Source organism: Candidatus Electronema sp. JM, assembly GCF_048287415.1.
Classification (GTDB): domain Bacteria; phylum Desulfobacterota; class Desulfobulbia; order Desulfobulbales; family Desulfobulbaceae; genus Electronema.
This window is the reverse complement of the sequence record NZ_JBLWEN010000001.1, coordinates 56866-114310: the sequence shown is the minus strand read 5'-3', so window position 1 is coordinate 114310 and position 57445 is coordinate 56866. Positions and strand designations below refer to the sequence as shown.

The 57445-nt window shown below is 57.3% G+C and carries 50 protein-coding genes (2 of these 50 running past the window's edge); 22 read left to right on the top strand and 28 right to left on the bottom strand.

Annotation, left to right across the window (positions count from 1 at the left end):
• From gyrB to gyrA, 7 genes are all read left to right on the top strand, one after another.
• On the top strand, positions 1-3185 hold the 3' portion of the coding sequence (gyrB, locus tag ACNKH6_RS00525) for a DNA topoisomerase (ATP-hydrolyzing) subunit B (protein ID WP_417913589.1). Its footprint begins 526 nt before the window's first position; 3185 of the gene's 3711 nt are visible here — the last part of the coding sequence; its start codon lies beyond the left edge, outside the window; it ends in the stop codon at positions 3183-3185.
• A 472-nt stretch (positions 3186-3657) separates the two neighbouring features.
• Positions 3658-5145, top strand: a complete 1488-nt coding sequence (locus ACNKH6_RS00520; RefSeq protein ID WP_417913588.1) for a tetratricopeptide repeat protein — start codon at positions 3658-3660, stop codon at positions 5143-5145.
• A gap of 90 nt (positions 5146-5235) precedes the next feature.
• Entirely contained in the window at positions 5236-6117 is an 882-nt protein-coding gene (locus tag ACNKH6_RS00515; RefSeq protein WP_417913587.1) for an Rpn family recombination-promoting nuclease/putative transposase, read from the top strand.
• On the top strand, positions 6020-6943 hold the full coding sequence (locus ACNKH6_RS00510; RefSeq protein ID WP_417913586.1) for an Rpn family recombination-promoting nuclease/putative transposase: 924 nt from the start codon (positions 6020-6022) through the stop codon (positions 6941-6943). The genes ACNKH6_RS00515 and ACNKH6_RS00510 overlap by 98 nt, the downstream gene beginning before the upstream one ends.
• Positions 6936-7808 (top strand): glycosyltransferase family 2 protein, encoded by an 873-nt coding sequence (locus ACNKH6_RS00505; protein WP_417913585.1) that lies wholly within the window; start codon positions 6936-6938, stop codon positions 7806-7808. Before ACNKH6_RS00510 ends, ACNKH6_RS00505 begins: the two co-directional genes overlap by 8 nt.
• 25 nt (positions 7809-7833) lie before the next feature.
• Positions 7834-8241 (top strand): bacteriohemerythrin, encoded by a 408-nt coding sequence (locus ACNKH6_RS00500; RefSeq protein ID WP_417913584.1) that lies wholly within the window; start codon positions 7834-7836, stop codon positions 8239-8241.
• Positions 8242-8274: 33 nt separating this feature from the next.
• Positions 8275-10815, top strand: a complete 2541-nt coding sequence (gyrA, locus tag ACNKH6_RS00495; RefSeq protein WP_417913583.1) for a DNA gyrase subunit A — start codon at positions 8275-8277, stop codon at positions 10813-10815.
• A gap of 114 nt (positions 10816-10929) precedes the next feature.
• On the opposite strand, the gene ACNKH6_RS00490 is transcribed toward gyrA, so the two are convergent.
• Both ACNKH6_RS00490 and pheA read right to left on the bottom strand, forming a co-directional pair.
• Entirely contained in the window at positions 10930-11058 is a 129-nt protein-coding gene (locus tag ACNKH6_RS00490; protein ID WP_417913621.1) for a transposase, read from the bottom strand.
• 304 nt (positions 11059-11362) lie between these two features.
• Positions 11363-12460, bottom strand: a complete 1098-nt coding sequence (gene pheA, locus ACNKH6_RS00485) for a prephenate dehydratase (protein ID WP_417913582.1) — start codon at positions 12458-12460, stop codon at positions 11363-11365.
• Between the two features lie 27 nt (positions 12461-12487).
• Here pheA and ACNKH6_RS00480 point away from each other — a divergent pair, with 27 nt between their 5' ends.
• Entirely contained in the window at positions 12488-12742 is a 255-nt protein-coding gene (locus ACNKH6_RS00480; RefSeq protein ID WP_417913581.1) for a hypothetical protein, read from the top strand.
• Here the strand turns inward: ACNKH6_RS00480 and ACNKH6_RS00475 are convergent.
• Genes ACNKH6_RS00475 through ACNKH6_RS00465 form a run of 3 tightly spaced genes read right to left on the bottom strand, consistent with a single transcriptional unit; the run spans position 12726 to position 16894 of the window.
• Entirely contained in the window at positions 12726-14093 is a 1368-nt protein-coding gene (locus ACNKH6_RS00475; RefSeq protein WP_417913580.1) for a sigma-54-dependent transcriptional regulator, read from the bottom strand. The genes ACNKH6_RS00480 and ACNKH6_RS00475 overlap by 17 nt on opposite strands.
• Positions 14075-16315, bottom strand: a complete 2241-nt coding sequence (locus ACNKH6_RS00470) for an ATP-binding protein (RefSeq protein WP_417913579.1) — start codon at positions 16313-16315, stop codon at positions 14075-14077. The genes ACNKH6_RS00475 and ACNKH6_RS00470 overlap by 19 nt, the downstream gene beginning before the upstream one ends.
• 12 nt (positions 16316-16327) lie before the next feature.
• Entirely contained in the window at positions 16328-16894 is a 567-nt protein-coding gene (locus ACNKH6_RS00465; protein WP_417913578.1) for a DUF4390 domain-containing protein, read from the bottom strand.
• A gap of 212 nt (positions 16895-17106) precedes the next feature.
• On the opposite strand from ACNKH6_RS00465, the gene ACNKH6_RS00460 reads away from it, so the two are divergent.
• On the top strand, positions 17107-17508 hold the full coding sequence (locus tag ACNKH6_RS00460; protein WP_417913577.1) for a NifB/NifX family molybdenum-iron cluster-binding protein: 402 nt from the start codon (positions 17107-17109) through the stop codon (positions 17506-17508).
• A 10-nt stretch (positions 17509-17518) separates the two neighbouring features.
• Positions 17519-17821: a DUF134 domain-containing protein gene (locus tag ACNKH6_RS00455; RefSeq protein ID WP_417913576.1), complete on the top strand. Its 303-nt coding sequence runs from the start codon at positions 17519-17521 to the stop codon at positions 17819-17821.
• A 40-nt stretch (positions 17822-17861) separates the two neighbouring features.
• Here the strand turns inward: ACNKH6_RS00455 and ACNKH6_RS00450 are convergent, their stop codons facing one another.
• The 3 genes from ACNKH6_RS00450 to ACNKH6_RS00440 all read right to left on the bottom strand — a co-directional run bounded on the left by ACNKH6_RS00450 (position 17862) and on the right by ACNKH6_RS00440 (position 19608).
• Positions 17862-18620: an FKBP-type peptidyl-prolyl cis-trans isomerase gene (locus ACNKH6_RS00450; protein ID WP_417913575.1), complete on the bottom strand. Its 759-nt coding sequence runs from the start codon at positions 18618-18620 to the stop codon at positions 17862-17864.
• 154 nt (positions 18621-18774) lie between these two features.
• Positions 18775-19302, bottom strand: a complete 528-nt coding sequence (locus tag ACNKH6_RS00445) for a hypothetical protein (RefSeq protein WP_417913574.1) — start codon at positions 19300-19302, stop codon at positions 18775-18777.
• A gap of 3 nt (positions 19303-19305) precedes the next feature.
• A complete protein-coding gene (locus tag ACNKH6_RS00440) occupies positions 19306-19608 on the bottom strand; it encodes a hypothetical protein (RefSeq protein ID WP_417913573.1) in 303 nt (100 codons plus the stop codon).
• A gap of 92 nt (positions 19609-19700) precedes the next feature.
• On the opposite strand from ACNKH6_RS00440, the gene ACNKH6_RS00435 reads away from it, so the two are divergent.
• Positions 19701-20393: a response regulator gene (locus tag ACNKH6_RS00435; RefSeq protein WP_417913572.1), complete on the top strand. Its 693-nt coding sequence runs from the start codon at positions 19701-19703 to the stop codon at positions 20391-20393.
• 4 nt (positions 20394-20397) lie between these two features.
• On the top strand, positions 20398-22548 hold the full coding sequence (locus ACNKH6_RS00430) for an ATP-binding protein (RefSeq protein ID WP_417913571.1): 2151 nt from the start codon (positions 20398-20400) through the stop codon (positions 22546-22548).
• A 13-nt stretch (positions 22549-22561) separates the two neighbouring features.
• On the opposite strand, the gene ACNKH6_RS00425 is transcribed toward ACNKH6_RS00430, so the two are convergent.
• From ACNKH6_RS00425 to ACNKH6_RS00415, 3 genes are read right to left on the bottom strand one after another with little or no spacing between them, the layout of a single operon-like run.
• Positions 22562-23617, bottom strand: a complete 1056-nt coding sequence (locus ACNKH6_RS00425) for a leucine-rich repeat domain-containing protein (protein ID WP_417913570.1) — start codon at positions 23615-23617, stop codon at positions 22562-22564.
• A gap of 12 nt (positions 23618-23629) precedes the next feature.
• A complete protein-coding gene (locus tag ACNKH6_RS00420; RefSeq protein ID WP_417913569.1) occupies positions 23630-24025 on the bottom strand; it encodes a hypothetical protein in 396 nt (131 codons plus the stop codon).
• A gap of 10 nt (positions 24026-24035) precedes the next feature.
• Positions 24036-25817 (bottom strand): chloride channel protein, encoded by a 1782-nt coding sequence (locus tag ACNKH6_RS00415; protein WP_417913568.1) that lies wholly within the window; start codon positions 25815-25817, stop codon positions 24036-24038.
• 133 nt (positions 25818-25950) lie between these two features.
• Between ACNKH6_RS00415 and ACNKH6_RS00410 the strand changes: the two genes are divergently transcribed.
• The 6 genes from ACNKH6_RS00410 to ACNKH6_RS00385 all read left to right on the top strand — a co-directional run bounded on the left by ACNKH6_RS00410 (position 25951) and on the right by ACNKH6_RS00385 (position 32707).
• Positions 25951-27318 (top strand): TrkH family potassium uptake protein, encoded by a 1368-nt coding sequence (locus tag ACNKH6_RS00410; RefSeq protein WP_417913567.1) that lies wholly within the window; start codon positions 25951-25953, stop codon positions 27316-27318.
• A 3-nt stretch (positions 27319-27321) separates the two neighbouring features.
• Positions 27322-27972: a potassium channel family protein gene (locus ACNKH6_RS00405; protein WP_417913566.1), complete on the top strand. Its 651-nt coding sequence runs from the start codon at positions 27322-27324 to the stop codon at positions 27970-27972.
• Positions 27973-28131: 159 nt separating this feature from the next.
• Positions 28132-29835, top strand: a complete 1704-nt coding sequence (gene lnt / locus ACNKH6_RS00400) for an apolipoprotein N-acyltransferase (protein ID WP_417913565.1) — start codon at positions 28132-28134, stop codon at positions 29833-29835.
• Complete coding sequence (locus ACNKH6_RS00395) at positions 29832-30080, top strand: hypothetical protein (RefSeq protein ID WP_417913564.1); 249 nt, start codon at positions 29832-29834, stop codon at positions 30078-30080. The genes lnt and ACNKH6_RS00395 overlap by 4 nt, the downstream gene beginning before the upstream one ends.
• A gap of 146 nt (positions 30081-30226) precedes the next feature.
• Positions 30227-31138 (top strand): CAP domain-containing protein, encoded by a 912-nt coding sequence (locus ACNKH6_RS00390; protein WP_417913563.1) that lies wholly within the window; start codon positions 30227-30229, stop codon positions 31136-31138.
• Positions 31139-31174: 36 nt separating this feature from the next.
• Positions 31175-32707: a YifB family Mg chelatase-like AAA ATPase gene (locus ACNKH6_RS00385; RefSeq protein WP_417913620.1), complete on the top strand. Its 1533-nt coding sequence runs from the start codon at positions 31175-31177 to the stop codon at positions 32705-32707.
• A gap of 7 nt (positions 32708-32714) precedes the next feature.
• On the opposite strand, the gene ACNKH6_RS00380 is transcribed toward ACNKH6_RS00385, so the two are convergent.
• From ACNKH6_RS00380 to ACNKH6_RS00340, 9 genes are all read right to left on the bottom strand, one after another.
• A complete protein-coding gene (locus ACNKH6_RS00380; protein WP_417913562.1) occupies positions 32715-35213 on the bottom strand; it encodes a hypothetical protein in 2499 nt (832 codons plus the stop codon).
• Positions 35214-35251: 38 nt separating this feature from the next.
• Positions 35252-36364 (bottom strand): rod shape-determining protein RodA, encoded by a 1113-nt coding sequence (gene rodA / locus ACNKH6_RS00375; RefSeq protein ID WP_417913561.1) that lies wholly within the window; start codon positions 36362-36364, stop codon positions 35252-35254.
• A 24-nt stretch (positions 36365-36388) separates the two neighbouring features.
• Positions 36389-38359 carry a penicillin-binding protein 2 gene (gene mrdA / locus ACNKH6_RS00370; RefSeq protein ID WP_417913560.1) on the bottom strand — a complete coding sequence of 657 codons (1971 nt, stop codon included), beginning with the start codon at positions 38357-38359 and terminating at the stop codon, positions 36389-36391.
• The gene (locus ACNKH6_RS00365; RefSeq protein WP_417913559.1) at positions 38356-38898 is read right to left on the bottom strand and encodes a hypothetical protein; all 543 of its coding nucleotides are present in this window, start codon (positions 38896-38898) and stop codon (positions 38356-38358) included. Before ACNKH6_RS00365 ends, mrdA begins: the two co-directional genes overlap by 4 nt.
• Before the next feature lie 19 nt (positions 38899-38917).
• A complete protein-coding gene (mreC, locus tag ACNKH6_RS00360) occupies positions 38918-39802 on the bottom strand; it encodes a rod shape-determining protein MreC (RefSeq protein WP_417913558.1) in 885 nt (294 codons plus the stop codon).
• Between the two features lie 29 nt (positions 39803-39831).
• Complete coding sequence (locus tag ACNKH6_RS00355) at positions 39832-40857, bottom strand: rod shape-determining protein (RefSeq protein ID WP_417913557.1); 1026 nt, start codon at positions 40855-40857, stop codon at positions 39832-39834.
• 191 nt (positions 40858-41048) lie between these two features.
• A complete protein-coding gene (locus ACNKH6_RS00350) occupies positions 41049-44306 on the bottom strand; it encodes a UvrD-helicase domain-containing protein (RefSeq protein ID WP_417913556.1) in 3258 nt (1085 codons plus the stop codon).
• Between the two features lie 28 nt (positions 44307-44334).
• A complete protein-coding gene (locus ACNKH6_RS00345; RefSeq protein ID WP_417913555.1) occupies positions 44335-45942 on the bottom strand; it encodes a DUF445 domain-containing protein in 1608 nt (535 codons plus the stop codon).
• Between the two features lie 160 nt (positions 45943-46102).
• A complete protein-coding gene (locus ACNKH6_RS00340) occupies positions 46103-46495 on the bottom strand; it encodes a cell wall hydrolase (protein ID WP_417913554.1) in 393 nt (130 codons plus the stop codon).
• 243 nt (positions 46496-46738) lie between these two features.
• Here ACNKH6_RS00340 and ACNKH6_RS00335 point away from each other — a divergent pair, with 243 nt between their 5' ends.
• Together ACNKH6_RS00335 and ACNKH6_RS00330 are read left to right on the top strand one after the other, a co-directional pair.
• Positions 46739-47137 (top strand): hypothetical protein, encoded by a 399-nt coding sequence (locus ACNKH6_RS00335; protein ID WP_417913553.1) that lies wholly within the window; start codon positions 46739-46741, stop codon positions 47135-47137.
• A 65-nt stretch (positions 47138-47202) separates the two neighbouring features.
• Complete coding sequence (locus tag ACNKH6_RS00330; RefSeq protein ID WP_417913552.1) at positions 47203-47487, top strand: hypothetical protein; 285 nt, start codon at positions 47203-47205, stop codon at positions 47485-47487.
• Between the two features lie 31 nt (positions 47488-47518).
• Here the strand turns inward: ACNKH6_RS00330 and mutL are convergent, their stop codons facing one another.
• Positions 47519-49297 carry a DNA mismatch repair endonuclease MutL gene (mutL, locus tag ACNKH6_RS00325; RefSeq protein ID WP_417913551.1) on the bottom strand — a complete coding sequence of 593 codons (1779 nt, stop codon included), beginning with the start codon at positions 49295-49297 and terminating at the stop codon, positions 47519-47521.
• Positions 49298-49441: 144 nt separating this feature from the next.
• Here mutL and ACNKH6_RS00320 point away from each other — a divergent pair, with 144 nt between their 5' ends.
• Both ACNKH6_RS00320 and ACNKH6_RS00315 read left to right on the top strand, forming a co-directional pair.
• On the top strand, positions 49442-51400 hold the full coding sequence (locus ACNKH6_RS00320; protein WP_417913550.1) for a hypothetical protein: 1959 nt from the start codon (positions 49442-49444) through the stop codon (positions 51398-51400).
• 196 nt (positions 51401-51596) lie between these two features.
• The gene (locus tag ACNKH6_RS00315; protein ID WP_417913549.1) at positions 51597-51815 is read left to right on the top strand and encodes a hypothetical protein; all 219 of its coding nucleotides are present in this window, start codon (positions 51597-51599) and stop codon (positions 51813-51815) included.
• A 79-nt stretch (positions 51816-51894) separates the two neighbouring features.
• Here ACNKH6_RS00315 and ACNKH6_RS00310 read toward each other — a convergent pair whose 3' ends face one another.
• From ACNKH6_RS00310 to ACNKH6_RS00280, 7 genes are all read right to left on the bottom strand, one after another.
• Complete coding sequence (locus ACNKH6_RS00310) at positions 51895-52086, bottom strand: hypothetical protein (protein WP_417913548.1); 192 nt, start codon at positions 52084-52086, stop codon at positions 51895-51897.
• The gene (locus tag ACNKH6_RS00305) at positions 52083-52448 is read right to left on the bottom strand and encodes a transposase (RefSeq protein WP_417913547.1); all 366 of its coding nucleotides are present in this window, start codon (positions 52446-52448) and stop codon (positions 52083-52085) included. The genes ACNKH6_RS00310 and ACNKH6_RS00305 overlap by 4 nt, the downstream gene beginning before the upstream one ends.
• Positions 52449-52888: 440 nt before the next feature.
• On the bottom strand, positions 52889-54298 hold the full coding sequence (locus ACNKH6_RS00300) for a DUF1015 domain-containing protein (protein ID WP_417913546.1): 1410 nt from the start codon (positions 54296-54298) through the stop codon (positions 52889-52891).
• A gap of 152 nt (positions 54299-54450) precedes the next feature.
• On the bottom strand, positions 54451-55458 hold the full coding sequence (locus ACNKH6_RS00295) for a Gfo/Idh/MocA family oxidoreductase (RefSeq protein WP_417913545.1): 1008 nt from the start codon (positions 55456-55458) through the stop codon (positions 54451-54453).
• A 49-nt stretch (positions 55459-55507) separates the two neighbouring features.
• The gene (locus tag ACNKH6_RS00290; RefSeq protein ID WP_417913544.1) at positions 55508-56041 is read right to left on the bottom strand and encodes a DUF615 domain-containing protein; all 534 of its coding nucleotides are present in this window, start codon (positions 56039-56041) and stop codon (positions 55508-55510) included.
• Entirely contained in the window at positions 56022-57266 is a 1245-nt protein-coding gene (coaBC, locus tag ACNKH6_RS00285) for a bifunctional phosphopantothenoylcysteine decarboxylase/phosphopantothenate--cysteine ligase CoaBC (RefSeq protein WP_417913543.1), read from the bottom strand. The genes ACNKH6_RS00290 and coaBC overlap by 20 nt, the downstream gene beginning before the upstream one ends.
• A protein-coding gene (locus ACNKH6_RS00280; RefSeq protein WP_417913542.1) for a hypothetical protein crosses the window boundary here: on the bottom strand, positions 57250-57445 show its end. 374 nt of this gene lie beyond the right edge of the window; only the last 196 of its 570 coding nucleotides appear in the window; its start codon lies off the right edge, out of view — the gene reads right to left on this strand; it ends in the stop codon at positions 57250-57252. The genes coaBC and ACNKH6_RS00280 overlap by 17 nt, the downstream gene beginning before the upstream one ends.

The window sequence follows — 57445 nt, the reverse complement described above, 5'->3', positions numbered from 1 at the left end:
CGGAGATATTCACCCAGACGGTTGTGTTCAAATACGAGATCGTCCTCAACCGGCTGCGCGAGCTGGCTTTTCTCAATCGGGGCGTTCACATCACCCTGAAGGATGAGCAAAGCGGGGCTGAGGATGTGTTTCATTATGAAGGCGGCGTGGTTGAATATGTCGAGCACCTGAACCGCAACCGCACCCCGATTCATCCGCAGCCGATCTTTCTGGAAGGCGAGCAGGAGCAGGTGCAGGTCGAGGTCTGTCTGCAATATGTGGACAGCTACACTGAGCGGCTGGCTTCCTTTGTCAACAACATCAACACCCGCGAAGGCGGCTCGCATGTGGCGGGTTTCCGCGCCGCGCTGACCAAGTGCATCAACAAATACGCCACTGATGACATTGTGCCCAAGCACATGAAGGAGAAAATGGAGGGCGATGATGTGCGCGAGGGCCTGACTGCAATCATTTCAGTGCGGGTGCCGAATCCGCAGTTCGAGGGTCAGACCAAGACCAAGCTGGGCAACTCCGAGGTGAAGGGCATCGTCGCTTCCATCTGCACCGAGCAGCTTGGCGATTACTTGGAGCGCAACCCGCAGGTGGCGCGGCAGATACTCAGCAAGGCGGTCGAGGCGGCGCGGGCCAGAGAAGCGGCGCGGAAGGCGCGTGATTTGTCACGCAAGAAGGACGGCATTTCTCTGCTGATGGCAGGCAAGCTGGCTGAATGCCAGTCGAAGAATCCGGCAGAGCGCGAGCTGTTTCTCGTGGAGGGCGATTCAGCGGGCGGCTGCTTTTCTGGCGAGACCAAAGTGGCTTTGGCCGATGGCCGCGCCCTCAGCTTTTTGGAGCTGATCGCCGAGCAGGAGCAGGGCAAAGAGCATTTCTGCTACACCATTCAAGCAGACGGCAAGATTGGCCTCGAACGGATTTTGCATCCGCGCCTGACTAAGCGGCAGCAGGAAGTTGTGCAGGTGACGCTGGACAATGGCGAGCAGATTGTCTGCACCCCGGATCACCGCTTCCTGCTTCGCGATGGCAGCTATTGCCCGGCAGAACGGCTGACTGTCGGCACTTCTTTGATGCCGCTGTATCGCAAGCTCTCGGATATGAATGAACCGGGCATCACCATTGACGGCTATGAAATGGTTTGGGAACCAAATGCCAGCCGCTGGAAATTCACACATGTCCTTGCCGATAAATATAACTGCAAGGCAGGTGGTTATCAGGCTGAAGATGGCGAACATCGGCATCACCTTGATTTCAATAAGCGCAACAACAATCCCTCCAACATCCGGCGGCTTCCGGCGGAAGAGCATTTGCGCCTGCATCGGCAGCACGCTGACCGAACCCTGCGTCGGCCCGATGTGATCGAAAAGAGTCGGGCTGTCCGGCAGAGTCCTGAATTCCGCACCAAGATGAGCCAACGCATGATGCAGTTGCGGCAGCAGCTCTCTGAACGCGCTCAAGTGCAATGGGACGATGCGGCGTACAAAGCCTTCATGGCCGACAAATGGCGGGAGTTCTACCGCAGCAACGCAGAATATCGCCAGCAAAATGCCGCTTTGTTGAATGAGGCGCAGAAAATCTACTGGCAGGATGAGGAAAACCGCTTGGCCCAAGCTGAACGGGTGCGTTCCTATTTTGAAGAGCACCCGGAAGCCCGTGCGGAGCAGTCACGAAAGGCGAAAGAGCAATGGAGCGATGCCGAGCTGCTGGCGTGGCGCAGTCAGAAAACTCAGCAGCAATGGACAGCAGAGTTCCGCGCCCGCCGCCAAGCTGCGTTGCAGCAGACGTATTACCGGAAAACTTTGGCCGTGCTCAAGCGGCACGAGCTGCGGCCCGGCGCAGTTGATCTTGAAGGCTACCGCCAGCACCGCATTGCCACAAAGGACAAATCATTGCTGCGCTTTGACACCTTCTGCCAGCGGTATTTTGATAACAACACCGAACGCGCTCTGGAAGCGGTGAGCAATTACAACCACCGCGTTGTCTCAGTGGAGAAGCTGACCGAGCGTATTGATGTGTACGACATCGAAGTGCCGAACACGCACAATTTTGCTTTAGCCAGCGGCGTGTTTGTTCACAACAGTGCCAAGCAAGGCCGCGACCGCTCCATCCAAGCCATCCTGCCGTTGCGCGGCAAGATCATGAATGTGGAGAAGGCACGTTTCGACAAGATTCTCGACTCGGAGGAGATCAAGCAATTGATCGCCGCAATGGGCACCGGCATCGGGCGGGAGGAGTTTGATGCGAGCAAGCTGCGCTACCACAAGATCATCATCATGACCGACGCGGACGTGGACGGCGCGCACATCCGCACCTTGCTGCTCACCTTCTTCTATCGCCAGATGCTGCCGCTGGTCGAGCAAGGCTATGTTTATATCGGCCAGCCGCCGCTTTATCGCTTGGGCCGGGGCAAGAAGGAGCAATATTTCCTGGATGAGGACGCGCTCAACAACCACCTTTACGATCAGGCGGCCCAGTTTGTGCAAGTCCGCTTGGAGAACGGCAGCGTGCTGGCCGGGCAGGAACTGGTCAGTTTGCTGAAGAAGCTCACCCTGTTTGAGCGCATCAGCACCTTCTTGGAACGGATGAACATTCAGGAGCAGCTCACCCTCTTCCTGCTTGAAAACGATGTCCATTCTGCGGATCAATTCAAGGAGGAGGCGTTCCTGCACGGGCTGCTGGATAAGCTCGCCAGCATCAATGCCGTCACCAGCGGCATTCGCGTTTGCGCGTCCCGGCCCAGTTGCTTTGAGGCGGAGGCGGCCTTTCAAGGTTTGGCCCACACCCGTGCGGTCATCGGGCCGCATATTCCGCTGATTCCCGAATACCGGCTCGGTCTTGATCTCTATCCTGAAATCAGGGAGCACATCGGCAGCAGTTTCACCCTCTGCAAGAATGCGGCCTCTGGTCAGGAGAAGGAAATTCCGGCTAAAAATTGGCGCGAGCTGATTCGTGTTGTCCGCGAGGAGACCTTCCGGGGCAGTCATTTGCAGCGGTATAAAGGTTTGGGCGAGATGAACCCGGAGCAGCTTTGGGAGACGACCATGAACCCGGCCAACCGCACCCTGCTGCGCGTCAGGATTGAGGATGCCGAGGCTGCGGATGATTTGTTCGTCACCTTGATGGGCGACAAGGTCGAGCCACGGCGCGAGTTCATCCAGAACCACGCGCTGGAGGTTTCTGAGCTGGATGTGTGAAGGGAACTTCGGCGAACAACCGGGGCTGCGGAACAAATGCACGGCCCCGTTGGACGAAAGAGGCTGTCCTTTTAAGAAAATGAAGCCCTAATTTTTCGATAGGACGTGTCCTCTTTTAAAGAGGGAGGTCTCTTTCGTTAAGAGAGGCGTTCTTTTTAAGAAAAGAACGCGCACTTTTGTTAAAAGCGGAAGCCCTATTTAAAAAAGGAGATACTCTTTCGTTGAAAGGATGCGCCCTTTTAAGAAAAGGGCCTGTCCTTTTTAAAAGAGGGCTTGAGCGCGGAAGAAAAGGAGGCTGCCTTGAAAAGATCGGAGCTGGCCTGCCAACGTTGATACAGCCTTATCCGAAGCAGTTGCGCAGCCAAGCGTAGGTTGGCGATGAGGAAGTTTTAGAATCGAATGTGTAAAGGCGCTGCGGCGACTGTCCCCGCAGCCTGCCTGCATCGTTTCTTGCAATACACCACGAGCACACATGAACTTCACAGACTTTGAGAAGATTGCCAAGTATCTGGCTGTCCCGCTGGTGCTAGTGGGCTTTGTCCTGATGCTTGTCTTTGGCATCCACACTAAGCTCATTGACTCTAAGCTGCTGCAACCGCCTTCACCAGAGGAGTCAGGCATGATCATCAAGTTGATGCTCGCCTATGGCTTCCAGCTTGGGATGAGTGTGACGGTGCTTGGCTTTTTCCTTGCGGTTTGGAACAAATACATGGACAAGGCACCGGCAGTTGATGCGGGAAAGCTGGCCGTAAAGCTATTGCAAGGGCAGTTGGAGGCCAAAGACGAGCAGATCAAGGCATTAACGGAAGCAATTGCTGCTCTGTCCAAGACGGATGCGCCACCAAAGAGCATCAACGAAGCCTTGAAGGCTTTGGAGCAGGGGCGTACCGAACTGGCTCAAGCCATCTTTGCTGAAGTGCTGAAGACCAAGGAGGCAGAAGGAAGGAAGGCGAACAAGGAAGCAGCCGCCGCCGCCCGGCATTTGGGCGCATTGGCCTTTATGAGCGATACCAAGGCAGCCCTAACTGCATATCAGAAGGCTGTGGAGCTTGACCCGGACAATGCGGAGGGCTGGAATATGCTTGCCACCTTACTCCTCCGCACAGGGGAATTTGCGCAGGCCGAAGAGGCATACTACAAGGTGCTGGCCTTGGGCGAGGCAAATCAGGACAACGAGCTACAGGGAATCGCTATTTGTAATCTGGGCAATGTGTATCGCACACGCGGTGAGCTATATAAGGCGGAGGAGATGTACATAAAAGCACTTGCGATCCACGAAACCTTGGGGCGCAAGGAAGGCATGGCGAAAGATTACGGGAATCTGGGTAATGTGTATAGGATACGTGGCGAGCAGGGCAAGGCAGAGGAAATGTACAAAAAGAGCCTTGAGATCAGCGAAGCCTTGGAACTGACGGAAGCAACAGCGAACCAGTACGCCAATCTGGGTAATACACACTTTACGCGCGGCGAGATGGACGAGGCAGAGGAGATGTACATGAAAGCACTTGCGATCCACGAAACCTTGGGGCGCAGGGAATGCATGGCGCAAGATTATGGCAATCTGGGCAATATGTATGCAAGACGCGGCGAGATGGGCAAGGCGAAAAAAATGTCCAAGATGTGCATTGAGATCAGCGAAGCCTTGGGGTTGAAGGAAACATCAGCAATACAGTATGCTAATTTGGGTAGTATACACTTCAAACACGGCGAATTGGGCAAGGCGGAGGAGATGTACAGAAAGAGCCTTGAGATCAGCGAAGCCTTGGGGCTAAAAGAAGCAACGGCGAGCACATACGGAAATTTGGGCAGCGTGTATGTGACATACGGTAATTTTGATCAGGCGGAAGCAGCTTGGAAGAGGAGCCTGCACCTGTATCAGAAAATGAAACACCCTAAGGCCAAGTTGCTTCAGCAAGCACTGGATGATATAGCCCAGCGCAAAGCTGGTGTCAGCCGATAGATGGATGTTTCAGAAGCAGCAAAGATTCCTCGTTGTGCTCGGAATAACCATAAAAATTTTCCTTGTAATTGATTTTGAATAGACCGTAACATGGAAAAACTCATCCGCTTTGACTGGGCTATCAAAAAGCTGCTGCGCGACAAAGCCAATTTTTCCGTTCTGGAAGGCTTCCTCACTGCCGTGCTTGATGAAGATGTCACCGTCGTCAATCTCTTGGAGAGCGAAAGCAATCAGGAAGACAGCCTCGATAAATTCAACCGCGTTGATTTGCTGGTTGAAAACAGCAAAGGCGAGTTGCTGCTGATTGAAGTGCAGGTGAAATCGGAATACGATTTCTTCCACCGCATCGCCTACGGTGTCGCCAAACTGATGACCGAATATTTAGAAAAAGGCCAGCCGTACCGGGAAATCAAAAAAATCATCTCGGTCAGCATCACCTATTTCAGTCTTGGCATCGGCACAGATTATCTCTATTACGGCTCCACCAATTTTGTCGGCGTTCACAGCAAAGATATACTCAGCCTGAGCAACAGACAGCAGGAGCTGTTCGGCATCAGCGATGTGCGCAAAATATTTCCTGAGCATTACCTTATTCGCGTTGAGGATTTCCCCGATAAAGTGCAGTCTGGATTGGATGAATGGATTTACATGCTCAAGCACAGCGAAGTGCGCCCTGATTTCAGGGCCAAGCATATCCAAGAAGCCTCGGCACGGCTGCGGATGATGAATTTAGATGAGCCGCAGCGCAAAGCCTATGATGAATATATGCTAAATATGTCGTATCAGCAGTCCATGCTCTGGTCTTCAAAGGAAGAGGGACGCACCGAAGGGAAATACGAAGAAAAAATCGCTATTGCCCGCAATCTGCTGGCGCATGGCGTTGCATCGGCGGTCATCGCTGCCAGCACGGGATTATCTGAAGAAGAGATTGCCAAACTTCGGCAGCGAGCAGTCAAAAGGCATCCTGATTGACTTCCTCAATGCCGTGATTGACTTTGAAGATGCGCAAATTACCGACCTGACCATAGTTGATCCGTATCAGGTGCCGCTATTAAAAGGCATGAAAGACAGCTATGTGGACGTGAAGGCGGTGCTGTCCAATCAGCGCAGGGTGATCGTCGAGATGCAGGTGCTGAATGTCGAGGGCTTTGAGAAGCGGGTGTTGTACAACGCCGCCAAACTTTACTCATCTCAGCTCAAACGCTCGCAGCACTACGCCAGCTTGGAGCCGGTCATAGCCCTGACCATCACCGACTTTGCGATGTTCCCTGAGTTCGGCAAGGCTATTTCGTATTGGGATCTCAGAGAAAAAGAGCAGCTTGTTCAGTACAATGGCGACATTGAGCTGATCTTCATCGAGCTGCCAAAATTCAGCAAAAGCGAGACTGAGCTGGATTCCGTCACCGATAAATGGATATACTTCATCAAGCACGCTGGCAGCCTTGACTTCATCCCCAAGACCTTCACTGAGCCGCCGCTGCTTGATGCCTTTGATTTGGCCAACACTGCCGCCCTGAACGAGGAGGAGCTGGAGATGCAGTTCAAACGCCGGGACTTCATCATGCTCCAGCAGGGAGCGCTGGCCAAGGCGGAGAAGGATGGCTTGGCGAAGGGCATGGCACAAGGCATGGAACAGGGAAAACGTGAGGAGAAGCTCGCTGTTGCCCGCAGCCTGCTGGCGCACGGTGTCGCGCTGGAGGTTATTGCTGCCAGCACTGGCCTGTCCGGCGAGGAACTGGCCAGCTTACAGGAGCAGAAACAACAAAATTTAATGAAGGAAAGCAAGTCGCATGAATAAAAATATCGCTTTTTTTTATCTGAAAAAGATAAAATATGCTCTGATGGGCAGCAGGGTTCAATTTGTTGCTAAATTTTTTTACGATTTTGTTATTTATCTTGAATTGGCACTGCAAAATTTTCTTGATTCACTAAAACCTGCCGCTCCAAGCAACAGCGAGCTGCTGAATGAACTAACGATTGTTATAAAAACATTTGAACGTTACAAAGCACTTGTCCGTCTTCTGCGGAGTATAAGGAAATATTATCCATCTATTAAAATTATTGTAGTTGATGACAGTCTGCATCCAGAAGAAGTCAAGAGCGTTGAGAAGATAACCATGCCATATAATTCAGGCATATCCGCAGGACGAAATGCGGCGTTAGGTTGCGTTGCAACAAAGTACACGCTTTTTTTAGATGACGATTTTGTCTTTTTCAGAAAAACAAAGATAGAGGATAGTCTTTATTTGATAGATTCTGATTCAAGAATTGATATATTAGGAGGAAAGGTGATTGACCTTCCTTTTTTTACAATTCATGCTTACAGCAAGATAGGTTTGTATCCGACTGATTCTCAGCCTGTGGCTCCAATCGGCAGCAAAATTTCAGGCCTTCCTGTTTACGATAAAGTGCCAAATTTTTTTATCTGCAGAACAGACAGGATAAAAAAAGTCGGCTGGGACAACAAGCTTAAAAAATTAGAACATGCTGATTTCTTCACACGGGCGAGAGGTGTTCTGCTTACTGTATATGATGAAAAATTCGCCTGCCTGCATGCACCAACTCCATTTGATGGCAAATACATGAAACTTAGAAATGATTGCGCTGTTGAACGGTTCATTCTCATGAAAAAATATTTCAGTAAGAATGCAACACCACAATAACCAAGCAAACAGGGAGGGTGCCAAAATGAGCCTGATAGCGTGGGACGAGAGCTTGAGCGTCAATGTGGCGGAGATCGACAGCCAGCACCGCAAGCTGGTGGCGATGATCAACGAGCTGCACGACGCAATGAAGAGCGGCAAGGGGAAGGATGTGCTGGGCAGGATCCTCAGCGGCCTGATCAGCTACACCGACACCCATTTCAAGGCGGAGGAGAAGTACTTCGCCCAGTTCAAATACCCGGACACAACGGCGCATGTGAAGGAGCACGCCGCCTTTGTCAAGAAGGTGACTGAGTTCCAGATCGACTTTGAGGGAGGCCGCCTGACGGTCTCCATAGACACCCTGTACTTCCTGCGCGACTGGCTGCAAGGCCACATCAAGGGCACAGACAAGAAGTACAGCGCATTCTTCAATGAGAACGGCCTGCGCTGATCCGCGGCCGGCAACCACGACACAAGGCAAGGCATGACCACAGTAGAAGCAGCGCAGGACGAAGTCCTGCCCGAAGCGATTCAGACCGTTGACATAGAGAAGGAGCTGCGCAAGTCCTATCTGGACTACGCCATGTCCGTGATTGTCGGCCGCGCCCTGCCTGATGTGCGCGACGGCCTCAAGCCGGTGCACCGGCGCTGCCTCTACGCCATGCGCGAGCTGGGCACATTCCACAACCGGCCCTACGTCAAGTCGGCCCGCATCGTCGGCGACGTGATCGGCAAATACCACCCGCATGGCGACACGGCGGTGTACGACACCATCGTGCGCATGGCCCAGGACTTCTCGCTGCGCTATCCGCTCGTGGACGGCCAGGGCAACTTCGGCTCCATGGACGGCGACTCGGCGGCGGCCATGCGCTACACCGAGGCCCGCATGAGCAGGCTGGATCAGGAGCTGGTGGCGGACATCGAGAAGGACACGGTGGATTTCATTCCCAACTATGACGGCTCGCAGCAGGAGCCGACCGTCCTGCCCTCGCGCATCCCGAACCTGCTTCTCAACGGCTCGGAAGGCATCGCGGTGGGCATGGCCACCAAGATTCCGCCGCACAATCTGAGCGAGCTGATGGACGGCCTGCTCGCGCTGATTGACCGGCCCGGCATCAGCGTGCTGGAGCTGCTGGAGCAGATCAGCGGCCCGGACTTCCCCACCGGCGGCTTCATCTGCGGCAGAGCGGGCATCCGCGAGGCCTACGAGACGGGACGCGGCAGGATCGTCATGCGCGGCAGGCTGCACGTGGAGCGGCGCAAAAAGGGCGAAGGCGAGGCCATCGTTGTTACTGAGGTGCCCTATCAGCAGAACAAGGCCGATCTTGTGCAGCGCATCGCTCTGCTGATGAAGGAGAAGCGGCTGCCGGGCATTGCCGAGGTGCGCGACGAGTCTGACCGCGACGGCCTGCGCATCGTCATGGATCTGAAGCGGGACGAGAACCCGGACGTGACCATCAACCAGCTCTACAGCCTCACGCCGCTGCAAAAGAGCTTCGGCGTGATCATGCTCTGCATCGTCAACGGCAGGCCAGAGATACTTAACCTCAAGCAGCTGCTCGTTCACTTCTTGGAGCACCGGCGCACGGTGGTGTACCGCCGCACCGCCTTTGACTTAGGCAAAGCTGAGGAGCGCGCCCACCTCTTAGAAGGGCTGAAGATCGCTCTCGACAATCTCGACGCGGCGGTGGACATGATCCGCGCCGCTGCTGGCCCGCCGGAGGCCAAGGCCGGGCTGATGGAGCGCTTCGCTCTGTCCGAGCTGCAAGCGCAAGTGATCTTGGACATGCGCCTGCAACGCCTCACCGGCTTGGAGCGCGACAAGATCATGCAGGAGTATGCGGAGATCCTTGAGCGCATCGCCTGGCTGAAGAAGGTACTGGCGGACGACGCGCTGGTCATGCAGATCATCCGCGACGAGTTCCGCGAGATCCGCGAGCAGTACGGCGACGCGCGGCGCACGGAGATCATCGAGGCGGCGGATGAGATACTGCCGGAAGACATGATCGCCGACGAGGAGATGGTGGTCACCGTCTCGCACAATGGCTACATCAAACGCGCCGCGCTCAGTCTCTACCGGGCGCAGCGGCGCGGCGGCAAGGGCGTGGCGGGCATGGCCGATGTCAAGGACGACTTTGTCTCCGGCCTGTATGCCGCCTCGACGCTCGACACCTTCCTCTTCTTCACCAACCGGGGCCGCGTCTTCTGGCGCAAGGTCTATGAGCTGCCTGAAGGCGGGCGTACAGCGAAAGGCCGGGCAATAGTCAATCTGCTGGAGCTGGCCGAGGGCGAGAAGGTGGCGGCCATCCTGCCCATAGCTGATCTTGCCCATGCTGACGAGGCCCTCTCCATCCTCACGGTGACCAAGAAAGGCATCGTCAAGAAGACCAGCATCGCTGAGTACAAGCGGCCCATGCGCAAGGGCAAGATCGGCCTGACCATCCGCGAGGACGACGAGATACTCTGCGCGGCTGTCACTTCCGGCGAGGACGAGGTCTTCCTTGTCACGCGGCACGGCCAGTCCATTCACTTCCATGAGGATGACGTGCGCGAGATGGGCCGCGTCGCCAGCGGGGTCAAGGGCATCACGCTGGTGGACGAGGACGAGGTGGTCGGCGCGGTGGTGCTGAAGAAGAGCGACTGCGAGTCCACGTCCATCCTCACTGTGACTGAGAATGGTTACGGCAAGCGCACAGCCATCTCTGAGTACCGCCTGCAAAGCCGTGGCGGCAAGGGTGTCTCCACCATCAAGACCAGCGAGCGCAATGGCTTGGTGGTCGGCGCACTGCAAGTGGAGGACAGCGATCAGGTCATGCTGATCGCCAACTCGGCCAAGGTGATCCGCCTGCCCATGGACTCCTTCCGGGTGATTGGCCGCAACACGCAGGGCGTGCGGATGATCAATCTCGGCGAGGGCGAAAAGGTAGTGGACATGTCCATCTTGGCGCGCTCATCCGGCGATGTGGAGGCAGAGGAAGACGGCGCGGAGGACAGCGGGGAGAGTGATAGAGCTGGAGCAGAATAGCAAGTGAGCACCACGCCGAAGCAGAATGAGCGAGCTTGCGCATTGCAGCCCCCAAAGCCGACATTGTGGATTTGCCGCGAAAGCAGTTGTGCATAGGGGGCTTTGATGTTCGGATTACGCCGAACGGCCACAACAGCGGCCATGTGCGGCACAGCCCGAAGTTTGGCCGGACCTGTCTTCGAGAGGTGCCCGGCCCAAATAAGCGGCGAGCTGCTCGGCAGATTGAAAATGGCGGGCTTTCATGACTGCGGGCATCTTGCTGCCGGTCTGCGGCCCGACCGCCGGAATGTTGACCAGCAGCTCCATGTCCTGCTTCATGCCGGGATGACTGTCAATATGGTCATTGATCCTCAACCGTCTGCTGGAGCCGCTTGATATACGCTGCATGAAAGCTGACAGCATCAAGAATGGATGCAGGACACGAGGCGGCGTGTCGGCGGCTTCGGCATCAAATCTGCTTCATTGAGAAAAATGCAGCTTAGTTGACATCATGCTCTTCGCAGCATAGCATTGGTCAGCTAAATTTGGAGTGCGGCAAGCCCAGCGGTCAAATTCCTGCCTCAGGCTCAACGGCCTTGGGATAGGAGCCGAGCCATTCATAATAGGAGCATATCTGCTTCAAGGCCTCGCAGCCGTCCTGAATCACCGCGTCTTCAATGTGGCCGATCAGGTCCATGAAGAAGAGGTACTGCCAGCGTTTGCCCTTCATTGGCCTGGATTCAATCTTGGCCAGATTGATGCCTTTGTCGGACAGGATGGTCAACGCCTCCTTCAGCGCGCCGGGCTTGTCCGCCAAGCCGAGCAGAAGCGAGGTCTTGTCGCTGCCGCTGCGCGAGTGCGAGTGATTGCTGATGATGAGAAAGCGCGTGGTGTTGCCCTGATAGTCCTCAATCCCCGGCACCGCGACCTGCACCGCGTAGAGCTTCACCGCCAAGTCGCTGACGATTGCGCCGATGTTCGGATTCTCCGCCGCCATCTGCGCCGCAGCGGCGGTGGAAGGCATGGTCAGAGTGGAAATACCGGGCAGGTGCTTGCGCAGCCACTCGCGGCATTGCGCCAGCGGCTGGGCGTGCGAGGCCACAGCCTGAATGTCCTCAATCCTGCCGGAGCTGCACACGAGATTGTGGCGGATAGGCAGTTGCAGCTCGCCGCAAATCTTGACCTTGTACTTCATGAACGAGTCCAGCGTCCAGAAGACCGAGCCTTCGGTGGAGTTCTCCACCGGCACCACGCCGTGCTGCACCCGGCCCTTCTCCACCTCGTTGAAGACATCCTCGATGGACTCCGCTGGGCGGTAGAGGGCGGACGTGCCGAAATGCCGCACCCCGGCAAGGTGGGTGAAGGTGCCCTCCGGCCCCAGAAAGGCGACTTCGTCCTGTTTCTGGGCCAAGCGGCAGGCGGTGATGATTTCATGAAAGACGCTGCGCACAGCGTCTTCCGGGAAGATGCCGCTGTTTTCTTCCAAGAGGCGGGCGTAAATGGCGCGTTCGCGCTGCGGATCCCAAGTCAGCAGATTGGACTGCGCCTTGAGCCTGCCGATTTCCTTAGCGCAGCTCAGGCGCTCCTGAAGCAGGCGGAGGATATTGCTGTCTATCTCGTCAATCCGCTGGCGGACGTGGGGGATGGTTGTGGTGATTTCAGTCATTGGCGTTTGTTAATTCAGGTGAAAGAGATGCTTGCAATTCCTGATCTTCTGTCAGAATTTTTCTGCCATTGCAAATTTATCCTTGATTTCATATTACATCTCCGCCCGAAGGCGTTCAATCGTCTCTTTGCCGATACGGTGTATCTGCAAATCAGCTCGGCAGGCATGCCGTTACAGCATGATTCTGGCGGGTTCGAGTTTAGTCTTCCACGCAATGCCTTGCTCTATGCCGATAGCAATTCCCTGCGCAAGTCGGCCCTTCACCCTATTCCTCGGCCTTGATGCCCAATGCCTTCAGCTTCTTGTGCAGATGGCTGCGCTCCAGGCCGATTGTCTCCGCCGTCTTGGAAATGTTGCCGCCGCATTCTTCCAGCTTTTTGCAGAGATAATCGTGCTCAAATTGCCGCCGCGCCTCCTTGAAGCCGAAGCGGCACCAATCCGGCAGGCTGACAGACTGAATGGGCCGTGCCGCGCTGGGCTGAAGAAAGAAGCTCACATCCTCGGCGGTGATAAGCTGGCCGGGAGTCATGATCACCAACCGCTCGATCAGGTTGCGCAGCTCGCGGATGTTGCCGGGCCAGCTGTGGCGCATGAGCAGGGCCAGCGCACCGTCGTCTAAACGCTTCTCGCCCAAGCCCCGGCTGCGGAGCTGGCGGAGGAATTCCGCCGCAAGGAGCGGGATGTCCTCCAGCCGCTCCTTCAAATCCGGGATGCGCAGCGGGATGACGTTCAGGCGGTAGAAAAGGTCGGCGCGGAAATTTCCAGCTTTGATTTCCTGCTCCAAATCCTTGTTGGTGGCTGCCAGGATGCGCACATCCACCTCAATCATCCTGCCGCCGCCGACCCGCTCGAAGTTCTTCTCTTGCAGGACGCGCAGCACCTTGGCCTGACTCTTCAGGCTCATGTCGCCGATTTCATCGAGAAAGAGCGTTGAGCCGTCGGCCTGGTCAAATTTGCCCTGCTTGGCCTTGTCCGCGCCGGTGAAGGCCCCTTTCTCATAGCCGAAAAGTTCGGACTCAATCAGCTCCTCTGGGATGGCGGCGCAGTTGACCGCGACCATCGGGCTGGCGGCGCGGGACGACTGGCGGTGCACAGCCTGCGCGGCCAGCTCCTTGCCGGTGCCGTGGCCGCCGAGAATCAGCACGGAAGCGTCTGTGGGCGCGACCCGCTCGATCTGCCGCCGCAGCTGGCGGATGGCTTGGGATTCGCCGATAATCGCCGCTCCGGCAGGCGCGGCCTCGCGCAGAAGGCGGTTCTCGCGCTCCAAGCGGGCCAGCCGCAGGCCCTGGTTGACCGCCAGCACCACCTTGTCATAAGAGAGCGGCTTTTCTATGAAATCGAAGGCGCCGATGCGGGTGGTCTGCACTGCGGTCTCAACGCTGCCATGACCGGAAATCATGATCACCGGGGCCTCGCTCCAGTTCTGCCGGATGCGCTTGAGGGCTTCGATGCCGTCCATGCCCGGCAGCCAGATGTCTAAAAGAATCAAATCAACGTCCTGCCGCGCCAGCAGGTTCAGCCCCTCTTCGGCGGAGGCGGCGGTCAGCGGCTGAAAGCCCTCGTCCTCCAGAATGCCGGAGAGGCTCTCGCGGATGGCGCTTTCGTCGTCAATGATCAGGATGCTTGCGGACATGCTGGCTCCTCGCGGAGAAAGGGCAGCTCCACGATGACCGTCGTGCCGGTCGGGGCATTGTCCTGCACGCGGATGGAGCCGTTGTGTTCGGAAACGATGGTGTTGGCAATGGCCAAGCCAAGACCGGTGCCGGATTTGCGGGTGGAGAAGTAGGGTTCAAAGAGCCGCCGCTTGACCTCCTCCGGGATGCCGGGGCCGTTGTCGCTGACTGAGACGCTGACCGTTTCCTCATTCTGGTCAAGGCTGATGGCGAGGCTGACCGCGCCGCCGCTGCTGAGGACGCTGACCGCGTTGTCTAAAAGATTGATCAGCACGCGGCGGATCTGCACCGGATCAAAGGAGAAGGGCGGAACCTGGCCGCGCTCCAATTGAAAATCAATGTGCTTGCAGCCCTCGCGGTAGAGCACCAGCGTGTCAGCGGCCAGCGCGGTTAAATCCGCCTGCTGCTTCTTGATGCGCGGCATCCGGGCGAAGTCGGAGAATTCAGTCACCAGCCGCTTGATCTCGTCCACCTGCTGAATGATGGTCGCTGTGCACTGATCGAATATCTCCCGGTCCTTGCTGATGCTTTCCAGATACCGCTTGCGCAGCCGCTGCGCCGAAAGCTGGATCGGCGTGAGCGGGTTTTTGATCTCATGGGCGATGCGGCGGGCCACTTCCTGCCAGGCTGCGATGCGTTGGGCCTTCTCCAGCTTGGTCAAATTATCAAAAACAATGACGTAGCCGATGGGCCGCTCGCGGTCATCGAGCAGGCGGGTGATGTTGACTAAGAGCGAGTAGGTCTCGCCCTTGCGCACCGTCAGGCTGAGATGCCGCTCAATGCTCCGCTGGCCGGACTCGCGCAGGTCGCTGAAAAACTGCTCCAGCATCGCCGCGTGCGAGAGGGGCAGCACCTCATGGAAATCGCGTTGCAGGAAGAGCGCGGGGTCTATGCGCAGCAGCTTTTCGGCAAAGGGATTGATGATCGTGACCTGATGCTGCTCGTTGATGGCGATAACCCCGGCGGCCACGTTGCGGAGGATGGCCTCCAGATAGCGGCGGCGCTGCTCCGAGATCTGATTTGACTCCTGCAAGGCCTGATGCGCTTCAGCTAGCTGGCTGTTGCTGGCCAAAAGGTCGGCGGTCATTGAGTTGAAGGAATCCACCAGCAGGCCCAGCTCGTCGTCCGAGTCCTTCTCGATGGTGAAATTCAAATCCCCTTCGGCAATGCGCTGGGTGGCGATCGCCAGCTTGTTGATGGAGCTGGTCATTGAGCGGGCGATGTAAAAACCGAACCAAATCGCCCCGAAGAGAATCAGCAGGGTGATGATCAGCAGCATGAGGATTAAACTCAGCTTGATCGGCGCCTTGAACAGAACAAGCTGCTTATAGCCAGTGATGCCTTGCGAAACCGACTGCATCAGGGCTAACTGCTCTGACGGAATGAGCAGGCTGGTGATCAGAAAGGCGCGGCTGCCGTCTTTGAACTGCATCGGCGCAGCAGCCTGCACCAGCTCGCCGATGCCGACCTGCCGGGTGACGATCTCCGGGCTGCGGCTGCTTTCTGCCCGGCGCAGTGCCTCGCTGGGGATGTCCGGCAGGGCGATTGCAGCCAACCGCTCCCCTTTGGCAGAGGCCCGCAGCCGCAGTTGATGATCAATCAGCACCAAGGCATCTGGCGCGCCGGAAGGGGCAAGAGCAAGGGTGTTGCTGAAGAGCTGCTGGAGACCGTCGCTGTCCTCCAGACGAATATCAATGTTTTCCAGCAGCAGACTGATCTGCCTGCCCATATTGGCGGCCCGGTTTTCGGTTTCCTGAAATATGCCTTGAGCCAGCTTGAGAGAAGATTCCAGCGAGTCCTCGACATTGCTGTTGAACCAGTAGTCCATTGAGGTGGACACTGATCCTAATGCGACTAAAAACAAGGCCGCTGTCGGGATAATCGAAAGCGAGACAAAGGCAAGCACCAATTTGGCCCGCAGCCTCGCCCCGATAATTCGGTTCCGGCATTCAAACAGCAGCTCAACCAGATTGCGGAGTATCAGGTAAAGCAGCAGCAGCAGCAGCAGGCCGTTGATGTTGATCAGGGCGAAGATCAGCACCGTGCTGGATACCGGCAGGTTGAGCTGGCCTTGCAGGAGCTGCCGCTGCATCCAGATCAGACAGGGAATCAGCAGCAGGCAGAAGGCTATGACCCAGCGGATCAGCCGCTGCTTTTTTCTGCGCTGCTCAGGGGTCAGCATCGGTCCACATGCTCAGTAGGTGAATTCGACAGTGCGCCAGTCGGTTTCAATATTCCACAGCGAAGTGAAGGGGATAATCATGTGCAGACCAAGCGGAAAAGTATTTTCCGCCAGCGTGGCCTTGATATGCAGGGCGCAGCCTGAACCAGCGGCAAGCTGATCCAGTTTAGCGATTTCAAGTCCTTTCAGCTCGGCCATCAGCCGCTGCGCCTCGCTCAGAGAACGGGTGCTGTGCGGCTGTTTTTTCTCCGAAAAAACGATCTGATATTCCCGCCGGATAGGATCGTAGCTCAGGGTGTGGCTGATATCAAGAGCGGCAAGTTCCTTGTTGAACCAATAGCTGCGGACGCGCTCCAGCTTCATGGTGAAGCGGAAGATGACAGGGATGCCGTTCTGCACCCCTTCCAGCATCTCTTTGGTGAAAGAATTTTTGACAGCGGCGGCCAGCAGCAGCCGTCCGCCAGAGGCCGTGAGCGTGATGCCGGCAACTGTCGGCTTGTCATCTTCAGCTCCTGCCGCAAACAGGACAGCGGGCAAGGCAACACAAAGAAAAAGAAAAAGAAAAAAACGTCTGCGCATACGATGTTCCGGGAATTGGCAGCAGGCTGAACGCCGCTGCTCTGAAGCGGATAAGCTGCTGCAAGGTACACTATTCCGCTGTTCTTGTCCACCGGCAGGCGGTGATTTTTCGTGCTTGACATGCTGGCGCAGGCGGCGTAATGTGCATATGTTCAAAACGTGCGGCAGCAATCGGCTGCCGCAGAAGAAAAAATTTCAGCAGAGCGAAAAAAATGGAAGCGACGATGACGCTGGCAGTGCCGTCCAATAATCCTGGCGGCTTAGATGCGGAAATTTCCGAACATTTCGGCCACTGCGATCTGTTCACCCTGATCCAAATTCAGGATGGGGCCATAGCCTCAGTGGACACAGTCGCCAATGTGGAGCATGGCGCAGGCGGCTGTGTCGGGCCGGTGAAATTGCTGCACAACAAAGGTGTCGGCGCACTGGTGGTTGGCGGCATGGGAGCGCGGCCCATGCAGGCCTGCGCGGATGTGGGCATTGCGGTCTATCGTGCTGAATTGCTTGGCCTGAAGCATGTCAAGGATGCCGCAGCCGGGCTGCTGGCAGGCAGCTTCGCCCTGATGCGGCCTGAGCAGACCTGCAAAGGCGACGGCAACTGCCACCACCATTGAGCTGCCCCGCATGTCGCCGCGCCCCCGGAAACAACGCTGCTGTGAAGGCGGCTGCCCCAGCAGCGCATTCAAACCGGTCGGCATCCCGCTGCGCAGCCTGAGGCAGATCATGCTGTTTCGCGACGAGCTGGAGGTGCTCAAGCTCTGCGATCTGGAAGGGCTGTTTCAAGAACAGGCTGGGGAGCGGATGGGGGTTTCGCGAGGAACAGTGCAGCGGCTGCTTGCTTCCGCCCGCCAGAAAACTGCTGATGCGCTGGTCTCCGGCGCGGCCTTGATTTTCGAGGAGGATGAACTGACAGAAAAAAAAGCCTGATCCCGGAAAGGATCAGGCTCTGCCCGTCGTCAGAACGAACTCAGTTTTTACCTTCGTCCTTCTTGTCGTCCGCTTTGTTCTCCTCTGCCGCCGGTTCCGCCTTCGGCTTTTCCTCCTGCTTCAGGATTTCCAGCAGCTCCACCTCAAATTTCAGCAGGCAGCCAGGCTGAATCACCGGCGGCGCACCCCGGTCGCCATAGGCCAGCGAGGGCGGAATGTACAGCTCAAAAGAACTGCCGACCGGCATGAGCTGGAGGGCTTCGGTCCAGCCGGGGATGACCTGATCCACGCGGAATTTGGCCGGTTCCTTGCGTTTGTACGAGCTGTCGAATTCCTTGCCGTCAAGCAGGGTGCCCTTGTACTGCACTTTGACGAGGTCGGACGAGGTCGGTTTAGCTCCGCTGCCTTCCTTGATGATTTTGTACTGAAGACCCGAAGCGGTAGTCTTCACGCCTTCTTTCGTTTTATTCTCATCAAGAAATTTTTTCGCCGCTTCTTTGTTGGCCTGCAACATCGCCATGAACTTCTGCTGCTGCCGCTTGCCGAAGTTTTCCTGCGCCTTGGCCGCCTCTTCCGCAGTCATCAGCAGTTTGGATCCGGGAGTGTAGGCATCCTTCATCGCCTGCTCAATGATGTTGAGATCAAACTCCTCGCCCAGCCCTTTCAGATAGGTGCCGAAATCCATGCCCAGGGCGTAGCTGAACCGCTGGCTTTCTGTCTCCAATTTGACCTCTGCTGCCGCCGGATGCACGGCCAGCAGCATCAGACCAGCTGCCGCATATGCTGCGAGTTTTTTCATGTTGCTGTCTCTCCTTGAAATGTTGCCGCAGCCAGGCGGAATGCGCGGCGCGCCGCTGCCTGGCAGGATTTTTAAAAGAAATTGTACATCATCCTGGCTGAAAAAAAAAAGAACTTTTCGTTTCCGCCGAGAAAATCAAGGTGGAAACAAAAAGTCAGACAAAGGAGAGGCCGCAGTCAGGGCAGGAGTCGTGCGTGGTTGAAAAGTGGCAGCCGCAGGCTGGACAGAGGGCAGTTTCGGCTTCCGCGTCAAAAACTGCGCCAGCGGCGGCAACGTCATGATCGCGCAGCCCGGTGCTGCGGACATACTCTGCGGCAAGTGCCGCAGCGGCAGCCTCATAATCGCTGCTTCTGATTTGAATCAGCAAGTTAGGGCCGCCGCAGCCGCCGCTGGCGCAGGATGATGAGGACTCGCCTGCCGCCAAGGAAGGAATGCCCGCCCGCTTCAGCATCGCCTGCACCATCTGCATCTGCACCACCGGCCCTTTCTGGATGGTGACCAACTCATCATCCGGGCTGATCGGTCGGCGGGGCGCAGCAGCTTGCCCTCGCTGCTGTGCCAGCAGCTCTTTACCACTGAGCAAAGGAACAACGCAGGCGGCGCAGCGGACTATGTCCGCCCGGTATTCGTCACCACACTGCGGACAATACTGCAACTCAGGTGATATGTTCTGGTGCCGCATGATTCACCGCTGGATTTGAACTGTCACCGCCGGAATTTCTGTTTTTGCCAAGACGATATCCGTTTTGCCGTCGGCGCCGGCGGAGCCAAGCCAGCCAAGCAGCACCAGCGCACTCACCGCGAAAACATAAACAGCCAGCATCAGAGAGCCAGGGTCAACGGCAGGAAGGCTGCCAAGTTTGTTTGCTTTTTTTGTGGTCATGATTGTTCTCCATCTAAGAATTCTTCCTGTCAGTATTTTTATCAATGACCATGACCATTCCGCCGCTGAATCATGACGCGTCGGAGAAGAAAGGTGACGAATCATGACAACGCATTCCGAACTGGCGGAAAAGAAAAATCTGTGGTAACGTTTTAAAAAAACAGCATGACCGCTTATTTCGCCCGCAACATTCCGCCATGACCTACCGCATCGCCTTGGTTGAGGATGACCCACGGCTTCAGGCCAATTATGCCCAAGCCCTGCACCGGGAAGGCTATGAAGTCAGCAGCTACAGCAGCAGACAGGAGGCAATGACCGCTTTCAGCCGTTCGCTGCCTGATCTGGCCATTTTAGACATCATGCTCGGCGAGGAGATGGCTGGCGGCTTCGAGCTGTGCCAGCATCTGCGCTCGCTTTCGCCAGTGATTCCGATCATTTTCCTCACCGCCCGCAATTCAGATGTGGACCGGGTTTCCGGCCTGCGGCTCGGCGCATGGGATTATCTGACCAAGGACACCACCACCTTGGATTTTCTGCCGGCCCGCATTTCCGCCCTGTTCCGCACGGTCGAAGCCCTGCGCAGCAGTCCGGCCAACAACCGGATCATTGAGCATCAAGATTTGCGTATTGACGAGGACCGCAAAGAGGTGCACTGGAAAGGCGAGCCGGTCAGCTTGACTCTGACGGAATTTTGGATACTGCTTTGCCTGGCGCGGCGGCCCGGCCATGTCAAAAATCATGATCAGCTCATGGAGGCGGCCAGCGTGATCGTGACCAACAACGCCATCGCCGCCCATATCCGCCGCATCCGGGACAAGTTCCGGGAAGCTGACCCAGAATTCAACGCCATCCGTTCGGAATACGGCATGGGCTACCGCTGGCAGCCCTGAATCGGTGCGCATTTCCCTCCGCTCTAAACTGGCGCTGCTCTCGCTGTTGCTGCTGCTCTTCCCGCTGCTGGGAATGCGGCTGAACAGCACGCTCAAGCGCAGCCTGATGATCAGCCAGAAAGACACCCTCAATTTCACGGCGCAGGCCGTCGCGGCCGCCCTCACCAACCGCAGCGACCTGTTTGACCGCGAGCAGTTCCGCTCACTCAACCAAAGCCGCGATCTCTACCTGTTTCAGCTTTCCAACACCATCCGGCTGGACGGCAATGTGGATGACTGGCAGCCAGAACTGGAGCAGGCGAAAACCTTTGGTCAAGAGCATCTGCTCAGTCCGCAAGAGGGATATTTGCCGCAAACCCTCAGCTTCCGTCATCTGACCGGCAAGCAGGACAAATATCTCTACGCTTTTTTTGATGTGCAAGATGACCAGGTCATCTACCGCAGCCGCAGCTCGCTCCGCCTTGATCGTTCCGACCATCTTCAGTTGGTGATTGAAGATGAGCAAGGCCAGCGGCGGTATTTGATTTCTCCGTATGAACCAGGCTGGATCAGCCCCTTTCTCATGCCGAGCAATCCAATCAAATTTCCGGTCAGCGAGCCGCGCATTCAGGGGGTATGGAAGCAGAAAAGCGGAGGCTATGTGCTGGAACTGCGCATTCCCCTTGATCTGCTCGGCAGCAAGCTGGCCTTTATCGTAGCTGATGTGGACGATGAGCAGGAGCGGAGTGTCCGCACCATGATCGGCACCGCCAATATTTCTGCCAATCAGGAGCCGGGCTGGCTGCTTGGCACCTCCAAGCCGATAGAGGATATCCTCCGTTCCTTGGACCGGCCTTATGCCCGCATCCGGGTGGTGGATCAAAATCAGCGGGTCCGGGCGCAGGTCGGCAGTCTCCGCAATCCTGAAAATCTGTCTGAGGAGGCAGATCGATTTACCGAAATCATGCGCCAAGCTGGTGAACTGCTCCGGCCTCTGTACCGTTTTTTCACCATTGCTCCTGATGTGAAAATTCAAGAGCAGGCCTCGCAGCCGACTGAGCTGGACATGCAGGGCATCCGGGAAGGGCTGGAAGGAAGGCACACGCTCACCAAATACCTGATGGAGGACGGCCAGACCGAAGTAATGGCCGCCATTGCCCCGCTGCACGAAAACGGCAAGGTCATTGCTGCGGTGGTGGTTGAGCAGACCACCAACTCCATCCTCGCGCTCGGCAACCAGATGATTGAGGAAACGATCACCCTTTCCGTTTTGGCCTTCCTCTTCGGCGGCGGCGTGTTTTTCTTCTTCGCCTACCGCCTCTCAGGCCGGATCAGAAAACTCCGGGATCAGGCCGCGACAGCCATCACTTCGGACGGCCATCTCCGCAGCAGCCGTCCGGCGCGGCGGTCACACGATGAGATCGGTGATCTGGGCCGGACTCTGGATTCCATGCTGGAGCAGCTTCAGCAGCAGATTGAGCATCGGGAGAAGATGGCCGACAATCTGGAGCATGAAATGCGCACGCCGCTGGCCGGTGTCGCCGCTTCGTTGAAAAATCTCAAGCAGGAGCAGCGGCGGCAGCAGGAAAATCCGCCCAAGCAGATCATGGAGTACATCCGCTGGGCCGAACGCGATGTGCAGCGGCTGGAAGGCCTGCTCACCTCAATCCGCGAGGCAGCCAGTTTAAAAAATGCCCTGGTTCTCGACAGCAAAGAGCAGTTCGATCTGGGCCGGGCCGTTTCCATGTGGCTGGAGCATGGCTGGCAGTTGGCTTTCAGCGAGGTGAAGTTTCTCTATCAGCAGCCGGAGCAGGAAGCGGCAGTCGAGGGCGATCCAGTCCGCCTGCATCAGGCCCTCGACAAATTAGTTGAAAATGCGGTTTCATTCCATCTGCCGGAAACGCCGGTCGAGCTGCTGCTGGAGGAGCAGGGGGAATTCATTGTCATGCAGGTGGTCAATCAGGGGCCGACTATTGACCCTGCTGTCCAGCAGCAGATATTCAACTCCATGACAACAAATCGGCCCGTGAAAGACGACCGGCCGCACATGGGCTTGGGGCTGTATATCGTCCGCACCATTTTGGAGCATCACGGCGGCAAGGCCAGCGTGCGGAACCTTGATGACGGCAGAAGCGGCGTGGTCTTTGCCATCAGTCTGCCCAAAGCGAAACCGTAGCCGTAGCATCCGTTCATGCCTCTGTTTCCGCAAAATACTCCCGCACCGCCTCAATGCCCTGCTCGGCGATCTCCGGCGGAGGCGAGATCAGCGGGTTGTTGTCCACGAGCAGCTCGGCCAGATTGGTGAGCTGGGTGATTTCCGGCGGCAGCGTGCTGAGATGATTGCTGTGCAGATTCAGCTCAGTCAGTTCCGGCAGCCGGAAAAGCACAGGCGAGAAGGAATTGAATTTATTGCCGTAGAGGCAGAGCGATTCCAGCCCGCTCAACTTAGCGATTTCCGGCGGCAGCTCGCTGAGATGGTTGCTGTGCAGATTCAGCTCAGTCAGCCCGGTGAGCTGGAAAACTTCTGGCGGCAGCTCGGTCAGCTCGTTGTTGCCGAGACAGAGGGCGGTCAGGTTCGTCAGTTGGGTGATTTCCGACGGCAACTGGCGCAGTTTATTGCCGCCAAGATAGAGGCGGATCAGGCTGCGCAGCTTGCCAATGGTCGCGGGCAGATCGGTCAATCGGTTGTCGAGAATAGAAAAATCAGTCAGCTTGTCCAAGGTGCCAATTTCCGGCGGCAGGCTGGCCAAACGGTTGCTGTCGAGATTCAGCTCGCATAGCTCGGTCAGCTGGAAAAATTCCGCAGGCAGCCCGCTCAGGCGGTTGCCGTTGAGCGACAGCTCTTGCAGGCGGGTCAGCTTGCCGATCTCCGGCGGCAGCATTTCGAGCTGATTGTCGTTGAGATTCAGTTCGGTAAGGTGGGTGAGCTGGCCGATTTCCGGCGGCAATTCCGTCAGCAGATTGTTGGGCAGATACAGCTCCTCCAGCGCGTTCAGCTTGGCTATTTCTTTAGGAAGACAGCGCAGGCCGCAGCCGCCGAGGTTGAGCGATTTCAGCTTGGTCAGCCTGCCGATTTCCGGCGGCAGCTCAGTCAGGCAGTTGCCGCGCAGGTTCAGTTCGGTCAAATTGCTCAACCCGAAGAGTTCCTGCGGCAGCTCCTTGAGCTGGGTGCCGATGAGATTGAAACGTGCCACTTTGCTATCCGCAGCTCTTTGAATCGCCTGAAGCAGCTCTTCATGAGTCATCTTCGTTCTCCTTTAGGGAAAATTAGTTGATGGTGCATCTGTCCGCTCGATATCGCGGTGAAAAAACTCCAATTTATCGCCCGCCGTTCCGGCTAAGAACCGCCGCAGATGCTCGGTCACAGCCACGGAGCGGTGCCTGCCGCCGGTGCAGCCCACCGCGCAGCTGAAGTCCTCGCGGCCAGCCTGCCGGTGGCTGTCGAGCATGAAGAGCAGCAGCGGTTCCAAGCGGGAGAGGAATTCCCGTCCGGCCTGGCTTTCCAGCACGTAGGCGGCCACCTCCGCGTCGAGACCGCTGCGCTCCTTCAGCTCCGGCACCCAGTAGGGATTTGGCAGAAAGCGGACATCGAAGACTGTGTCCGCTTCCGGGCGGCCATATTTGAAGCCGAAGGAAAAAAGCCTGATCTTCATGCGGGCCTCCTCAGGCGGACGCGCAGAGGATTCTGATTTCCTCCGCTTTTTCGCGGATGCCGCGCCGCAGCACCTCGCGGTTGTACACCGAGATCACGTCCCGGCGTTTCAACATGCCCAGCACCCATTTGTCCTCCATATTCTCGACCACCGGAATTTCCTCAATGCCTTTGATGTCAAAAAGCTGAATTGCGTCATAGAGATTATGGTCAGGAGTCAGGGCGATGACCTCGCGGCTGCAAATTGCGCCGACAAGATGACAGCAACGCTGCTCATCGTCATGAATAATATTTTTAACATCTTGCATGGAGACAACGCCGACCATGTGTCCAGCATGATTGACCACTGGGAAATAAAATGAATCATCGGCCATAGCAAAAAGATTGAGGAGATGATTGATATTCGCTGTCTCGCTGATGAAGTCCACATCTTCAGTAATCGCTTTGCCGACTTTGATCGATTTCAGCACCGCCACTTCCCGTCCTTCGTGGATGTCTATGCCTTCGCGGGTGAAATCCACGGTGTCAATCGAATCGCCGTAGAGTTTTTCCGCAACCACGGTGCCGAGTATGGCGGTGAGCATCACCGGAATGATGATCAGATAATTGCCGGTCATTTCAAAAAGCAGGAAAATTGCGGTCATCGGCGCGTGCGTTGCGGCGGCGAGAAAGGCCCCGATGCCCACGGTGGCATAAGCCCCTGCGGTCGCGGTCTGCTCCGGCAGCAAGGCATGAGCCACACTGCCGAAGGCACCGCCGATCACCGCGCCGATGAAGAGCGAGGGCGCGAACACGCCGCCCGCGCCGCCGGAGCCGAGCGTCACAGCAGTGGCGGCGGATTTGAGCAGGATGAGGGCGGCCATCACGCCCAGCTCGCCCTTGCCGTCGAGCACTTCGGCAATGTATTCGTAGCCGTCGCCCATCACCTGCGGAAAAAAAATGCCGACGCAGCCGACAAAAAAGGCCCCGCAAATCGGCTTGAGCTGGCTGTGCAGCGGCAGAGCGGCGAAGCGGTCGCGGACAAAATAAAAAAAACGGATGTGCAGCACCGCCAAGATGCCGATAATGACAGCCAGCAGGGTGTAGAGCGGCAATTCCACCAGCGGATTGACCATGTGATACGCAGGGATGGGAAAGGCAGCCACCTCGCCGTACCAAGCCCGCGAAATCACGGTGGCCATCGCTGAGGCAATGACCAAGGCGGAAAAAGCGGCGATCTCGTAGGTGCCGAGCAGGATGATCTCCGCCGCGAAAAAGACCCCGGCCAGCGGAGCGTTGAAAATTCCGGCCACGCCGCCCGCGCAGCCTGCGGCGACATAAACCTTCATCCTCGCCCCGGAAACCCGCAGCCGCTGGCCGAATTGCGAGCCGAGTGCGCCGCCGATCTGGGCAATGGGGCCTTCCACGCCCGCTGAATTGCCGCTGCCGATGGTCAGGGCGGTGGCCGCGATTTTGATGAAAATATTCCGAGCCTTGATCACCCCGTTTTCCAAATTGACTTTGCGGAGGAACTTGGTGAAGCCGTAGCCGTTGACCTTGCCGGGAAAGAGCAGTGAAAGCGGAATCAGCAGCACCATGCCGCTCATCGGCAGCAGCGGCAGAAGCAGGCTGCGCCAGCCGCCTTCGCCGATGCGCAGGAGTTGATATCCTTGCACAAAAAGCAGCTCATGCACCAGCTTCAAGGTCTCGCGGAAGAGGATGCTGAAGGCTCCGGCCAGCAGGCCGATCAGAGCGGCGGTCAGCAGCAGGGCGGTTTTTTCACCGGGCAGAAAAATTTTCAGTTTGGCAGGCATGGCGGTCAGCTCCAGAACATTGCAGATGCAGCCGCTCCACCTTAGCAGAAAAAATCTTTCCTGCAAGCGGCTTTTTTGCTATTATTCCCCGCCGGGCTGTCAGCACTTTCCTCCGCCGACCCAAGAGCCGCGCATGAGCCTGCACAGACGACTGAAAAAAATTCTCACTCCCATCACGCTGCCGGTGCTGTTTTTCGCCGCCGCGATCTTGTTCGGCGCGATGCTGCTGCACGCCCCGTTCAGCGGCGGCACAGGGCAGGTGTCTTTTCTTGACGCGCTCTTCACCTCCACCTCGGCAGTTTGCGTCACCGGCCTTGCGGTGGTTGACACCGGCACCGCCTACAGCCGCGCCGGGCATACAATTATCATGCTGCTGATTCAAGGCGGCGGCCTCGGCATCATGACCTTCTCGACCTTGGCCTTGTACCTGTGGAAAAAGCGTGTCTCCATGACCGACAAAATCGCGGTCGGCCAAAGCATCCTCAATAACGCCAATTTTCATCTTGGCAAATTTCTTATCCAAGTTTTCGCCGTCACATTTTTCATTGAACTCTGCGGCGCGATGCTGCTTTTTTTCAGCGACCCAGAAGGATTCTCGCCCTTTTCTGCCCTCTTTCATGCAGTCTCCGCCTTCTGCAACGCCGGATTTTCCTTGAAGGCGGACAATCTGATGCGCTGGCAAGCAAGCTGGCCGATCAATTTAACCATCATGGCCTTGATTGTGCTCGGCGGTTTGGGCTTCTCCGTGATCATCGAAAGCGCATCCTTTGCTTGCTCACGCCTGCGAAAAACAAGAGCGGTGTGGAAGGACGAGTGGTACAACAGCTTAGTGATTAAAACTTCCTTTTTCCTCATCGCCGCTGGCGCGGTCTATCTGTATTTTTCCGAATTTGTCTTTTACAAGCCGTATCTTCCTGCAAGTGAGGCAGTGCTGGCCTCGCTCTTCCAGTCTGTCACCTGCCGGACAGCGGGCTTCAACACGCTGAACATCGCGGCCATGACCGATGCCTCGCTGCTCTTCATGATCCTGCTGATGTTCATCGGCGGTGCGCCCGGCTCCTGCGCAGGCGGGATTAAGGTGACTACGTTCCGGGTGTTGAACGCCTTCATCAAGGCCCAAGTTCGAGGCCGACATCAGGTGGTGATCGGCAAATACGCCGTGGACAGCGAATCGGTCAACAGTGCGCTGACTCTGCTTTTTTTCTCCGTGGCGATCATTTTTTTAAGCGTCATTGCCCTCAGCTTCACCGAAGGCGGCGGCCTGTCGCATCAGCAGACGCAGGGCAGATTTTTAGAAATTCTTTTTGAGGCGGTCTCCGCCTTCGGCACCGTCGGCCTGAGCGTGGATCTCACCCCAAAACTTTCGCCGGGCGGCAAAATCATCATCATCTGCCTGATGTTCATCGGCAGGCTTGGCCCGCTGGTGCTGCTCGGTTCGGTGCAGTCCTTCGGCACCAAGCTGCTTTATTCCCGGCCTGAAGAAAAACTGTCCATCGGCTGACTCATGAAACTGCAAATCGGCATCATCGGCTTAGGCAAATTCGGCCTGAAATTTGGCCAAACCTTGGTCACGCTCGGCCACGAAGTTTTGGGCGTGGAGAGTGACCCGGACAAGATCAAAAACGCCCAGCATGTCCTGACGCAAGTCATTCAGACGGACGCAATGAGCCGCGAGGCTCTGGAGCAGATCCGCATCCAAGACTTGGAGCACGTCTTGGTCAGCGTCGGCGACTCCATCGCCGCCAGCGTGATGATCACCATGTACCTGAAAGAGCTGGGCGTGCCCAAGGTCTGGGCCAAGGCGATCAATAAAGACCATGAAAAACTGCTCTACAAGATCGGCGCGGATGAGGTGGTGATTCCTGAATTCATGGCCGCCAAACAGATCGCCAGCCGCATCGCCATGCCCGGATTTATTGAGTATCTTTCCTTTGACCGTTCCATGGCGGTGAAGGAATTCACGGTCAAACGCTGGGCAGGCAAAAGCCTGATCGCGCTGAACCTGACCAACACCTTTGGCATCCAGATCATCGCCGTGCGCCGCAGCGGCAGCAAGCGGTATGAGTACATTCCCAAGGCCGACGAGCTGTTTCAGGAAGGCGACAACTTCGTCGCCATCGGCAAAATCTCGCAGATGACCAAGATCGTGCCCTGAGCTTTCTCATCGCCGGCATAGACGGCTCATGGTATAATGCCGACAGCGGCAAAATCAGATATCTTTTCTGGCATCTGGGAAGATCAGAACCATGAGTGAACATAAAATCCTTCCGCAGAACTTCCCGCCCCTGACCTTCACCGTGCGCATCTGCAAGCTATGACTTCTTCCGCAACGCAGTCTCAAGCCGCCGCCTTGGCGGCTCCTGTTTTTTCCGCCCTGCTGCTGGCCCTTGCCATGCCCGGCCTGACTGGCTGGTGGCCGCTGCTTTTTGTCGCCCTGATTCCGCTGCTCTGGGCGGCGCGGACTTTGCCCAGCGCAGTCCAAAGCGGCTGCATGGGCATGTTTTTCGGTCTGCTCTATTATTTCAGCCTGATGTACTGGATCATCATTGTGCTGAAACGCTACGGCGGGCTGCACACCGTGGTGGCGGCTGCCGCGCTGCTGCTGCTGGCCTTGTATCTGGCTGCTTACACTGCTTTTTTCTGCATTTTGCTCAATCGGCTGACAAGCAGGACAGGCAGCTTTTCCGCTTCGGTATTGCTGGCCGCGCCGACAATCTGGGTCGGTTTGGACGTGGCGCGGGGCTGGCTTTTCACCGGACTGCCGTGGATGGATCTCGGCTACGGCCTGTATTCGCAGCCGCTGCTGGTGCAGGCCGCTGATTTGGGCGGCCATCATCTGATCACCTTTTTTATCATCCAGATCAATGCCCTGCTGCTTTGGCTGCTGGAACGGCTCTTCAGCCCGTATCGAACCTCGAAACGGCAAATTTCCCTTGCAGTTATGTCCTTTTTAGTCATTTACTGCGCAGGCGGCTATTCCATGCTGCGCTGGCAGCAGATAGGCTCAGAGGCGGCGATGGCCAGTCAGGCGACGGCGGCGGCAGTGCAGGGCAACATCAGCCAAGACGAAAAGTGGTCGCCTGCACTGAAGCAGGAAACGGTTGCGCGTTATCTCGCCTTGTCCGAAGAGGCGGCGCGGAAAGGCGGGCTTGATCTGCTGGTCTGGCCGGAAACTGCCTTGCCGTTTTATCCGCATCGGGAGCCGCTGATGAACAAGGTGAAGACTTTTGCCAAAGAAAAACAGGTGTATCTGCTAACCGGCTCACCGTATTTCACGGTCAGGCCCGGTCGGCAGCCGCAGGAGGAGCCGGTCAGCGCAAGTCAGTCCAACAATCTTTTGAAAATCGTTGAAGATTTCAAAAATCTCCTTTCAGCTGAGAGCAGCAATACGCTGAGGCCGGTGGAATACTTCAACAGCGCGATATTGTTGGACCGTTCCGGCACACAGACTGGCCGCTACAACAAACAGCATTTAGTGCCGTTCGGCGAATATGTGCCGCTGCGCAATTTTCTCTGGTTTATCAAACCGCTGGTTGAGCTGATCGGCGACTTCACCCCAGGCGAATCCTCCAAACCGCTGGAGGCCGGACATATCAAGGCCGGAGTGCTGATCTGCTTTGAATCCATTTTTCCAAACATTGCCCGGAACACCACAGCGGAAGGGGCGAATTTGCTGGTCAATCTGACCAACGACGCATGGTATGGGCGTTCCAGCGCGCCGCAGCAGTCGTGGGCCATGACCGTGCTGCGGGCGGTCGAGAACCGGCGCAGTCTGGTGCGGGCTGCCAACACCGGCATCAGCGGTTTTATCGCCCCGACCGGCGAGGTCATTCAGCAGTCCAGTCTTTTTACAGAAGCATATCGGCGTGAAAGCGTTCCCCTGCTGACCGGACAGACGTTTTTTGTTCAAGGCGGCTATTGGTTCGGCCCAGTCTGCCTGCTCCTGACCGGCTACCTGCTGATCCATGCCGTCTGGATGGCAAGAAAACGGCGGCAGAAGGGAGGCGCAGAAAAATGACCAAACAACAACGGCAATATGTCGGCGTGAAGCAGCATGAGGACGGAACATGGGAGTTTTCTGTTGAGAAAGCCAGCGGCAAAATGAAAACAGTCAGCGGATTCAGCACAGCAAAAGTGGCAGCCTTGCTCCGCGACGAGTACATTATCCGGCATCAGCTTGATCAGCAGCGCAATTTCACGGTCAAACGAATGGCCAAGATGCGCAATGAAGCCTATGAGCAGATGTTTGGCAGGCAGGAGTAAATGATTAGCACTAAGGACTTGGTACGAAAGGAATACTGTCTGGATAACGATCAATCATTTCGTTAGACAACGAGATGATTGATAAGTTTTTTGTACATCTATAGATAATAGAAAAAGTAACATACTTTTTTAGAAGAAGGCAACGTATGGTTGACGCAGACAAAGTTAAAAAAGTAGGTAAATGGATTGGCGGTGCCGCCACGCTGATCGCCTCTGTAATAGCTACTGTTGGTGTCGGCCCAGTTCTGCTGGAGAAAATCTGGCCGAAAAATCAGCCGCCTATTGCAAAAATAATAGCAACAAAGCAGAAAGGCACAGTGCCTCTTGAAATAACATTTGACGGGGCAAAGTCTTCTGATCCTGAAGGTGGCAGCTTGAAATATTATTGGCTGATCGACACTGGGTCGGTGTCAGAAAAGATATCGTACCATCATGTCTTTACGCAGCCTGGCGAATACAGTGTTGTTTTGAAGGTAGAAGATGAGGGAGGTCGGCAGAATCAAGATAGCGTTATTGTGGAAGCTCTGCCATCAGAAAACACGAACAGCACTTCTTCCCCAACACAGCAGACAGCGCAGCCAGCAGATGTTGCCAAGTTGCAAGAAAATCATCTTGAACCTTTGATTGAGAAGAAACCTGTTTCTCCGCCGATTGTTCAGCATTCTGTTGATCCTGTAACCATGACGGCAGCTCATAATCAATGGCGCAGCAAAGTCGATGCGCCTAATCTGAAATGGTCAGACAAGCTGGAGATGGATGCGCAAGCATGGACTGATCATTTAAAAGAGATCAACAACTGTGCTCCGCTGAACAGCAACAAAGGTTTCAGCGAGAACATCTATCGTCTCGGCGCAGTCGTCTGGTCTGATGGCCGCCGTGAATCAAGCAAAATCGAACCGCAGGAAGTTGTGCAAAAATGGGGCAAAGACAATTCAGGCTACAGTAACATAGTGGATAAAGAGGTCGCTAACATAGGCTGCGCAATGTCTTTTTGCGAAGATAAATCCCAAGTTTGGGTATGCTATTATTCTCTGCCGGAAAGCAGAGACAGTAACTGATTGCGAGGTCAAATTGTTCCAAAACATCTTGCCGCCATGCTCGCCTCAACCCTAAGCGGCGCGGTGATGGGCGTGGACGGCCTGCTTGTCCGTGTTGAAGTGGATTTGGCCCTTGGTCTGCCGCTTTTCTCCACGGTCGGGCTGGCGGAAGGCGCAGTGCGCGAGGCCAAAGACCGGGTGCGGGCGGCGGTCAAGAACAGCGGCTACGAGTTCCCGCCGCGCCGGATCACAGTCAATCTTGCCCCAGCGGCGGTGAAAAAGGAAGGCTCCGGCTACGATCTGCCGATTGCGGTGGGCATCCTTGCAGCCGCAGGTGCGCTGGACTGCCCAGATTTAGCGGAAACCGCGTTGGTCGGCGAGCTGTCCTTGGACGGCGGTGTGCGCCCGGTGCGCGGGGTGCTGCCGATGGTGCTGGAGGCGCAAGCGAACGGCATCCGCCGTTTTCTTGTGCCAGCGGAGAACGCCCACGAAGCAGCCGTTGTGCAGGGCATCGAGATTATTGCGGTGCAGAGCCTGCGTCAAGCGATGGATTTTCTCGGCGGGCTGTGCCGAATTGCGCCGTCCCGCACTGACATAGACGCGCTCTTCAGCCGCCGCAGCGAGTATCCGGTGGATTTCGCCGAAGTGCGCGGCCAAGAGCACGTCAAGCGGGCCTTTGAGGTGGCGGCGGCAGGCGGTCATAATCTCCTGCTCTGTGGGGTGCCGGGCACGGGCAAGACCATGATGGCCCGGCGGCTGCCGACCATCCTGCCTGATCTCTGCCTAAGCGAAGCCCTTGCCACCACTAAGGTTTATTCCACAGTCGGCCTGCTGCCCGAAGGACTGCCTCTGCTCGTGACGCGGCCTTTCCGCGCCCCGCATCACACCATCTCAGACGCGGGGCTGATCGGCGGTGGCCAGATACCCCGGCCCGGCGAGGTTTCCCTTGCCCACAACGGCGTGCTCTTCCTCGACGAGCTGCCGGAGTTCCGCAAACATGTCCTTGAGGTCATGCGCCAGCCGCTGGAAGACGGCATGGTGACGATTGCCCGCGCCGCAGCCAGCCTGCGTTTTCCGGCGGACTTCATGCTGGTGGCGGCCATGAACCCTTGTCCATGCGGTTTTCTCGGCGACAAGGTCAAGGCCTGCACGTGCTCGCCGGTGCAGGTGCAGCGGTATCGCGGCCAGCTTTCCGGCCCGCTGCTCGACCGGATTGACATGCACGTCGAGGTGCCGCCGGTGCCCGTGCAAGAAATCAGCTCGCGCAATGCGGGCGAGCCGTCCGCCGCCATCCGGGAGCGGGTCAACCGGGCGCGGCGGGTGCAGCAGGCCCGCTTTGCCGCCACCAAAAACGTGACCTGCAACGCCCGCATGTCGCCCCGTCAGCTCGAAACCTTCTGTCCTTTGGACGAGGCGGGCAGCAAGCTCCTCAAAAACGCGATTGAGCGGCTGGGCCTCTCCGCCCGCGCCTATCACCGCATCATCAAAATTGCCCGCACCATTGCCGATTTAGCCGAATCCGAGCGCATTAGCTCCGCCCATGTCGCCGAGGCGGTGCAGTACCGGCGGCAGCAGTATGAGGTGCGGTGAGGGCAGACTACCACAAATCTTCGGCTTCCTGCTTCGGCTTGATGCCCTGCCGTTTCATGTCCTCATCAAGGATTTTGTGCAAAATCGCGGTCAGACAGCCGGGCTGAAGATAGTCCTGCCCTCGGCCAGCGGAGAAAATGAAGGAGGTTTTGCGGGCCAAGTCCTCCCAGCTCATGCCGGGGGAATTGTTGGCGATAATCTCAAAAAAATGCAGATTGTACGGATCATTGATCATCGCTTGGCCGGTGCCGATAGTGGCGAGGATGTCAAGGCGGCCAAGGAAGAGGCGGGTCAATTTGGTGTAAATTTTCACGCCGCCGCAGGAGCCGAGACTGAGGAAGTGCTGCTTGGCCAGCAGGTCTTGGTCGGTGATTTGCTGACTTTCTTGAAGCTGTTTGATCGGATCCGTGATCTGCTCGGAGCGCCAGTAGGAATGGCCGCGCTGGGCCAGCATTTCATCGCCGCCTTTGAGGAAGCGCAGCATCACCTGTTTCTGGTTTTCCTGATCGCCATAGACATGCACCGCATGGAGGATGGTGATTCCATTGACCTTTTTGACGAAGGCGGCGGAAAACGGCTCCCGCCGCATGGCCTCGAACAATGCGGCAAAATTGCCGCCAGCTTGGGCGACAAGGGATTCAAACCGCTGCCGCTGGGCGGCATTGGCGGGAAAACTGTACTGATCTGACAGCGTCAGCCGGTAGCCGTGCCGACTCAGCATCTGGGCGTTGGAGACAAAGGACGTGCGTCCATCATCATCAGGATGAAAGATGGAGAGCGAGCCAAGCTGGCCGTCCTGCTTCCATTGCGCGAAGGGCGTGCCCAAATAGCGGCTGATGTCAATCGCACCGTTGCGGGCGATGGTCTGTTTGATCAGAACGGTAGATTCCGGGCTGAGAAGTTCTTGGTATTCTTGAATGTAATATTGCAGAATGACGGTGATCAGTTTGCTGAAACTGCCTTTGCCGTTGTCCGCCGCCACCATTTTCTGAATCAGAAAATGCCGGGATGAGGGTTCAAGCACCGTGAGCAGGTAGCGGAAGGTGGCGGAAAAGAGGAGGATAGAGTCCTCGTCCTTGAAGGCGGAACTGGCCACCAGCTCTAAAATGCGCTGCTGCTCCGCCGCATTTGTGGGGAAAAAATCAGTCAGTTTGCCTTTTTGGGCTAAACTGACAATGAAATTTGACACCAGCAGGTTGCCGGGGTCGGTGGCTTGGAGGAAGACGAGCAGGTCGTCCCGGTGCATGGTGCTGACCCGCGCTTTCAAAATTGGCACGAGTATGTCGCGGAAGGAGGAGTCGTACAACTCGCTGCCTTGCGCCAGCAGGGCGTAAATATTGCCGGAAGTCAGGTCTTGCGCCACTTGGGTGCGGTCAGCGGTAGTGGCCTGCCGCAACACATTGATCATCTTCCCCCCGCCTGCCTGCCGGGCGGCGGCAAAGCTGCCGCCGTAGCGCGTTCTGGTCGGTGGTGAGAGCTTGTTGAACAGGCCTTGCAGCTGCTCCGCGCTCATGCCTGCAAGCTGGGCCTGCGAATACTCAACCCCATATTCGTTGGTCACCGCATGTAGGTTGTTGATCTTCCAGACTACTTCTTCGCCAGCGTGATAGAGGGCATCCAGCAGGGCGGAGCGGTTCTGCGCAGTCATGCTGTAGTGCATGTTCTCCTGCACCGGCACTGGCTGGCTGAAATAACGGGTCAGCCAAGTCCATGCCGTGTGGCAATCCGGCTTGGCCCGTTTGATGAAGTATTGAAAATTCCACGCATCTTCATCCCGCAGGGCATTGATCAGCGGCAGAGAGGATAAGGCGGTGTCTGGACTCATGTCCGGCACGGAAGCAAGCGAGGCAAACGCCCAAGCCTGCTTCCGGTTGAATTTTTGCAGCGTGGCGAGATTGTCCAAGCCCCGGCGGACATCCATGCCCCGGATGGCGAAAAGCTGCCGGGCAGTCAGGCTGCTGTCGTCGTTCATGGCGTTGAGCTGAGGAATCAGCCGCAGCGCCAAGCTGGCATCAATGCCAATCATGCTGACGCAGGCCCGGAAGGTTTTCAAAGCCTCGCGCCGCATGGCCCGCAACCCCGGCAGCAGCCCCGCCGCCTGCGGCATGGTTGCGCCGGGCAGGGCCGTCCACTGCTCAAAGGCAAGGAGCTGCTCAAAAGAAATTTTGTTTTCAGCCAGATCAGCCAGCACCGGGCCGCACAAACTGAAACTGGCTCCGGGCAGAACGCTGAAGCGGCGCACCACCCGCTGGGCATTGTAGTCCATGCCTTTGATCAGCTTCTTGCCATAGTCCAGCTCTTGGGCAGTCAGGCTGGGAATTTTGGCAAAAGCGGCATAGGTGTTCTGCACAACGATGTCGTTGGACGCTGTCGGCGCAGCCGGAGCTGGCGCAGGCGAGGGCGGCGAAAAAACAGGCTGCTGCCCGATGGACACAGCAGGGCAGGACAAGGAGAGCAGCAGGGCGGACAGCAAGGGCAGCGCCCGGCTGAATTGCGGTTCAGGCATGACGAAACGGAACGATGAGTGTTGGTGGTGGTGTGGCGTTATCGTTTCTGAAAGCGCCGCATCCTGATGCTCATCAGAATGCCGACCGCGATCAGGTTGGTCAGCAGCGAGGAGCCGCCGTAACTGAACATCGGCAGCGGCACGCCGACCACCGGCAGCATTCCCATGATCATGGAAAGATTGACCACGGCCTGCCAAAAAATTAAGGTGACAATGCCGAAGGCGAGATAAACCCCGAATTTGTCGCGGGCGGTCATGGCGATGTTGATGCCCCAGAGCAGCAGGAGAAAATAGCAAATCAAATAAAACACCGCGCCGGTGAAGCCAAGCTCCTCGCACCAGACGGCAAAGGCAAAGTCGGTGTGCCGCTCCGGGAGAAAATTCAAATGCCCTTGCGTGCCTTCCATGAAGCCTTGGCCGAACAGCTTGCCGCTGCCCACAGCGATCTTGGACTGATTGATCTGGTAGCCATGATTCATCGGATCGCTTTCTGGGTCAAGAAACGTTTCAATGCGGCGGCGCTGATAGGGCTTGAGGCCATACAGCCAGCCCAGCACAGCGGTGGTGATGCCGGCTCCGCTGAGCATGGCAAGAGCTGGCCAGCGCAGTCTGGCGAACAGGGTCATGGAAGCGCAGACAAAAGCCAGCATCAGGGCAGTGCCAAGATCTGGCTGAATAACGATCAGCAAAAATGGGACCGAAGTCAGGACAGCGGGCCGGAGCAAATGGCGCAGGCCGTACCCCTCCTCTTCCGCCTCCAGCCGGGCGAAGCAGCTTGCCAGCACCAGCACCAGCACCAGCTTGGTCGGCTCTGAGGGCTGCAGCTTGAAAAAACCCAGATCAATCCAGCGCTGGCTGCCAGCGATCGCTTTGACAAACAGTTTAGTGTAAATCAGCAGGAGACAGACCGCACCGTAGCCGACATAGGCGAGCATCTCCAGCTCGCTGTAGTCCACGCTGAGAATCAGAAGAATTAAAGCATAGCCAAAAAGAAAAAAATAGAGCTGCTTGAAAAAAAGCGGTGACGGATTTGGGCCGCCATTCCACGTCGAGCTGAACAGGCTGGCCAAGGCCATGATTGAGACCAGTGAGACCAGCAGCACTGTCACCCAGTCGAAATTATTGAGAACACGGCGGTCAAAGTGAAGCATCTCGGCGGGACGAAAAGGAAAGAGTTAATCGCCGCTGCCGGAAGGAGCGGCTCCAGCTTCTGTCTCCGGCGGCGGTTTGGGCAGGCGGTCGGCGAAATATTTTTCCAGCACCGCCTTGACGATCGGTGCAGCCGCAGAACCGCCGTGCAGGCCATGTTCGACCAGCACAGTCACTGCAATTTCCGGCTGCTCCGCCGGGGCGAAGGCGGTGAACCAGGCATGGTCGCGATACAGATAGGGAATATTTTCTTCTTTCAGATGTTTATACTGTTTGAGCCGCACCACTTGCGCCGTGCCGGTCTTGCCCGCCACGGTGATGCCATCCAGTTTCGCCTTGGTCGCAGTGCCCCGGCGGCCATTCACTGCCTCAATCAGCCCTTCCTTGAGAAGTTTCAGGGAGCGCTCCTGCCCGGAAAAATGATCCAATTCGGTCACCTGAAAGCGTTCGACCACCCGCCCCTCAGAATCGCGAACCATTTCAATAATGCTGGGCTGATAGAGCCGTCCGCCATTGGCGACTGCCGCTGTCATCATAGTCAGCTGGAGCGGCGTGACCAAGTTGAAGCCTTGGCCGATGGCGACGGACAAGGTCTCGCCGTCCTGCCACGGTTTGCCGTATTTTTTCAACTTCCAGTCCGCAGTGGGGATCAACCCGGCCTTCTCGTGCTCAATTTCGACCCCGGTCTTCTTGCCTAAGCCGAGATGAGCTGCGTAATTGGCGATGCGGTTCACGCCCAGCCGCTGGCCCACATGATAAAAATACACATCGCAGGATTCAGACAAAGCCCGCTTCAAATTTACCGTGCCGTGGCCGCCTTTGTATTTCCAGCAGCGGTACGTGCGGTTGCCGAAGCGGTAAGAGCCAGGACACCAGACCGTGCTGTCCGGGGTGATGATCCCCTCAGCCAAGCCAGCCAAGGCGGTGACAATTTTGTACGTTGAAGCAGGCGGATACATGCCCTGCACAGTTTTGTTGATCAGAGGATGGCGGGGATTGTCGAGCATTTCTTTCCAGTCTTTGGAGGAAATGCCGCCGATGAATTTGCTCAGATCCAGCACCGGCGAGCTGGCTATCATCAAGATGCGCCCGGTGTTGACCTCCACGGCCACAGCTGCGCCGGCGTAGTTCGCGTCCATCATCAGCTTTTCTGCCGTCTGCTGGAGATCAACGTCAATGGTCAGCTGGATGTCGTTGCCGGGCAGTGGCTCTACGCCTTTAAGGTTGCGCTGCTCAAAGCCGAGGGAGTTGACCTCCATGTATTCCTGGCCTTTTTCGCCGCGCAGATCCTTTTCCCGCAGCCGCTCCAAGCCCATCTTGCCGAGCATGTCGCCGGGGCGGTAGCGGCCCTGTTCCGTCTGCTCGGCCTCATCCAGCTCTTTTTTGCTGATTTCACCGAGATAGCCGATCATGTGCGAGGCAAGGTTGCCATAATGATAGACCCGCTGCGGCGCGACCTCAATTTTAATGCCCGGCATGTCCATCCGGTTGCTTTCGATGTACGCCACCTTGTCCCATTCCAGATTCTCCGCCAGACGGATGGGCAAATGACCCGGCGTTCCGGCCATCTTGCGGATGCGGGCCAGCAGCTCCGCCGGATCAACACCAAGGATGGCAGCCACCTTTTTGATCAGCTCTTCATCAATCCGGTTGTTTTCGCGCACCCAGACCACATTGAAAGAAGGCCGGTTGGTGACGATCTCCCGGCCTTTGCGGTCCAAGATATTGCCGCGCGGCGCGGCGATGTCCACCGAGCGCACCCGATTATTCTCAGCCATCTGGGCATACTGATTTCCTTGCAGAATTTGGAGATGCCAGAGCCGGGCGACCAGTGCCACAAAGAAAAACAGCAGCACCGCCGCAGACTGCATGGCCCGGCGGTGATAAAAATCAAGCTCGCCCTGATTGATATGGCTGATGACGGTTTTGCCGTCATCGCCGCCGTGAGCAATTTCCTCGGCCCGGCTTCTCCGTCTCCGGTTGACGCGGCTGCTCATGGCAGCGACCGCTCCTGCCGAAATTGATTGCCCGCTTCTTTTGGGCGGGGAAGAGTGAATCTGCCGCGCAGCGTGGCGGTCAGAAAATCAAAGAAGCGGAAGAGCGGGTAGGAGCAGAGCAGCACCAGTCCGGCACGGAAGAGCATCAACGGCCATGACCAAACGATTTCTTCTTCTTGGATCAGGTCGAGCAGCAAAGCGGCAAGCCAAGAAACCAGCAGATGACTGGCCGCCACCAGCGGCAGCTGATAAATGGCCCGGCGCACCGGCATGTTGCTGTTCATGAACTTGAGCAGCAGCCAGCCGCAGCCACAGACCGCTGGATGCAGACCGGCCACTGTGCCGGAATACACATCCATGACGCAGCTCACCGGCAGCAGGATAAGAATGCCTTGGCACCAGCTGAACTGGCAGGCGGTGTACGCGACGAGGATGTAGTGCAGATCAGGAACGGCAGTCCAAAGCGGGCCGGGCATGAGGAGCGTGGTCTGGACTGCGGCCAGCAGCAGGCCGATGAGGATGAAAAGTACGGTCAGCATTTGGCCCAGCTCACTCGGCCTACGGCCTGAATTCCTTTTTCTTCTGCTCAATCACGAGCAAATTTTCCAAGGTGCTGAAATCCACGGCAGGAACCACCTCAATTTCCAAGAACATGCCTCGGCGGTTACGGATCACTTCCGAGACTATGCCCACTGGCAGGCCGGGCGGAAACATGCCGCCATAACCTGCGGTCACCACATGGTCGCCCTTGGCAACTTCGACCGTTTTGAGGATGTACTCAAGACGATAGCTGTTGCCGCCTGTGCCTTTGAGGATGCCCCGAACCCGTGAGTCTTGCAGCAGCACGTCAATTGCGCTGGAAGGAGAGATGGCCAGCAGGACTTTGGCATACCCAGAGGAAGCGGCATAGACTTGGCCGACGATGCCTTCGCCGGTGACCACCGGCATCCCCTTGTCCACGCCGTCGCTGAGACCCCGATCTATGATCACGCTGCGGAACCACGGCGAAGGGTCTTTGCCAACTATCCGGGCGGTGACGGTGGGCAGCCCGGAAGACTCTTTGAATTCCAGTAACTTACGCAGGCGGGCGTTCAGTGCCGCCGCGCCTCGGTTGGCATAGGCGGCGGCCCGGCATTTTTGCAGCTCCTCCAGCAGCCGTTGCTTTTCCTCCCGAACAGTCAGCAGATCAAGGTATTTCTCCCGCACCGAATGGAAGGGCGCGGCAAGATAATTCGTGCCTTTCTGAATAGGCCCGGCCACATCCAGCAGGAGCTTATAGAAGGGGCCGAATTCTTGACTGCTGAAAATAACGGCAAAAAAAAGCAGCAGTACTGTCAGCGCAATTCCACCGAACAGCACAGGACGGAATCCGTCCGCGCCGTCTTTCTTTTTGTTGCGGTTATTTTTCTGCATCTGCGCGGAACGGCGGGTGAGGCGGAACATACGGCAGGATGAGGCCCGCCGCGCTGCGCTCAGTCAATGGCGATTTCCTTGAGCAGCTCAATCTTGTCAAGGGTTTTGCCAGAGCCGAGCACAACCGAGGACAGGGGGTCATCAGCGACGATGATCGGCATCCCGGTCTCTTGAGCGAGCAGTTTGTCGAGATTTTTCAGCAGCGCGCCGCCGCCGGTGAGGACGATGCCCTGATCGACAATGTCGGCGGACAACTCTGGCGGGGTGGCTTCCAAGGCGAGCCGGACAGCATCAACAATCACTTCAATTTGCTCGGAGATGGCGGACTGAATTTCGTCAGAGCGGATGGTTAGGGTCTTCGGCACGCCGGAGACCAAATCGCGGCCCTTGATCTCCATCGTCTCATACGGCTCGGCGGGGAGAACATTGCCGATGGAGATTTTAATTTGCTCGGCAGTGCGCTCGCCGATGGCCAGATTGTGCTTGCGCTTGATATATTGGAGGATGGCCGCGTCCATTTTGTCGCCCGCCACCCGCACCGACTTGGCATAAACTATGCCGGCCAAGGAAATCACCGCCACCTCGGTGGTGCCGCCGCCGATGTCGATGACCATGTTGGCGGTCGGCTCGGTGATCGGCATGTCTGCGCCAATGGCCGCTGCCATCGGCTCCTCAATCAGGAAAACTTCGCGCGCTCCGGCGGATTCGGCGGACTCGCGCACTGCCCGTTTCTCCACTTGGGTGATGCCCGACGGCACAGAGATGATGATCCGGGGATGCACCAGCGTGCGGCGGTTGTGCACCTTGTTGATGAAGTAGCGGAGCATGGCCTCGCAGACTTCAAAGTCGGCGATAACACCGTCGCGCATGGGCCGGATCGCGTCAATATTGCCCGGAGTTTTGCCGAGCATCTCTTTGGCCTCGGTGCCTACCGCCAGCACCCTGCCGCCGCGCACCGCGACAACGGAAGGCTCCCGCAGGACTATCCCCTTGCCTTTGACATACAGAACCGTGTTTGCTGTGCCGAGATCAATGGCAAGGTCGCTGGACATCCAGCCGAAAAGAAAATTCAACGGAGAAAACATCCGGTTTCACCTGGGGTAAAAATCATTTTTTCTGACGTATTGGCTCCGCCGGAGCCATCGGGAACGTTGTGGCTGTGTCGCAGCAGGTTGAAATCAGTTTACCAGCACCGCCGGAAACTGGCAATGCCAAAACAGCAGAACGCGGATGCTGACAAAATAATCATTATTTCCGAAGACTGTCCGGCTTCGGCTCAAAAAAGCCGGAGCTGCCTGCCGAGGCTTTTCTTCCGTGCTTTCGGCTGTGAAAGCGGCGGCGCATCCAGCAGCTCCGCCGGAATTTCCTTGAAAAAACGCGACGGATTGGGCCGCTCTGTCCCGGCAAAGCCCTGCCGTTCCATCGCGCTGCACAAATACAGCGTCTCGGCGGCGCGGGTGAGGCCGACAAAAAAGAGCCGCCGTTCCTCGCGGAGCAGTTCCGCCGCCGCGTCATCATCCAGCGGGGCGCGGGGCGCGAGCGGCAGCAGGCCCTCCTCGCAGCCAGCAAGAAAGACCGCCTTGAACTCCAAGCCCTTGGCCGCGTGGAGCGTGGTCAGCAGCACGGCCTCGGCCCGCTCGTCGTAAATCAGGCTGTCCTCATGCCGACGCAGATGTTCGGCAAAGGCAGGCAGCGAGACCGCAGCGGCGGCCATGTTGCGGAAACGGAGCAAATCCGGCTCCTCGCGGCTCAGGCCGTGCTGCTCTAACAAAAAATCAACAGCCACAAGGGGGGATAATTCGGCTATCTGGGCTGCACGCTCTGCGAGTTTGCCGACACCTGCTTGCAGGCGTTCCGGCAGGACAGCGGCCCGCAGCGCGGCAAAGGGCGCAGCACTGCTTTCTGACAAAATCTGCTCGGCGGCGGCCAGCGAAACTGCGCCGACACCCTCTTCCTGTCCGAGCAGGAAAAGCAATTCTGCCGCGTCAATCTGCCCGGCAGCCAAGAGCAGCTCGTAGTACAGCGCACGGACAGCACCGCTCAGATAGAACGGCTGCAAATCAACCACCTGACAGGGCAGCGTCCGCTCGGCTAAGGCATGGGCGATGAGCGGCATTTGCCGGGAGGTGCGGCAGAGGATGGCGATGTCCGACAGGGCCAACGTGGTTTCACTGCTTTTTTGCAGCCGGTCAATCTCCCGGTGCGAGGTGCCGCCGACTAAGTGCTGAATCTGCCCGGCAATAAAGGCGGCTTCAGCAGCGGCGTTCACGGCGGCATGGCGGTATATGACACCCGGCTTCTCCGACATCGCCTGCGGGCTGGGCCTTTCCTCATCGCCGTGATTATACTGAATGACCGCTGCCGCTGCTGCGAGAATCCGCACACCGCTGCGGTAATTGCGGGTCAGGGCATGAAACTCCGGCTGCTGCTCGGCCATGAACTTGCGGAACCAGACGGGATTTGCGCCCCGGAAGCCGTAAATGGCCTGGTCAGGATCGCCGATGGCGAAAACCGCCGCAGTTTCAGCCAGCAGGCGCACCAGTTCGTACTGAGCGGCGTTCAAGTCCTGAAATTCATCCACCAAAAGGTGGGCGACGCTGGCTCGGACTTCAACGGCGAATTCCTTGTCATGTCGGAGCAGGCTGACGCAGGCCGGGACAATCTCATCCAGATCAAGCAGATTGCGCTCGCGCAGGCAGCGGAAATAAGGATGCAGCTGGTCGGTTTCGGCATAGTATTCCGGCAGCTCCGCCTGGCTGGCGAGGAAGAGCGCGGCCTGCCGCCGGATGTCCTGCCGCTCGCGCTCGGCAACCTGCGGATATTGCTGGCGGACAATGCGCTCCCGCATCTCCGGCCCGGCCAAGGCAAGCTGCGGATTGCGGCGGCGCAGCCAGCGCAGGCAGAAGCCGTGGAAGGTCTCGACCAGCGCGGCCTGCTCGCCCACGCTGGCAGCCAGCCGCTGCCGGATTTCGTCTGCCGCTTTGTTGGTGAAGGTGATGATGACCAGCGGCCCTTGGCCTTGCTCCAGCAGGCGGACAGCCCGCCGCACCAGCGTGTGCGTTTTGCCAGTGCCCGGCCCGGCCTGAACGATGATCCGGGCGGCATCGCTGTCCACAGCGGCCTGCTGCTCTGGGTTGAGCAGGCGGCGCGGAGCAGCAGGCTGGCCCTCGTCCTTGTTTTTGAGGACGAGAGCAGCCTGTCTGCGCTCCTGCTTTTTTCTTGTCTTGGCCGCGCTGAGACCGAAAAGGTTGAGCTGCCCGCCCAGCTCGGCCCGCTCATCCTCGGCAAAGACCGTGATCACCCCGAATTCACCATCATAGCCGGGCTGGCGAATAACCTTGCCCTCCCGCACCCGCTCCACGGCCTTGGCAAGCAGGGGCGAAACCGCTGCGATCTCCGCCAGTGGCGTGTCCATCAGCAGGCGGAACTCCGAGCCGAAGGCGTTGATCAAGCGGCCATAGGCTTCATCCACCCGCTTGCTGGCCGGGCCGCAGCCGAACAGCTCGCCGAGCATTTCCGGCAAAGGAATGAGGCTGCGGACTGCGGGCGCGTTCTCCGGCCAGGCAGGCTCGTCCCGGTCGGCCAATTCCAAAACACGGTGCAGCACGCCGACCGTCAGCGGCTTGCCGCAGCCCGGACAAATGCCTTTGGCCGCGCGGGTCTGCTCCGGCTCAAAGCACACGCCACAGCTGCGGCAGCCGTCGCAGTGGTATTTGCCCTCTTCCGGGTAGAATTCGATGGTGGCCGCAAGCCGCCGCTCGTGATTCGGCTGACGCAGGGCATCGCGCAGGGAGAAGAAATCAAAGCCCGCCGCGAAAATGTTCGCCTCGCGGCCTAATTTCGCAGGCGAATGGCAGTCGGAATTGGAGATCAGGGCGAAGCGGTCAAGAGCGGAAATGCGGCGGTTCATGGCCGGATCGGAGGACAGGCCGGTTTCAAGGGCGAAGATTTCGCCGCTCAAATCGCCGAAGCAGTCTTCCAGCGCATCAAAGCCGGACTTGGAGCCGAAGAGGGAAAACCACGGTGTCCAAATATGCGCGGGCACGAGGAATCCGTCCGGCGCGTGTTCAAGCAGAATGGCGAGCAAAGTCTGCGAGTCAAGGCCGAGGATGGGCCTGCCGTCCGCCTCCAGATTGCCGATCCCGGCCAGCACGCCGCTGATCCGCCGCGCCGCCTCGAAATCCGGGGCGTAGAGCAGATTATGCACCTTGCGCACCTGGCCGCCGCGCTTGTAGATCGAGCTGATTTCCGCGCTGAGGACAAAGCGGATGTGCGAAATATCCGGCTGCACGCCGGGCGGCAGGACACTGGCCAGCCCGCTGATTTCGTTGTTTTTCAGGCGGAAGAAACCCGGTTCGGCTGGCTCCAGCTCGTCGCAAAGCTGCGCGAACCAGGCCTGGTGTGTGAAATCGCCCGTGGCGACCACATCAATGCCCTTGACCGCCGCCCACGCCGCCAAGCCGCGCAAATTGCTGGCCTTGCTGGTGGCGCGGGAATAGTGGGAGTGGACGTGGAGGTCGGCGATGTAGGGCATTTGAGCTTGATTTGAGCTTGGAGCTTGGTCAGAACCAGCGCAGCATGGCCAAATTCAGCAGGCCGATCAAGAAACCGAGCAGGCCGCCGAAGAGGTTGATGTACTTGAATTGTTCCTCCATGATGGAAAGCAGCAGCCGTTCCAAGCGGAGCAGATCAAGCGAGTCCACCTTGTTCCGCACCAGCTCGCGGATGCGCAGCGAGTCGGTCAGGCTGGGCACTTCCCGGATCAGCAGGCGGTTGGCGGAGAGGACAAAATGATCAATGATGCCGCTGCGCAGTTCAGCGGGCATGAGGTCGCGGAGGACACCGGCAGGCCGGGCGGCGAGCTGGTCAATCAGTGAGCTGACTAATTTGCCGACCAGCCGCCGCACTGGCTCAGAATCAACCAAGGTCTGCAACTCGCCAAGAAGGGCACGGCGCAGGCTGCGGCTGCTGGCGACAGGCAGTTTGTCCGCCAAAGCGGCCAAGGATATCTGACCGTGTTCCAGCAGCTCTTCCAATGCTGCCCGAATTGCGGCGGCAAGGGGCTGCTGCACTGCGTCGTCGGCCAGCGCGGCGAGAAGCTGGGCCGCAATCTGCTGACTCAGCAGCGGCAGCCGTTCAGCCCCGATCTGGGCCAGCAGCGCGGCCAAGGGCTGGGCGAAAAAGGCTTCCGCCTGCTCGCGCAGGGCTTGGGCGGCGCGTTCGTTGATCTCCGGCTGCTGGAGCCACGCCCGCAGCTCGCCCTCACGCTCGGTCAGCCAGTTCAGGATGATGCCGTCGAGGCTCTGCATGTTGAGGAAGCCTTTGGCCATTGCCGCCATCGGGCCGAGGCTGTCTATAAAATGATCCACCCCGCCCCTGACCGCCTGCGCCACCCGCGCCCGCATCGGCGGCTCGGCCATGATGGCCGCGAGCTGCGCCACAACCTGCGGAGCCTGATCAGCGGCCAGCGAGCAGACTAATTCGCGCAGTCCGGCAGGCAGCAGCTCACCGACGGTTTTGCCCGCCGCTGCCGCCTGCGCCAGCGACTGCTCCAGCCAGCCGCCCAGCCGCGCCGCTGTCTCCGGCCCGGTCAGCAGCTCTTTGCTGAAATTTTCCAGCGCGGCATACAGCCCCTCGCGGTCTTCAGCCCGCAGCAGCTCCTCCAATTTCCGTCCCCCTGCGCTGCGGAGCTGGGCGGCAAGAATGACGCTCATGTTTTTCGCCAAGACGGGTGAAGCGAGATAGGCAAGGATGCTGCCGCGCAAACGGTGCTTGATGCTGCGCAGGCCGATCTTGGCGTGAATCCGAAACTGCTGCGGCACAAGGTTGAGCAGCGGGCCAATATCTCGGCCCAGCAGGCTGTTCAGCTTTTCGTCCGCCAGCCGCCGCAGATGCTCTTGGAACCGTTCGGACGACATCGCTTCGCCGATATCGTGCGCGGTGAGGAGCTGGCCGCCGACCATTTCACCAATGTTTTCTGCAAGCTGATGCCGTTTGGACGGAATGATGCCCGGCGTGAGCGGCACTCGGATGCCAAAGATGCGCCACGGCCTGAGCGGACGAAACAGCATCTTAATGGCAATGTCGTTGGTCAGATAGCCGATGAATGCGCCGGTCAGCGGCGGGCCGCCCCAAGTGAGAACGAGCTGTACCGTCTGCTCAAGAGACATGATGCTCCTGCTGCATGAAAAATGATGGCCGAGGAAAGGAGACGGCTGCAAGTGTAAAGCAAAGAGGAAGGAAAATCAACAGGCTTGTGCTTGAGCAGCACCATAAAAAAGAGCCGTTCCAGGCTGCTCGGAACGGCTCTTCCCACATCTGAAAGGAGGCTCAGTTGCGGTAAAACAGATGCTCGCCATACTGCGCGACGTATCGTTTATCCTTGGCCCATTTTGGCCGCACGTCCGTGCGGTGGTAAAATGTCGCGCCTTTGGTGAAATCTGAGGACATCATCGCCTTCATGGCGGTCTGCATGCAGCTCATGAACACTTCTGGCTCATCCGGCAGATAGGACTTCTGAAGAGATGTCCAGCTGAACTGCTTGGGTGCCGTGATCACCTGCTCAAGGCTCTGATTGCTCTGGCTGGCCCGGTTGAGTGTGACATGAGCGACGGCGAGCTGGCCGATCTTGGGTTCGCTGCGGGCCTCGTGGTACACATTGAGTGTCAGCCACAACAGTCCTTCGAGAAAACTCATAACCTGCACCTCGTCTCTAACGTTCATTATCATTCATCGGCTGATCATGCTCTGATCATTGTCCGATCATTATTTGTCACGATTGGGCGTGATAATATCCTTGCTTTTTCGCAAAAGCAAGAATTATTTTTGCGGGGCGGCGGCGGAAATACTGATTTTGCCAAAAACATATTGAATTTTATGTAAAAATAAAATATACTGAAAAATGAATTTCTTGCCTGCTAAGGCGGACACCAAGACAAAAAATGACGGCGATATCGCCAACCAAGAATGAAACCGAGCCTTGCGGCAATAAAAAAGCAGTTCCCGGAAGCAGCGCGTGACATTGAAACGCTTGAAAAGTTAGGCTTCGCTTCACGCAGTGATGGCTGGATTGACAGCCTTGACACGGAAAAAGCGCAGACAGCCTGCTGGCTGCTTGGCAAGATAGGCGGCAAGCAGGATGCTGACACCCTTCTCAGTATCCTGTCCGGTCAACGCAGCGAGCTGTGGGGACAAGCTGGCGTTTCTTTGAGCTGCATCGCCAGAAAAAAACATATAACGCCGCTGTTGACCCTTTTTGAGAACAGCCCTCATCGCTGCGCAGCGATACCACGCAGTCTATACGCTTTCATTTATAAATTACTGCACAGCAAATCAGCAGGTAATTGCCGCACTGATACCTGCTGATTTGCTGTGCAGTAATCAAAACAGCAGCTGACACAACTGAAGCCGCTTCGTTGCGAGCGCAGGCATTGGAAGGATTGGCCAATAATCTTTCGCAAAATATGCCAAAAAATGTGCGTCAATTGGGAATTGCTACAGTTTTGCAGGCATTGGACGACACTGAAGCAGAAGTGCGATTCTGGGCGTGTTTTGCGGCATCTTCACTGTATTTCAAGGAAGCATTGCCGAAGCTGCGCGTATTAGCGCAGACAGACACAGCAATCGTGCCGGGGTGGTGGTCTGTAGGACAAGAAGCTGAGGATGCTGCTGCGATGATTTGTACCGGTGAGGTCGTTTATAGGGAACGAAGCTGAGTTGGTGATTTTTTTGCAATGGCTTATTTTTCTACCCCCGCCTGAACCACCTCTCAACCTCCTGTTTGGAAAAGCTCTTCAACACCGGCCTGCCATGCGGGCAGTGCGAGAACAGCTCGCTGCCGCCCATTTCATGAAGCAAGGCCAGCATCTCCTGCGGCTGAAGGCTGCTGCCCGCCTTGACCGCCGCCTTGCAGGCCAATGAAGCCAGCAGCTTGTCCACGCAGTCAGGCAGCTTGGCCGTCAGCCCGCCGAGCACGTCAGCCAGCACTTCCTGCGGCGGCAGATGGGCCGCAACAGCAGGCAATGCTTTGATCAGCCAGGTGCTGCCGCCAAAGAATTCCGCCTCCACGCCCAGCGCGGCGACCGTCTCCGCCTCCTGCTCCAGCACATCCGCCTGCTCCGCTGTCAGCTCCGCCAGAATCGGAAACAGCAGCGTCTGCTTGGCTGGCTGCTTGCGCTCGTGCTGCTGCCGCAGCTGCTGATAGAGAATGCGCTCGTGAGCGGCGTGCTGGTCAATCACCACCAGCTGGCCGTCCTGCTCGCAGAGCAGATAGAGATTGGCGAACTGGCCGATCAGCCGCAGCGTGCCGCGTTGTTCCGGCTCAAGGAGCAGGGGCAAGCGGTTCGCAGTGTTTGACGTTTCCGGCGGCGGGGCAAATTTCTCTTGGAACGGCGGCTGCGGCTCGGCAATGCAGATTTCTTGTGAATGTTGTAGGGGCGAAAAATTTTTCGCCCCTACAAACGTATAATCCGTTTGATGCTGAGGAGATAAGGGCAATGCCCCTGCATTTACATCCTTCGGCCCGGCAAAAAAGCGCGAGCGCAGCCGCTCTTGATGCCGCCGCACCGCAGCTTCTGTCGCCTGCATTACCGCCTGATACACCGCCCCAGCATTGCGGAAGCGGATTTCCCGCTTGGCCGGGTGGACGTTGATATCTGCCAGCTCCGGGGCCACTGTCAGCAAGAGCAGACCCGCAGGCTGCTGGCCCTTCATCAGCAGGCCGCGCAGCCCTTCTGCGATGGCGTGGCGCAGCATCCGGTCCTGCACAGGCCGCCGATTGACACAGATGCGCAGCGGCGCAGTGCCGCTTTCTTCCGGCAGGAGCAGCCAGCCGTTCACAGTCATTTCGCCGTCCGAATCCAGCTCCAGCAAGTCCGCGTCCGGGCAGCGGCAGATGGCCCGCAGCCGCTGCTCCGGGCTGGCGGCAGGCAGATCAAGCACGCTGCGCTCATCAATCAGCAAGGAAAAGCTGATCTCTGGGCAGGCTGCGGCCTGGCTGCGGATGACCTCCTCGATGTGGGCCAGCTCTGTCCGCTTGCTCTTGAGAAACTTGCGCCGGGCCGGAACGTTGCTGAAGAGGCCGCGCACCTCAATGACCGTGCCGCTGGTGCAGCCGTCCTCGTGGACATCGTGGAGGATGCCGCCGCGCACTTCGGCCCGCGTGCCTGCCGCCGCGCCGCTCAGGCGGGACAGGATGGTCAGGCGTGAGACCGAGGCGATGCTGGGCAGGGCCTCGCCCCGGAAGCCGAGCGTTGCGACCGATTCCAAATCGCTGTCCTCGCGCAGCTTGGAGGTGGCGTGGCGTTCCAGGCAGAGCAGCACGTCATCCTGATCCATGCCGCAGCCGTTGTCCGCCACCCGAATCAGGCGGGTGCCGTCGCCTTCCACGTGGATATCTATGCGGTCGGCTCCGGCATCAAGGGCGTTTTCCAGCAGCTCTTTTACCGCCGAGGCGGGCCGCTCCACGACCTCGCCGGCGGCAATACGGCTGGCAAGCTGATCTGAGAGGATGCGTATTTTTGACATGGCGTTGTCGGTTAATTTCATGCTATATAGAAATAATTATTATTATCTATAATATCATATAAAAAATATATTGACTTTTTTTAAAAAGTTGATTATATATAAATGCTACATTTAACTCATTTGCTCAACTAAGGAGGAGACGTTATGAAGAAAATGTTATCGTTAACCGCCGGCGCGGCTGTTTTTGCAGCGGCCACGGCTGCGCAGGCCCAAATTGATGTTGTATTCCAGATCGATGAATCAGGAAGCATGTCGTCTGCAATCAATGGTGTGAAGAAGAATGTCAAGACAATATATGGTGCCTTGCCAATAGGGTCACATGTTGGTCTAGTAGGCTATGGAGCGATGGGTACAAATTTCCCAACTCCAGATCATTGTTATGATGTGAACGATCCTATACAATCTCAGGAAATCCCGCATATCCATACATCATTGACAACTGACCAGAATGTTTTCTATAATGCGGTTGATCAAATGATTGCATACGGCGGTACCGAACAAGGATACCGGGTAGTTTACGAATCTGCAAGCGATACAATTGCTGCTGCATGGAATGGTTCAACCTGCGTATCCACTCCTAAACCGTCGCTTGGTTTTACAGGGGCACCATACTGTAATATCCTTATTACCGATGAAACACCAAATCAAGGCGGTCGCACACAGCAGGAATCCATTGATGCAATGAAGGCCAGAAATGGTATTTTCTTCGGCATTATTCCAACAGACTTGTTTACAGAGACGAAAAAGCTCGCTGATGACACAGGCGGCAAACTCTTTGACCTGACGCAGTTTCTAAATAATCCTCAGCCTGTCATTCAAGCTGTGCTTGAAGCCTGTGTCTGGGCTACATCTTTGAAAGCAGGTGATGGCCTTGGAGGCAAATGCCTTCCTTTAAGCAGCAAGGAAATAACCTATACGCTGGATTATGGTAATCCAAGCAAAGGTTCTATCCAAAATGTGCAGATAAGCCATACTGGCGGCACTTCGGGCGGATCGTCATGGAACACGAACGTCGGTACTCTTGTAGCCGGGGCAACCGGTTCGACCACAGCAACAGTGCCAACGGGACAACTCGTTAAGGGTACAAAGTTCTTCAATGAGTTCACGATGACAAGCACCACGCCAGGAGTTGGAAAGGCTGTTGCAAAAGTAGAAACTGAGGTTTGCCAGAATACGCCGCCGGAGGCGAAGTGCAAGGACATGCAGGCAGCTCTTGGTTCAGACGGCAGTATTGCAATTTCACCAGCTAACATTGATGGCGGCTCGTCTGATCCCGATCCGGGTGATCATGTGGCTTTGAATATTTCCAAATCAAAATTCACCTGTTCTGATATCGGCGTAGCGAATTATGTTTCTTTGACTGCGACTGATGACAGTGGTGAATCCGATTCCTGTTCAGCAAAAGTGACGACTGTTGATAATCTGGCTCCAGTCGTCAAAACAAAAAATATCACCGTGCAGCTTGATGCAAGCGGCAAGACTTCAATCTCTGTGCCTGATGTTGACGGCGGAACCACAGACAACTGCTGCATAGCCTCCCGCAGCCTCAGCAAGAGCAGCTTCACCTGCGCCGATGTCGGACAGCAGGCAGTCACGCTGACCGTCACGGACTGTAATGGCAACAGCGGCAGCGCAACGGCGACTGTGACCGTTGTGGACACCCTTGCACCGACGAATGTCCAAGCCAATGCTCCGGCAACAATTTCGCCGCCAGATGCGCCCATATCGTTCAAGGCGACAGCGACGGACAACTGCTCCGCCTCTGTCAAGATAACCGATTATTCCTGCTACAAAGTCAAGAAGGATGGCTCGCAGCAGAGCAAGATGGAGTCCTGCGTTGTCAATGTGTCCGGCGACACGCTGACCATCGCCGATTCAGGCGGGGTCGGCGACAACATTGTCTGGGCGGTGCTTGCCACAGATCAGTCGGGCAACACTGCGACCGCGAAAGGCAGTGTTCTGGTGGCCAATCCAAGCAATGCCGGAGGTAATAAAGGCAACAACGGGGTCGGCAACGGCCAAGACCCGCAGCCTCCAGGAAATCCGCCGATCAATGACGGAGCAGGCACCAGCCCAGGAAATCCGGGCAACAAGAAGAAGTAGCCGCAGATTGCACAGATAATTTGCTGATGGCAGGGGCTGTGAAAAGCCCCTGCCATTTTTTATGGCAGGGTGACTTCGAGGCAAAGCAGCACGTCGTCCTGATCCATCCCTGTCCTGCTTTCCTTCTTCAGCGGCAGACGCTTCGGCAGCTCCCGTCAGGTGGCGCGGTGTCCGCAGAAAGCCGGGAATCTCGAAAATGGGCCATTCCTTTCTCCGCAAGGCTGCTCTTCACATGCCCGCGATGGCCGCAGCCGCAAGAACAGAATGGGGCAAGGCCTTCAAGGCCCGCCTCGCCGCGAACGGAAAACCGCCGATGGTCATCATCATGAGCCATGATGCGCAGGGCTTCGTCCATGTCGCTGTCGGCGTCCTCAAATCAGGAAAAATGTTCGATCCGGCCCTGCATGGCACTTGACCAGGACAACAGTATCTACATCAAGCACATGCTTGGTGCAGCCACTCGACACAGGGGCAGTTGTAATAAATAATGCGAATTAGGAGTTGAAAATATGGGTCAGTAGCAACAGAGCGGCAGCGTATTTTCCATAGACATTAACAAGCAGCCCTTGTGTTGAGCGAACTTTTGAAGCTGTCTTGATGCCGGTTTTCTCGTCAATCCAGTTGAACAGGGACTCAATTTGCCGCCTGATTCGGCTGACATTTGTTGAAAGCATTTCATCCGTCATGTTGAGCTGCTGTCCTTTGTTTTTTTCACCGGCGTGTTTAAAACGATGTTCTGTTCTTCTGAAAACTGCTTCAATTCCTTGCTGAGATATGCTTTATCCGCAGAGACAGAAGTGTCATGCAGATCGTCGGCAATATCTTTCAGAACATTGATGTCCGCTGCGCTTGCCAGTGTGATTCCGATATAATCAGGCGGAGGAAGCCTCCTGTTTCTTCGGACAGCAAGAATGAGGCCGAAATACTGCCTTTCCTTGACAGCATCACAGCCTTTGTCTGCGATTTCACGGGCTGCTGATGCCCGGCGCAGCCGCCGGGCATCAGCAGTCATGATCGGCATTGAGTCAATCAGGCAGATGTGTTCCAATTCAGCTAGCGGCAGAAAATCATTCTGAATGACAGAAAGCAGTCCGGCAAAAGCCTGCGGGAGACGGTTCAGCCGTTGGATACACGCCGCATATGCGGGAAGTTTTGGATGCCCATTCCTTCAGATGATTCCGAAGAACATATCCATAGACCGGCTTCACTTTTCTGTGCCCATTCATAATCCTCCATAAATAAACAGTCACTGCCTCGGAATCGCTGAATCTAGGTTTGGAACTATTGTTCATGCGTTCCGCACAGACACACAGGCGGGATGTGAACTGCTTGTCCATGCAAGAAAATAATATTATAAGACGTTCCTGCCAATCCATTTTTCCTCCTGCGGTCAAGTCGGCAAAGGTGGTGCTTTGCCGACCTGTCGTACAAGAATTATGGATTGGTTTTAACTCCTAATTCGCATTACACAAGATTCAAAAGACAGGATCAGCTTGCAAATAACGAATTTGCATTAACGATGCTGCAGTCCGAACACAACACCGCCTCATCCAGCTTCCGTATCAGCAATCCAGTGAGTATCTTCGGGTAAAAGAAGGTGGACTTGTGCGGCATGATGTTACCGCTGTCCGCGACCTTCAGCACCTGCGCCACCTTGGTCGGGTTAAGGAGGAAGAGCAGCGGCGTGTGCCCGTCCTCGGTCACGCTCTGCTTGACCGCCGCGTCAATCGCCTCGTCCGGGTCGCTGATGTAACTCACTAACTTTTCCCGCACGCACTGCTCGTGGCTGAGGCCAAGCTGCTCCTGAATGAGGAAGTCAGAAAGCACGACCACATCCAGCCCGCGCAGCACTTCCGGCTTGGCAGCCAAGGCCGGGCTGGCGGCGAAGGTCTGCGGCGTGGCGGCGAGCAGGAAGGAGCGGTTCTCGCCCGGATGATAGACCCCGAAAGCGGGCAGGCCGCTGTCCGCCTCGGCCTCGTCCATGCGGTTGAGCGTCTCGGCCAGCAGGCTCTCGCGGCTGCCTTGAGTGATCTCCGCCACCTCCAGGCCCGCGCCCATCTTGGCTGCCAGCGCGTCCGCGCTCATCGCGCCGGACCAGCGCACGAGGCGGTGCGTTGGCAGGACAGAGAGGCCCGAATCCTCGCAGCCGCAGAGGTACATCATGATGAAATTGCAGGGATGGTCAGCGGGCAGATCGGGGTTGGCGGCCAGCATCCGACGGCGATGTTCGAGCGCGGTGGTGTAGCGATGATGGCCGTCAGCGATGTACACCGGCCTGTCGGCGAAGAACTGCCGCACGGCAGCAATGGCCGACGCGTCTGTCACCCGCCAGAGCGTGTGCGTGTTGGCGTTGCCGTCCTTGACGTGCAGCAGCGGCTGCGGCTCCTGCGCCTGCTCCAGCGTGCGGATGACCTCCTGCTGCGGGTCGGAGTAGATGGAGAAGATCTTGCTGAACTGCGCGGCGCAGGTCTCCATCAGCTTGAGGCGGTCGCCGATCACCCCGGCAAAAGTCTTCTCGTGCGGGCGGACGATGCCCTCGCTGAACTCCGCCAGCCCGACCAGCGCGACGATGCCCTTGCGGGTCAGCCGTCTGCCGTTCGGATGCTGGTACTCAATGCTGTAGAGATAGATGGCGGGCTGCGCGTCGCGGATGAGGATATCTTCATTCTGCCAGGCAAGGAAGCGGTCGCGGGCCTGCTGATAGCGACCGTCGTCCGCAGTCTCGTCCTGGGCAGTGTTGCGCAGGTCCAGGTTGATCATCGAGTACGGATTCTTCTGCCGCAGCTTCTCCCCGTCTCCGGCGGAGATGATGTCGTAGGGCGGGGTGAAGACATCATCCAGCCGCTCGATCTTGGCGGGGTTGTAGCGCAGAGCGCGGAACGGGGCAAGAGCAGCCATCGGTCGTATCTCCTGACGTTGTGAAAGCAAAGAGGGAAAGTAAGTAAGCAGAGTTGATCAATGCGGTCTGGTGGCACTTCTTCGTTCTGCCACCAGTGTTAGAACAGGGAATGCAATGCGGCAGATACAGAATGTTCAGCGGCAGATCAGCCTCACGGCTCCTGAAGAAAGCCGAAATTGCCTTCGGTGCCGAGCAGATGAGCGAATTTGCCCTGATTTTCTTTGATTTGGCTGATCACTGCCAAGGCCAGCTCCAAGGCGCGGCGGCCTTCCAGGCCAGAAACCGTCGGGCTGCGGCGCTTTTGAACATTGGCAACAAATTCGCGCAGCTCCAATTCGAGCACATCCTGCTCTTGGAAGGCGTGCCGGGAAATGTCCGGCAGGGGAATGCCGCCTTCGCTGCCAGATTTCAGGCGCACCGCTGTCACCTCTTTTTTGCTGAAATCCACGGCCAGATAGCGGCCCGGCTGGAAAATCCGCATCTTGCGCACATTCTCCAAAGAAATTCTGCTGACGGTGATGTTGGCGGTGCAGCCGTTCTCAAAAATGACGCGGGCGTTGGCGATGTCAGTCAGCTGCGTGACCACTGGTGCGCCGACAGTGTGGATGCCCTGTATCGGAGAATTGACCATTGACAGAATGATATCAATATCATGAATCATCAGATCGAGGATTACATCCACGTCCGTGCCCCGATTTTTAAACACCGACAGCCGGTGCGCTTCGATAAACAGGGGATTTTTCAATAGCGGCTGCACGGCCAGAACCGCCGGGTTGAAGCGTTCCAAATGGCCGACTTGCAGAATGAGCTGCTTTTCCTCCGCCAAGGCGATGACTTCGTCCGCCTCCGCCAAGGTCGTGGTCATCGGTTTTTCCAACAGAATATCCACGCCGCGCTCAAGGCAGGCCAAGGCGGTCTGATGGTGGTGGATGGTCGGCACAACAATGGAAACAGCGTCGGTCTGCTCCAGCAGCTCGCGGTAATCGGCAAAAGGAACCGTGCCGCATTCGGCAGCGACCGCCTCAGCCCGCGCGAAATCTATATCCGCCACTCCAGCCAAGCGCACATCCTGCATGGCCGCGTATTTCTGCGCATGGAAGCGGCCCAGATAGCCGACTCCGATCACTCCAACCCGAACTTTGCCTTCCTCTGGCTTCATATCATGTCATTTTAAAAAAAGCAGCCTGCATCAGGCAGGTGGCAGTTTTTCAGCGGGCAGCCGCTTCCTGCGCGGCCCGCAGCATTCGGAACAGCTCGCGGCTGTGACGGGGATTCCGGCTGACAGCGAAAAAAAAGGCCAGCCGGGCCAGCTCGCCCGCAGCGGCGGCAGGAAATTTGGCCGCAATGTCCTCGGCTGTTGCTGACCGCCATGTTTCGGAGAAATCCTCCTGCCGTTCGGCGGCGCGGCTGCGGGCGGCAATCGCCTCCTCAATCAGGGCATCACGCAGATGCTCCAGCTCGTGCTGCTGTTTTTTTCGCAGCAGCGCAGTTCCCTTGCGTTGCGCAAGAAATTGATAGAGCGCGTCCGGCGTTTCTTCCTCCCGCAGCAGCTTGGTGATATGCTTGAGATGCCGCTTCCGCGCCCCGTCCCGTCCCAATCCAGCGGCCTCTTTCAGTTCCAAGCGCACTTCCTCAGCCGCAGGCAGCTCATCCAGCACAGCGGCGGGCAAGGCGGCCAACTCCTCGACCAATTGCTCCAGCTGCTTGATTCTTCGTTTTTGCTCAGACCGGCTCAGTTCCATGCCGTCTCCTTTTGTTTGCCAGCAGCAGCAGGGCCTTGTCCCAAATCCGGTCGGCGGTCTCTTCTTTGGAAAGCAAATCGAGCTGTTCCACACTGTCCAAGGTGATTAGGGTGACTTGATTGGTGTCCACATCAAAACCGGTGCTGCTGCCGAGGATGTCGTTGACCACGATCAGATCGGCCTTTTTCGCCAGCAGTTTGCGCTTGCCCTCAGCCTCATGATTGCCGCTTTCCGCCGCAAAACCGATCAGCAGCTGGTCATCCCGGCGGCTGCGGCCAAGCGTGGCCAGAATATCCGGGTTGACGGCCAGCTCCAGCAGCGGTTCTGCCGTTGTTTTTTTGATTTTCTGGGCGGAAAAGGCGGCGGCGCGAAAATCCGCCACGGCTGCTGCTTTGACCACTATTGAGGCGGCTTGAGCATGGCGGCTGACGGCCTCAGCCATCTCCAGCGCAGTTTCAACTCGTACCAAGGTCACGCCGGGCGGCGGTTCCAAGGCGGTCGGCCCGGAAACCAGCGTGATCGCTGCCCCGCGCCGTTTGGCTGTCCGCGCCAGCGCATAGCCCATTTTGCCGCTGGAACGGTTGCTGAGAAAACGGGCCGGATCAAGCGGCTCCCGCGTCGGCCCGGCAGTAATCAGCACCTGCTGACCGGCCATGTCCTGCGCGGTCAGCAGACCCAGCAGCAGCTCCCGCACGCTGTTCCATTCTGCCAGCCGCCCCGCTCCTTCCTCGCCGCAGGCCAGCAAGCCGCACTCCGGCTCGGCAATGGCGTAGCCGAATTCACGCAGAGCCGCCAAATTTTTCTGCGTGGCCGGATGCGCCAGCATTTTAGAATTCATGGCCGGACAGAGCAGCACCGGCGCGGCGCAGGCCAGCACCGAGGCGGAGAGCAGGTCATCGGCCATGCCGTGCGCCAGCCGGGCTAAGGTCTGGGCTGTGGCTGGCGCAATCAGCACTGCGTCCGCCGCCGCAGGCAGAGCAATATGGCTCATGCCGTCAGCGAACATGTTGGTATGCGCAGGCCGCCCGGACAGCGCGGCAAAAGTCAGCGGCGTGACAAAACGGGTGGCGGCGGCAGTCATCAGCACCGTCACTTCAGCACCTTCCTTGGTCAAGGCATGCACCCAGCCCGCAGCCTTGAACGCGGCGATGGAGCCGCAGACTCCAAACAAAATTTTTTTGCCGCGCAGGCTGGGAGGCATGACTGGTTCAGCGCAGGTAGTCATCCTGCTGCATCGGCTGCACATCCGGCATTGCCGGCATAGGCGGAATCTTCTCCTGCCGCCGCTGGCCGCTGCTGGCTGGCTCGCCGAAGGGATTCAGTTTGACCGAAGCGCTTTTGTCTATGGTCACATACAGCGTCAGGCCGGTTCTGCCAAAGTCACCTTCAGAAATGATCATCATG

Bases quoted from the DNA above. Each gene is read 5' to 3' on its own strand.
- ACNKH6_RS00300 (WP_417913546.1), bottom strand. From the start codon at position 54,298: ATGGCTGCTCTTGCCCCGTTCCGCGCTCTGCGCTACAACCCCGCCAAG.
- ACNKH6_RS00395 (WP_417913564.1), top strand. From the start codon at position 29,832: ATGACCAAACAACAACGGCAATATGTCGGCGTGAAGCAGCATGAGGAC.
- ACNKH6_RS00320 (WP_417913550.1), top strand. From the start codon at position 49,442: ATGAAGAAAATGTTATCGTTAACCGCCGGCGCGGCTGTTTTTGCAGCG.
- ACNKH6_RS00390 (WP_417913563.1), top strand. From the start codon at position 30,227: ATGGTTGACGCAGACAAAGTTAAAAAAGTAGGTAAATGGATTGGCGGT.
- ACNKH6_RS00350 (WP_417913556.1), bottom strand. From the start codon at position 44,306: ATGCCCTACATCGCCGACCTCCACGTCCACTCCCACTATTCCCGCGCC.
- ACNKH6_RS00385 (WP_417913620.1), top strand. From the start codon at position 31,175: ATGCTCGCCTCAACCCTAAGCGGCGCGGTGATGGGCGTGGACGGCCTG.
- ACNKH6_RS00380 (WP_417913562.1), bottom strand. From the start codon at position 35,213: ATGCCTGAACCGCAATTCAGCCGGGCGCTGCCCTTGCTGTCCGCCCTG.
- ACNKH6_RS00470 (WP_417913579.1), bottom strand. From the start codon at position 16,315: ATGCTGACCCCTGAGCAGCGCAGAAAAAAGCAGCGGCTGATCCGCTGG.
- ACNKH6_RS00405 (WP_417913566.1), top strand. From the start codon at position 27,322: ATGAAACTGCAAATCGGCATCATCGGCTTAGGCAAATTCGGCCTGAAA.
- ACNKH6_RS00355 (WP_417913557.1), bottom strand. From the start codon at position 40,857: ATGTTTTCTCCGTTGAATTTTCTTTTCGGCTGGATGTCCAGCGACCTT.
- ACNKH6_RS00455 (WP_417913576.1), top strand. From the start codon at position 17,519: ATGTCGCCGCGCCCCCGGAAACAACGCTGCTGTGAAGGCGGCTGCCCC.
- ACNKH6_RS00290 (WP_417913544.1), bottom strand. From the start codon at position 56,041: ATGGAACTGAGCCGGTCTGAGCAAAAACGAAGAATCAAGCAGCTGGAG.
- mutL (WP_417913551.1), bottom strand. From the start codon at position 49,297: ATGTCAAAAATACGCATCCTCTCAGATCAGCTTGCCAGCCGTATTGCC.
- ACNKH6_RS00465 (WP_417913578.1), bottom strand. From the start codon at position 16,894: ATGCGCAGACGTTTTTTTCTTTTTCTTTTTCTTTGTGTTGCCTTGCCC.
- ACNKH6_RS00435 (WP_417913572.1), top strand. From the start codon at position 19,701: ATGACCTACCGCATCGCCTTGGTTGAGGATGACCCACGGCTTCAGGCC.
- ACNKH6_RS00450 (WP_417913575.1), bottom strand. From the start codon at position 18,620: ATGAAAAAACTCGCAGCATATGCGGCAGCTGGTCTGATGCTGCTGGCC.
- ACNKH6_RS00345 (WP_417913555.1), bottom strand. From the start codon at position 45,942: ATGTCTCTTGAGCAGACGGTACAGCTCGTTCTCACTTGGGGCGGCCCG.
- mrdA (WP_417913560.1), bottom strand. From the start codon at position 38,359: ATGAGCAGCCGCGTCAACCGGAGACGGAGAAGCCGGGCCGAGGAAATT.
- ACNKH6_RS00310 (WP_417913548.1), bottom strand. From the start codon at position 52,086: ATGACGGATGAAATGCTTTCAACAAATGTCAGCCGAATCAGGCGGCAA.
- ACNKH6_RS00410 (WP_417913567.1), top strand. From the start codon at position 25,951: ATGAGCCTGCACAGACGACTGAAAAAAATTCTCACTCCCATCACGCTG.
- ACNKH6_RS00475 (WP_417913580.1), bottom strand. From the start codon at position 14,093: ATGTCCGCAAGCATCCTGATCATTGACGACGAAAGCGCCATCCGCGAG.
- ACNKH6_RS00440 (WP_417913573.1), bottom strand. From the start codon at position 19,608: ATGATTCGTCACCTTTCTTCTCCGACGCGTCATGATTCAGCGGCGGAA.
- pheA (WP_417913582.1), bottom strand. From the start codon at position 12,460: ATGACTGAAATCACCACAACCATCCCCCACGTCCGCCAGCGGATTGAC.
- rodA (WP_417913561.1), bottom strand. From the start codon at position 36,364: ATGCTTCACTTTGACCGCCGTGTTCTCAATAATTTCGACTGGGTGACA.
- ACNKH6_RS00460 (WP_417913577.1), top strand. From the start codon at position 17,107: ATGGAAGCGACGATGACGCTGGCAGTGCCGTCCAATAATCCTGGCGGC.
- ACNKH6_RS00500 (WP_417913584.1), top strand. From the start codon at position 7,834: ATGAGCCTGATAGCGTGGGACGAGAGCTTGAGCGTCAATGTGGCGGAG.
- ACNKH6_RS00415 (WP_417913568.1), bottom strand. From the start codon at position 25,817: ATGCCTGCCAAACTGAAAATTTTTCTGCCCGGTGAAAAAACCGCCCTG.
- ACNKH6_RS00490 (WP_417913621.1), bottom strand. From the start codon at position 11,058: ATGAAAGCCCGCCATTTTCAATCTGCCGAGCAGCTCGCCGCTTATTTG.
- ACNKH6_RS00365 (WP_417913559.1), bottom strand. From the start codon at position 38,898: ATGCTGACCGTACTTTTCATCCTCATCGGCCTGCTGCTGGCCGCAGTC.
- coaBC (WP_417913543.1), bottom strand. From the start codon at position 57,266: ATGACTACCTGCGCTGAACCAGTCATGCCTCCCAGCCTGCGCGGCAAA.
- ACNKH6_RS00420 (WP_417913569.1), bottom strand. From the start codon at position 24,025: ATGAAGATCAGGCTTTTTTCCTTCGGCTTCAAATATGGCCGCCCGGAA.
- ACNKH6_RS00520 (WP_417913588.1), top strand. From the start codon at position 3,658: ATGAACTTCACAGACTTTGAGAAGATTGCCAAGTATCTGGCTGTCCCG.
- gyrA (WP_417913583.1), top strand. From the start codon at position 8,275: ATGACCACAGTAGAAGCAGCGCAGGACGAAGTCCTGCCCGAAGCGATT.
- ACNKH6_RS00505 (WP_417913585.1), top strand. From the start codon at position 6,936: ATGAATAAAAATATCGCTTTTTTTTATCTGAAAAAGATAAAATATGCT.
- ACNKH6_RS00340 (WP_417913554.1), bottom strand. From the start codon at position 46,495: ATGAACGTTAGAGACGAGGTGCAGGTTATGAGTTTTCTCGAAGGACTG.
- ACNKH6_RS00515 (WP_417913587.1), top strand. From the start codon at position 5,236: ATGGAAAAACTCATCCGCTTTGACTGGGCTATCAAAAAGCTGCTGCGC.
- ACNKH6_RS00510 (WP_417913586.1), top strand. From the start codon at position 6,020: ATGGCGTTGCATCGGCGGTCATCGCTGCCAGCACGGGATTATCTGAAG.
- ACNKH6_RS00425 (WP_417913570.1), bottom strand. From the start codon at position 23,617: ATGACTCATGAAGAGCTGCTTCAGGCGATTCAAAGAGCTGCGGATAGC.
- lnt (WP_417913565.1), top strand. From the start codon at position 28,132: ATGACTTCTTCCGCAACGCAGTCTCAAGCCGCCGCCTTGGCGGCTCCT.
- ACNKH6_RS00445 (WP_417913574.1), bottom strand. From the start codon at position 19,302: ATGCGGCACCAGAACATATCACCTGAGTTGCAGTATTGTCCGCAGTGT.
- mreC (WP_417913558.1), bottom strand. From the start codon at position 39,802: ATGTTCCGCCTCACCCGCCGTTCCGCGCAGATGCAGAAAAATAACCGC.
- ACNKH6_RS00335 (WP_417913553.1), top strand. From the start codon at position 46,739: ATGAAACCGAGCCTTGCGGCAATAAAAAAGCAGTTCCCGGAAGCAGCG.
- ACNKH6_RS00480 (WP_417913581.1), top strand. From the start codon at position 12,488: ATGCTTGCAATTCCTGATCTTCTGTCAGAATTTTTCTGCCATTGCAAA.
- ACNKH6_RS00315 (WP_417913549.1), top strand. From the start codon at position 51,597: ATGGGCCATTCCTTTCTCCGCAAGGCTGCTCTTCACATGCCCGCGATG.
- ACNKH6_RS00295 (WP_417913545.1), bottom strand. From the start codon at position 55,458: ATGAAGCCAGAGGAAGGCAAAGTTCGGGTTGGAGTGATCGGAGTCGGC.